This is a genomic window from Serratia marcescens (assembly GCF_001902635.1).
Classification (GTDB): Bacteria; Pseudomonadota; Gammaproteobacteria; order Enterobacterales; family Enterobacteriaceae; genus Serratia; species Serratia marcescens_F.
On record NZ_MJAO01000013.1, the window covers coordinates 114289 to 159797 of the forward strand.

Sequence of the window (45509 nt, forward strand, 5' to 3'; positions counted from 1 at the left end):
TCTGTTAATTCATCCTCCTCGCGCCGCTGGTTCAACCCCTTGCTGCTGGCGCTGGTGTTGATCGGCCTGAACATGCGGCCGCTGTTGACCTCGATTGGCCCGTTGCTGCCGACGCTGCGCCAGGCCACCGGGCTGAGCTTTGGCGGCGCGGCGCTGCTGACCACGCTGCCGGTGCTGATGATGGGCCTGATGGCGTTGGCGGGCGGCGCCATCAACCGGCTGTTCAGCGAACGCAGCGCCGTGGCGTTGAGCCTGCTGGCGATCGGGCTGGGCGCCCTCTGGCGCGAGCTGGCCCCCGGCAGCGTGCAGCTGCTGATGAGCGCGGTGCTGGGCGGGCTCGGCATCGGGGTGATCCAGGCGGTGATGCCCGGCATCATCAAGCATCATTTCCTCAAAAGCATGGCGCTGGTGGCCGGGCTGTGGTCGGCGGCGCTGATGGGCGGCGGCGGGCTGGGCGCGGCGATCACCCCGTGGTTGATGAGTGCGGGGCACGACTGGCACAGCGCGCTGGCCTGGTGGGCATTGCCGGCGCTGGTGGCGCTGCTGGCCTGGTGGCCGGTCAGCCGCGGGCTGTCGCGCCTGGGTGCGGCGGGCGAAAACCGTGGGCCAAGCCTGCTGCGCAACCGGCGCGCCTGGCTGCTCGGCGCCTATTTCGGCCTGATCAACGGCGGCTATACCAGCCTGATTGCGTGGCTGCCACCGTATTACATGCAGCTCGGTTGGCAGCCGCAGGCCAGCGGTTCGCTGCTGGCACTGATGACCTTCGGCCAGGTCGTGGGCGCGCTGCTGCTGCCGGCGCTGGCGCGCAGTCATGACCGGCGGCCGCTGCTGCTGCTGGCGCTGATGATGCAACTGATCGGCTTTATCGGCCTGATTTACCTGCCGCAGACGCTGCCGTGGCTGTGGGTGCTGCTCTCCGGGCTAGGGCTGGGCGGCGCGTTCCCGCTGTGCCTGGTGCTGGCGCTCGATCACCTGCACCAGCCGGCGGCGGCCGGGCGACTGGTGGCCTTTATGCAGGGCGTCGGCTTCCTGCTGGCGGGCGTGACGCCCTATCTTTCCGGCCTGCTGCGCGACTACAGCGGCGGCTTCGTGCTGGACTGGCAGATCCACGCGCTGCTGGTGGTGGTGCTGATCGCCATCACCTGGCGCTTCCATCCGCACAGCTACCGGCGGGCGTTCGCTGAATAATATTTCTGTCATTGCCGCTCCCTATAGTGACGTTGCTTTTACTTCTGGGCGATAACAACGAAAAGGGACAATGACATGCACAACACCAAAACCCGGCTGGCGCTGCTGGTCGGCTGCATGGCGCTGAGCGCCAACCTGTGGGCCGAAGCGCAGCCGGTACCGGCGACGCTGGCCGGGCATGCGCTGCTGCCGGTGAAATCCGCCGTTTCCACGCCGAAGGATGCGCCGAGCGATCTGCAGCAGAGCGGTAAGTACACCAGCGGCAAACGCGTCACCGAGCTGGGCAGCGTGGCGGGCAAATCCGCCGATCGCCTGACCGGCCTCGGCCTGCCGATCAACGGCCAGCCGCTGCAGGGCCACTCCGGCATCAAACACATGCCCGACGGCACCTACTGGGTGCTGACCGACAACGGCTTCGGCAGCAAAGCCAATTCGCCGGACGCCATGCTGTACCTCAATCACTACAAGATCGATTTCAAAGACGGCACGGTCGCGCCGCTGAAGACGGTGTTCCTGCACGATCCGGATAAAAAAGTGCCGTTCCACATCATCAACGAGAGCACCGATAAGCGTTATCTGACCGGCAGCGATTTCGATCCGGAAAGCTTCCAGTTTGCCGACGATGCCCTGTGGATCGGCGAAGAATTCGGGCCTTACCTGATCAAGGCCGACCTGAACGGCAAGGTGCTGGCGGTGTTCGACACCCAGGTGGACGGCAAGGTGGTGAAATCGCCGGACAACCCGACGCTGACCCTGCCGGGTGCACCGGACGGCAAACAGAACTTCCAGGTGGCGCGTTCCAAGGGCTTTGAAGGCATGGCCGCCTCGCCGGACGGCAGCAAGCTGTACCCGCTGCTGGAAGGGGCGCTGTGGGACGGCGAGCAGTTCGAGAACGTCGGCGGAAAACGCTACCTGCGGGTGCTGGAGTTCGACGTGAAACAGCAGGCCTGGACCGGCCGCAGCTGGCAGTACGTGCTGGAAGACAACCAGAACGCCATCGGCGACTTCAACATGATCGACGCCACCCACGGGCTGGTGATCGAGCGCGACAACGGCGAAGGCACGCCGGATAAAGCCTGCGCCGCCGGTGCGCCGACCGACAACTGCTTCAGCCAGGTAGCCAAGTTTAAGCGGGTATATAAAATCGCCTTCTCGGATGCCAACGTCGGCAAACCGGTCGAGAAACTGGGCTATATCGACCTGATGAACATTCAGGATCCGAACAAGCTGGCGCGCAAGCCGCTGAACGACGGCGTGCTGACCTTCCCGTTCTTCACCATCGAGAACGTGGACGTGGTGGACGCCAACCACATCATCGTCGGCAACGACAACAACTTCCCGTTCTCTTCCAGCCGCCAGCCCAATATGGCGGATGACAACGAGTTCATCCTGCTGGACGTGAAGGATTTCCTGAAGTAGCGCTCCCCGGCCGCCGAATCGCCGGCGGCCGCCATTTCCCGCTTAGCGCAGCGAACAAACTGCGCTATAATCAGCGCCTTGCTTCTCCCTTCTCCAAGGAAGATCCTCGTCCCCGGTGGGGCGGCCGGACTTCAAATCCGGTTGGGGCCGCCAGCGGTCCTGGGCAGGTTCGACTCCTGTGATCTTCCGCCATTCGAGTTCTTCTGAAGTCTCCTAAAATCAATAAATCCCCTGCTAACACTAGATAAATAGACCGTTATCATCTACGAGTGTCAACCGACGTCAACCGACGTCAACTGGAATCAATACGATTATGGGGGCATAATGGGGGGCATGGAATGGATGCTAGTCTGGAGATGCCCCCAATGAAGCTAACAGCACGACAAGTAGACACAGCCAAGCCAAAAGAGAAGCCTTACAAGCTCTCAGATGGCGGTGGTCTGTATCTGGAAGTTGCCCCCAATGGCTCTCGCTATTGGCGTATGAAATACCGTATCAACGGTAAAGAAAAACGTCTTTCCTTTGGTGTTTACCCTATTGTTTCGCTGGCGGTTGCACGAGACGAGAGAGAAAAAGCAAAGAGGATACTCGCTGCCGGTGGTGATCCTGGGGAAGTAAAGAAAGCAGGGAAGTTGGCTCAGAAGCTCTCTATAGAGAATACCTTCGAAGCGATTGCCAGAGAGTGGCATAAATCCAAGGCCGACCGTTGGTCACTGCGCTACCGTGATGAAATCATTGATACCTTCGAGAAGGATATTTTCCCCTTTATCGGGAAGCGGCCTATAGCAGAAATCAAGCCGATGGAGCTACTGGAAACGCTGAAGCGTATGGAAAAGCGTGGTGCGTTGGAGAAGATGCGCAAAGTACGCCAGCGCTGTGGTGAGGTGTTCCGTTATGCCATTATCACCGGACGGGCCGAGTATAACCCTGCACCCGATCTGGCCTCAGCCCTAACTCCGCCGAAGAAACAACATTTCCCTTTCCTGACGGCTCAGGAGTTGCCTTATTTTCTCAACGACTTAGCGGGCTATACCGGCAGCGTCATCACCAAAACGGCTACCCGCATTATCATGCTGACGGGCGTCAGAACCCAGGAACTGAGGTTTGCGCGCTGGCAGGATATCGATCTCGATAAAGGCATGTGGAACATACCGCCAGAAGTGATGAAAATGAAGCGACCACACGTCGTCCCTCTATCAACGCAAGTTGTCGACCTATTCGATTCTCTTAGACCTATTACGGGTGCTTATCCCTTGGTATTCATTGGGAGAAACGATCACCGTAAGCCAATCAGCAAAGAAAGCGTGAATCAGGTTATCGAGCTGCTGGGTTACAAGGGGCGGCTGACAGGGCACGGTTTCCGCCACACGATGAGCACCATCTTGCATGAGCAGGGTTATAACTCGGCCTGGATTGAGACGCAGCTTGCCCACGTGGATAAGAACAGTATCCGTGGCACGTACAACCACGCTAAGTACCTGGATGGGAGACGAGAGATGCTGCAGTGGTATGCCGACTATATGGACAACTTAGAGCGCGGTGGGAATGTGGTGCATGGGGAGTTTGGGTGCCGTGCTTAGCTTAGCGTGGGTTTTTCTTAATTAGATCAACAGTGCTAGAGCGAAAGCTCTGGCACTGTTAGTTTCAGCAGCCACTTGTTTTTTTTCGGTGAGATAATGGAAGGTTTGTGCTGGGTTGGTGACCGTAATCACCGCCGGAACCGATGATCGCGAACGCCGTCAAAAAAGTAATGCGTGTGATGGGCTATGATACCTAGGTTGAAATTGCGGACGTATTGTCAGCGCCAAGGTTTTTGACCATATTTCAGAACGATAGCTTGTAGTTCGTTGATTGAGCCGGGATTGTGGTCGAAGGATGCGGTAGAGCAGCAGATGAGTCACCAGGAGCGTAACTCCAAGCTAATGCTGCAGGGGGGCTGATTTTCTTGATGCAACCGAGGTAACGCCTTGGAACTACTCGATAATATTTTCTTCGAGTAGAATGAGTGCATCATCCTCTGCGGATATTGTAGTTTTTAAGGAATAACAATGGCTGTTAATCAGGCGAAGATTTTTGAACATCTCGAACAACTTGTAGAAAACTCTGAGAAAAATGAATTTATCTATGGCTTTTTGACCGCTTTTGAGTTCCCTAAAGCTACCTTAAGCCTGATTCGGCAAGGCGGAGCGAGAAATGTTGCGAAAGAGCCTGGACACGTCGCGTTAAAAAATAAGCTCTATTACCAACCGGTGGTTGATAGTGATGATATCGAATCTGCTTTTGAGCAACGTATTATCGATACGACCATAGAGAAAAATAAGATCCGCTTCGTTCTGACGACAAATTTTGTTCGCTTTTTAGCCTGGGACACACTGACGCAGGATCGCCTCGACATTGAGTTTGAAGAATTACCGCGCAATTACGGTTTTTTCTTACCGCTGGTCGGGCTGGAGAAGGCTATTCTTAACAGCGAAAACCCTGCTGATGTGAAAGCTGCTGAGAAAATGGGAAAGTTGTTTGACCTTATCAAAGCGCGTAATGATCTAAGCAAAGCAGAAGATATTCATGCACTTAATGCCTTCCTTACTCGTTTGTTGTTTTGCTTCTTTGCTGAAGACACTGGAATCTTTGAAAAAGGCCAATTCACATCCGCAGTAAAAAGCTACACCGCCGAAGATGGCAGTGATTTAGATCAGTTTCTGACAGACCTGTTTGCCGTGATGAACAGCAAACCGAATAGTAAATTACGCCAGTCACTTCCCATTCATTTGACCGTCTTCCCCTATGTTAATGGTGGCTTATTCGCCAGTGATGAGCCTGTTCCAGAGTTGGGGTTAAAGGGGCGCCGTATCTTACTTGAATGCAGTGCAATGGACTGGAGCGCGATTAATCCCGATATTTTCGGCAGCATGTTCCAGGCGGTGATTGATGTTAAGCAGCGTAGTCGTTTAGGCCAACATTACACCTCCTACAGTAACATTATGAAGGTCATAAAACCTCTGTTCCTTGAACCACTGCGTTCAGAACTGGAAAAGCAACGCACAAATACTAATGGTCTTAAGCGATTGCTTCTCCGTCTGGGGGAAATAAAGGTTTTTGACCCCGCGTGTGGCTCAGGGAATTTCTTGATTGTTGCCTATAAAGAGCTGCGTCTACTGGAAATTGATGTTATCCAGGCTCTTTTGCAATGTGACCCGCAATCCATCTTTATGAGCGGTCTCCATCTTGACCAATTCTACGGCATCGAGATCGATGATTTTGCCTGTGAGATAGCGCGCCTGTCTCTCTGGCTTGCGGAGCATCAGTTAAATAAACAGTGGGAAGAACATATCGGATCTGCTCCACCAGCGTTACCGTTGCGTTCATCAGGTAAAATTTGGAGTGGTAATAGCCTTCAAACAGACTGGCAGACCGTGTGTCCAAAAGGCGTTGATGATGAAGTTTATGTGATTGGTAACCCGCCGTTTTTAGGTACGTTAGGCCGTTCTGATGAACAGCGTGCTGATATGCAGGCTGTATTTAGCGGTTTCAAATCATTAGGATATTTGGATTTTGTTGCCTGTTGGTTCTGGAAGGGAGCACAGTATATCCAGAACAGTCGTGCTGAACTGGCGCTTGTGGCTACCAATTCTCTCTGCCAGGGTGAACAGGTTGCAACACTCTGGCCTTCCATATTCGGGCTAGGACTGAGTATTCATATTGCATATCCCACTTTTACATGGGCGAACAATGCTCGTGATAAAGCAGCAGTACATGTGGTCATTGTTGGTGTTTCCGGACGAAGCAAAATTCGTCAACTTTACCAACAAATTGACGGACAGTGGCACAGTAAGCAGGTGAGCAATATCAGTCCTTACCTGGTTGAAGGCAGTAATATTGCTGTGGTAGCAAAAACCAAACCAATGGTGAGTGGTGTGCCTCCTTTGTTATTTGGTAATAAACCTACCGATGGTGGTCACTTGCTGATGAGTCGGGCTGAACGTGATGCCTTACTCACACTGGAGCCCCAAACTGTCCGCTGGATAAAAAAAGTGCTGGGGGCGGATGAGTTCCTTAATGGTAAGGAACGTTGGTGTCTGTGGCTTCTAGATGCTACAGAGAACGATATTCAACTCATGCCTGAAGTCCAGAGGCGTATTGAAAAAATTCGGGCATTGCGGATCAAGGCTGGACATTCAGCAGCCCTCAAAATGGCAAAGAAACCACATATTTTTATGCAGGTTAGCCAACCTGAATCCGGTGATTATATCCTGATACCTAGCGTTTCATCCGAGCGACGAACCTATGTGCCTATAGGCTTTTATGATGCGAGTGTAATTTCAACCAATCTGAATTACATTCTCCCGAATGGCACCTTATATGAATTTGCTATTCTAACCTCATTAATGCACAACGACTGGATGCGATTAGTCGCAGGACGTTTGAAAAGCGATTATCGTTATTCGGCAAAAGTGGTTTACAACACCTTCCCGTGGCCTAAGACGAACGATGCGCAGCGTAAATCTATTATTGCGCAGGCAAAGACTGTGCTATTGATGCGTGAGAATTATCCAGAAAACACGTTGGCGGAGTTATATGATCCACTTAAGATGCCTGCGGATCTTTTGGAAGCCCATCAGACGCTGGATCAGGCCGTTGATCGTCTTTACCGTGAAAAGCCATTTAAGGACGCCACTGAGCGTTTGAGCTTCCTGTTAGAACGCTACGAAGCTCTGACTAAGGCATAAGGTTTCGCTCTGCCAGCCAGGGCTTACAGAGGATTGCATTGTGGAAAATATTTTACAGGTTACGTACGGGCAGACCGGGAAAAGTGCGAGTCTTAATGAGCTTGGTATGCGGGAAATGCAGGCTCGAGCATTTGAGCAGCGCAACAGCCCTTATCTACTTATCAAGGCTCCACCAGCGTCTGGTAAATCAAGAGCATTAATGTTCCTTGCTCTGGATAAACTCGTCAATCAGGGGCTACGAAAATCTATTGTTGCGGTCCCTGAAATGTCTATCGGAGGTTCGTTTAAAAATACTGAACTTACGAAGCACGGTTTCTTTGCTGACTGGAAGGTAAAACCTGAAAATAATCTGTGCATTGGCGGCGGAGAGGCTGGGAAGGTTGAAGCCTTTAAACGATTTATGGCGAGTCCTGACGACCTTCTGGTTTGTACTCATGCCACCCTGCGTTTTGCTTTCGATAAGCTGAATGTTGAATCGTTTAATGACTGCCTGGTTGCAATTGATGAGTTCCATCACGTCTCTGCGGATGAAAACAACCGTTTGGGTAATCTGATTGATGCTCTGATGAAAGGTTCTAATGCACATATTGTTGCAATGACTGGTTCTTACTTCCGAGGGGATGCCGTACCCATTCTGCAACCCGAAGATGAAGCTCAGTTCACGAAAGTGACCTATACCTACTACGAACAGCTCAATGGGTACCAGTATTTAAAATCTTTAGGCATTGGCTACCATTTTTATCAGGGTCCTTACATCAAGGCACTACCCTCGGTGCTTGATGTTAGCAAGAAAACCATCATCCATATTCCCAATGTTAATTCCGGCGAATCAACAAAAGATAAACATGCCGAGGTTGATGCCATCTTGGATGCATTGGGTGAGGTGCAACAGCAAGAGCCAGATACCGGTATCTATCGTGTAAAACGCAAAGGTGATGGAAAACTGTTGCGCGTGGCGAACCTCGTAGATGATAACCCAGCGGAAAGGCCGAAGGTTCAGGCGTATCTGCGTAACATCCAGTCTGCTGAGGATATGGATATCATCATTGCATTAGGTATGGCGAAAGAGGGATTTGACTGGCCTTTCTGTGAACATGTGCTGACGATTGGTTATCGCAGTTCTATGACTGAAATCGTGCAGATTATTGGGCGTGCTACACGAGATTGCGAAGGTAAGACCCACGCGCAGTTTACCAACCTTATAGCTCAACCAGATGCGCAAGATGATGACGTTAAAGTGTCGGTAAACAACATGCTTAAGGCCATCACCACCTCTTTACTAATGGAGCAAATCATGGCTCCAAACATTCAATTTAAACCGCGCTCTCAATGGGCTGGTGAGCCGCTGCCTGCCAATACGGTTCTGGTTGATGATCATGCATTACCGGTATCAGACAAGGTGCTGACAATCCTTAACGGCGGAAAAAACGAGATCCTGGCAGCCTTAATGGCGAATGAGCAGGTGGTTAAAGAGGCTATCACTGAATCAACACCGCCTGAAGTGATCACTCAGGTAGTGTTACCATCGGTGATACAAACTCTGCACCCTGACTTGACTGAGTACGAACTAGAACAAGTGCGCAGTGGTCTTTTGCAGAGTCTTTTTGTGAGGCAATGTGGTGGTCTTATTGATGAAGCCGATTTACCGCCGGATGCCATTATCGATAACCACCCAAGCCAGCGTACCGGCAATTCGAATGACTCATTAAACGTTAGCCATCAATTTTTAAAAATGGGTGATAAATTCATCAATATTGAAAATCTGAATATTGACTTGATTGATGTGGTGAATCCTTTTCATGGTGCTTACGAGATTTTGTCAAAATCAGTCACCGCGACGATGCTAAAAACGATTCAGGAAGCAGTCAGAGCAAATCAGGCGCAGGTATCTGAGGAAGAAGCAGTGATGCTCTGGCCCAGAATTAAAGCGTTTGCCAGTGAACATCAGCGGGAGCCATCACTAAATGCCAGCGATGCGATAGAGGTTCGTTATGCTGAAGCATTGGCCTACATCAGAAAAATGAAACAGCAGCGCGCTGTGCGACAGGAGCCGTAACTTATGCTCAGGCTTTCTCCTGTTCAACCTCGTCAAAAGGTGACCATTGACGATATTTTTTCTGAAGCTGATGATCTAGGTTTACTGGTGGTTGAGCCACTGAAAATGTACTCACCTACTGGTAATCTGTCTGTCAGTCGATTAGAAGAAATTAATGCCTTTTATGTGGTTCACGGCCATCCTCCTCTAACCGATTCGGAGGAGTTTAAAGAAACGCTGCTTGCTCAACGTTTGAGAGCACTCAGGGATAACAAACAATGCCATGAGGTATTGCAGCCGTTTGATATCCACGGCTTGCTTGCGAGTGAAAACACCGAGAATATCCATGAATCATCAGTCCCCCCTGTCGTGGTTGATAAATCAGAGCTGGTCACCTCGCTGGACGATATCTTTACAGATGACGATGATGGGCTACTCTCATTTTCGGCACCCGATATTTTCACCTTAAAACATATCCCTATTGAAAAGAAAGCTCAGCCGGACGAGATTGCAAAACGGCAACCTTGCCCCGATTTCAATCGCTTTGCCCCGCTGTTTGACACCGTCCAAAATGGCCTAAAAACGGGAGCGTTTTCATTTGTACGTTTCCGCCATGAGTTAAAAATTCATGAAGGTGATTTTTTCATTCTCAACGGAGTGATGGGCTATGTAGATAAAGTCGGTGAGCGGTTAGACGAGTACGGTCCCTGGAATGCCAGATTGCATCTAGTATTCGAAAACGGGACTGAGTTGAATATGCTTTTTCTCTCACTCACACATGGTCTTGTTCGTGATACAGAAGGCCGTAAAATTGTGCTGAATGGACATGTGATTCGACCTGATGAGACACCTGTTCCTACGGGATTTGTCTATGTTCTTGCAACACATAGCAATCAACCCGCTCTTCAACGTTACAAATCTGATTTGTATAAAATTGGCTTTACCGAAGGAACGGTCGAAGAACGCATTAAGCACGCGGAGAAGGATAAAACCTTTCTTGAAGCACCGGTGCGGATTGTCATGACCACACAATGCTTCAATATCAACACCCAAAAACTTGAAGCGCTTATTCATGGTTTTTTAGGCAAGCAACGGCTCAACCTCACACTGCGAGGCTTAGATGGTCAGGTTTATCATCCACGAGAATGGTTCCATGCACCTTTAGCGACTGTGCTCTCGGTGATTAAATACATTCTTGACGGTACTATATCGCAATACCGGATGGATAATACTACTGGGAAAATTGTAGCTAAGAGAGATGCGAATCATCAATAAGGAGGTTGGTGAGCAATTCCACTGCAGTCACTAGAAACCCCAGCAACAGAGCGAAGCCAAAGTTTGGCTTGTCCGTGCTGCGATGCTATTTTCTAGGAAGGAAAATTAAGGGAGGTAAGTATGTTTGAGTCGATTGAGCCACTGGACGTATACAATAAGAATATCAATATACTGATTGGCTCAGGCGCTTCAGCAGACTTGTTCCCGACGCTTGCTCTCGCCCTTAAAGACGCTCAGGGGAGCAGGGAAACGATTGAGACACTCGCCACGAAGTTTGAAAGCTGCCCTGAGAAGCGAACCGCCTTGTTCATGCACTACTACAACACGTGCATTTTTCCAGTCCAGACCTTCAATCCAAGTTCAATCACCTCAGATGATGGAAACGAAAATCTCAAGAATTATGATGTTTTCTTGACAACTCTTTTAGGACTTCTAGACAGAAGGAAAGATCTCAACCGCAAGATCAATATTTTTACCACTAACTATGATGGATGCCTGACCCATGTAGCTGACAGTATTCTCATGAAGGGCTCACATGATTTTGTGGTGAATGATGGCACTTCAGGTTTTCACAGGAAGCATTTGCATTCCAAGAACTTCAGTACGTTCCAATGTCAAACCGGAATATTTGAACGTAGCAACTACGGTATCCCACAGCTTAACATCATTCACCTTCATGGTTCTGTCTACTGGTCCAAAAGCGGTGAGAAGATTGAAGTCAATTACCGCAATGATTTCAATAATATTTTGACAAAACAGACAATTGAAAATCTGAATAGATATTCTGTGTTTCTTGGTACCAAAGATAACCAGACCGAAGACATCCCCGACTTGTCCTTCAACAAAGAGCAGATGGACACCTTCTGGGATGAGTACAACAAGCTCCCTATCGTGAACCCCACTAAGTGGAAGTTTTACGAGACTGTCTTTGAAGAGCATTACTACCAGATGCTCAGACTATTAAGCTATGAGCTTGAGAAGCCAAACTCCATACTCATCACATTCGGTTTTTCATTTGCAGATGAGCACATTCTCAGGCTTATCCAACGCTCCCTCTCCAATCCGCAACTTCATACCTTCATTTGTTGCTACAGCGACGACAGCGCGAACAGTATGCGCGAAGAATTCAAGCTATGGAAAAACGTCCAAGTCATTGGACCGCCGGAAGACATGAAGATGGACTTCACCAATTTCAACAGGTATGTATTCTCTCTCAAGCCAGAGAAGTACGAACCATCGGTCCCGGCTGCAGACGAGGATACGCTATGAATATCGTAGTTGGTGAAGTCATCGCAGTCAGTGGGGTACGCATCTCTCTTCGTATTTTTGAAGACTCCAGCCATGAGACCATCTTCTACGGAGGCGTTAAGTATCGGGGAATTTCACTCAGGGAACACGTCACCATTCAGCGAGGCTTCATAGATATTGTCTGCCTTGTTGAAGGCGAGTTTCTGGACGAGAAAAGGCTTGAGGCTGAAGCTGAGAAAATCCATTACATCCGAAAGGTGGATGTTCGACCCATCGGCTACATCGTGGATGACAAGTTTTTTGAAGGCGTGAAATACATGCCGATGATTAGGGATAAGGCATCCCTTCTCAGCGAGCTAATGGTGGGGAGAATCTATGGGTCCGAGGGAAAAACTGATTTCTCTATTGGGTCTATGCTCAAAGAGAATGTGCCCATCAACTTACCATGGACACGGTTATTCAATAGCCATCTAGGTATCTTTGGCAATACCGGAAGCGGTAAGTCTAATACGCTAGCGAAACTCTATACGACCCTCTTTAACAAGAGGCTCCCAGCACTCAAGAGCAAGAGTCTGTTTGTTATCATTGATTTCAATGGCGAATATACCGAAGACCAGATTCTGTTGGCCAAGGACAAGCGGATAACTGTGCTGGACTCTAAAAAAGCCAAGCACAAATTCAAGATTGAAGCCGTTCACTTTTGGGATGTAGAAACACTGAGTCTACTGTTCCAAGCTACTACCAATACACAGCAGCCGTTTTTGCGCCGCGTCCTGTCTGGCAAGGATAAATTTAAAGATGTGCAGCTAAAAAGGTATGTGGAAAAGGTTTTTGAGAAGGTCTTTAGTACTGGTGAGGCTAAATCAGATGCGTTGGACCTGAGTCGTGAAATTGCGCGGATGATTGACTGCGAGTCGTTGCAGAATCATCTTAAGGGAATAATTTATTACAATAAAGATAAGTATTTCAAGCATAGCAACGGCACTTACTACAACTCAAATGGCAATGGTTTTGACTTAAACATTAAGCCCATCATTAATGAGAATGTTAATTTAGATAGCATCGATCCGTTCGACGAACTTATCTTGAGGTGTTACCTTCAACTTTGTTCAGATATCGTGTTCGGCTATGCCCAATATGAACATATTCAGCCAGTGCTTGCCAGGGCTAAATCATCTACCTCGGCTCTTCGCAATGTCCTTGAAATTGTTGATGTGCCACCACCACCGCATCTCTTGCATGTCATCTCTTTGAAGAAATGCAAGAATGAGATCAAGAAGATCTTGCCATTGCTTATCGCCAAAAATTTCTACACGAATCACAAAGACGCAGAGAACCTGAAGAGTCCGCCGAGTAGAACCCTTCACCTTATCATTGATGAAGCCCACAACATCTTGTCAGATCAGTCCACTCGTGAGCATGAAATATGGAAAGACTACCGACTTGAACTCTTTGAAGAAATTATCAAGGAAGGGCGCAAGTATGGCGTCTACCTCACTCTCTCCAGTCAACGGCCAGCTGACATTTCACCCACTATTGTTTCCCAAATTCACAACTTCTTCATACACCGGTTGGTGAACGATCGTGACCTCATGCTACTGGACAACACCATCAGTACCTTGGACTCCAGTTCCAAGGCTCTCATCCCGACTCTAGCCAAAGGCTGTTGCGTAGTAACAGGAACGGCATTTGATCTGCCAATGATCCTGAAAATTGACCCACTGCTGAAGCAGCATCGGCCCAGCAGTGATGATGTAAACCTTGAAGAGCTTTGGGCAATGCCTCCCGTTTAGGGCAGAGTTTTTATGCTGTCGCTCCGTTACTTATTAGACGTCAATTACTTTTGCCATCCGGTGTAAGTACACCCGTTTTAGTTTCACGCACTTTTTGAGATTTCCGGGTTTTCAGTTATCAGCCGGTATTCTTCCGGTGTCAGGTTATTCAGGGATTCATGAGGGCGCTCGCTGTTATATTCAGCCAGCCAGCGCTCTGTAATTTCCCGTGCTTCATTCAGTGTTCTGAACAGATAAAAATCCAGTATTTCTGTCCTGTACGTACGGTTGAACCGTTCGATAAAGGCATTCTGCGTGGGCTTGCCGGGCCTGATAAATTCCTGCATCACACCATGTTCTTCTGCCCATTGTGCCAGCGTCAGCGAGATCAGCTCCGGACCGTTATCCATCCGCATTTTCAGCGGATAACGGTGCGTCCGGCTTCGACGGACTTCAGAACGGCGATGATCTGGTGTTCGGTGAATCGGGTTTTGCGCATGGCGATCTCCTCCGGGGACATAATCAGTATGCCGGAAGATCTCTAAATGTGAATGGTCCGTTTTGCAGGGATACTTACACGGCGTCCACTCAGTACCTTCTGATTTAATTCGCCATTAGCGTAACCATTCTGGTTTTTCTAACTACCAGTCTCTCTTCTGCCGGACTGCCGCGGATCTCCGATTCGATAGCGTACAGCGACCCGATGCGATTGCCCACGTTAGGTACATTGCCGTTGTGTTGATTCGCCGCAACCTGGACTCCGCTGGCGATATGGGCGTCACAGATATTGGCCTGGTATTCCGTTTTTCTCCGTCACACCAGTTAATGCAGCGAACGTAGCCGCCCTCGGCTAAAATCATGGACTAGCACAGATATGCCCGAAATAACGAAGGAGAGGAAGTGAAGTAACCCGAAGACGGTATAAAAACTGTATTCCCGTTACCGACACGGAGGAGGCTTCAGTGAATAATGGGCATACGCAGATGCTAACCAGAGGAAATAACGATGATTATTGATGTTAATGATGCCCCGATGATTGCACTGGAACTCCTGAAAGCAAAACTCCATGAATGGCGGGATTCGCCCAGCCCGGTATGGCCTACAACCTGGCCGGTTTTTGAATATCTCATCGATCGCCATGATGAAATGGCTCCGATTTATAGAGAAATATCCTCTCTCAGTATCACCGGGCAACGCCTGTGGCTTCTTCTGGAACAGTTTGTTCATACGGGTAGCTTCGGGACAGAGGAACGCTACGCTGAGCTGCGAGCTAATCACCAGGAACTGACGAAGCTGAATGAAGATATTAGCATAATGAGTATTCGGTTGGCGGAAATGTTAGAGAGACGTTCAGCATTGCTGAATCATAGTGACCATTTCTATTGTGAGCGGATGCACAGCCTAACGGATTTCATTGATGACGCTGGAGAGGGAAATGGTTATTACCAGCTTTACCTCAAACCAGAATTACAACCACTTAAGCGTTACGATCTCAAATACTGGCCTGGTATTGCTGATATTCTTCGCTCCTTGGGGATGGATGATGTGAATGTTACGTGCGCTGATGAAGCGACAGAGGCAATTATTAAAGCTCGCAGGCCCTCTCTGACGGATTTCTTCAGGGAATTGTTTAATCGTATTGATGAGTATAAGACAGGCCATTGGTACTCGCTACCACAGACTTTTAAACTCTCAGATGCCGCGCTGGCGACCATTTGCAATATCACGCGCGATCTGCCCCCGGATGAGGTTATTGATGCCGCTTACGTGAAGCGGACCCGTCATCGGCTGAAGGAACAGGGGTTCAGCGCGGTATGGTAAATTGCATCTATTACTTCCCCCGCTTTCATGGACGGGGGATTTTTGAGGACAGCATAAATGGCTTTACAGAATCAGTTCCGTCGGAAACAACGCTTTAAATTCTGTTTCCAGGGTGGCCAGATGCAGATTGATATAAGCTCGTGACATGGCAGACCATTCCTCCTGGCTGTCCTTATACGCCGTTAGTGACTGTATTTCATCAATAAAATTGGCTTCAAAGACATGGCGTTCTGTCGGTTTGAGTTGCGCAACACTGGAGGCTAACCGACGAATACTGGTCATTCTTAAACTAATATCATCCAGTTTCTTTTTGCGTTTTTCAAGCAGTCGCTTGCGATTCAGTCCGCACAGACTGATGGTGGTTTCTGCCCGTTCATCCAGATGTATGAGAAAAGGATAATTCAGTTGAGTAAAAATCCATTTCAGATGCCGGGCAGGATCATCCTTACACGGGTTTAGGAGCAAAGGTTGTTCTCGCATTACATGATGACTGGGCCGGGTACATCGTGCAGACCCAGGTGCGATCGGGAAATGATTTTGTTTACCGCTTAATCTCTCTGTTGTTTCCAGCTGCACTTGTCTATCAGACGTAAGTGTATAATGCAATTTGCGACGATGGCTGTTGCAGTCGTTACAGCTGGGCAATAAATTATCCCAGTCAGCTGCCAGCCACCAGTACCCTGGGTGTTCCGGCTCACCGCTAACACCGCCTTTAGGACGGTAGTGTTCAACGGCCACCGGCTGAGTGGCCGAATAATCCGTTTCGCAGTAGGCACACTTGTTATGAAAGAGGGTATTTAACGCTTTAACAACATCAGGCGCTTTGTATACAGCAAAAGGATAAGCCGATGCATCTGTTTTTTTCTGGCGATAATAGGTTTTTGCTTTTGTAAGCTCTGTCGCAGCAGCTGACTTGTTTCCTCTCAGCGATGCTGGCTTTTTGATAAGACGCTTTTCAACAAGGATCACCGCTGCGCCTCCTGCAAGCTTTTGACAATCATTCTTACCGCATCCTGATGGAGTTTCTCGCGTTCCAGAGGTGTCTGACGTGCCTGCTCGACATAGCGGGCAATACCTTCTGCAATAACGCGCTGCACAGGGTTTCCGGACAATGCTTGGTATTGGCTCAGTTCTCTTTCAATATCATGGATTAATCTCTGCTGACCGGGCGTTCGTTGTATTGTATGCTCGTAACGTTTGAGTAGATTTTCAAGCGTACCGTCGAGCGTACTTAATAGTCCGAAATAGTCAGAGGTTAAAAGTTGTTCAATATCCATACCTTGCACAAGAGGCAACTCACTTAACTCGACAATCTGCTGACGGGGATCTCGAAAAAGCACGCGTACTTCATGTTGTGTTAGACCTCTAAGACATAGTGGATCATGCGTGGAAAAAATGAATTGAACACCAGGCATCGCGCGGCGTAATGCCGACACGACCTGAATCTTCCAACGGGGATGGAGATGCGTTTCCATTTCATCAATAAGTACGACCCCACGTGCCGATTCAAGGCTTCCCCAGTAATGGGTCATTCTGAACATGATATCGAGGCTCATCGCAAACAAGGATTGATACCCGTCGCTCATCTTGCTGAGTGGGGTATCACGACCATGAGCGCGAACTAGAATATTGCGATGACTATCCCGCAGGAGAAACTCGCCCTGTTCCAGTGACAGGATTTCTTTCATAGCACGGGCAATAGAGGCAAAGAATTCATCATCTTTGTCCGCTAATTCGCTCGTAACATCCCGCAGCAGAGCAGTGGGATAAAACAGTGACTTCCCTACGGCAGTCCTCCGGGTTCGTTCACAGAAATACCGGCGTGCACCGTAAGCGAGAACCATGAAGTCAGGCCAATCATTGTCACTAAACACGAGCCCTTCATCCGAAATCGTTAACATGCGCGTACCACCTCCCTCCAGGGTGAGGGTAATGCTGGCAGGTTTCATATGGCTACGTTGCCAGCCTTCACGATCGCGTTGCAGGTAATTTTCGTAATCTAAGCGCAATCGACCCCGTTGCTGTCGACTCATCAGGGCTAAGCAAATTCCCTGTAAAATACTGCTTTTCCCGGTGGAATTTTCTCCAACTAAAGCCACGCAGGGAGCTGAGCCTTCTGGCGGGATAATATTAGTGAAATCAAGAGTAAATTCTTCAAAACTCTTGAAATTATGTAGTGTAATACCTGTAACGAATTGTGAGGCAAGACTACGACGTTTCTCCTTTACCGCCTCGTTCGCCCAGTCTGCTTTTTGGTCTGTGTCAGGAAGCGGAAACGAAAAGTCAGACCAGAGACGCAGAAGTTCTTCGATCGACAGTGAAGAGTTCAGCACAGCATCAAAGGCACGGATAAACGTGAGAAGTGGTTTAAAGCGTAGATTTGTGTACTCACCAGCCACTATCCGGAGCAGTGTGTTGAGAAAAATCATTGCTACGCCGGGGCGTTTCGTGTGCTTGAGATAATATTCTGATGAAGGAACCTTAATATGCTGATCAAGTTCCGAAATTAAAGCCATTATCTCCTTCTCACGCTCATACCGTAGCGGCTCCCGATTAAGCTGTAAAATTTCAATAGTGGTATGACCTTTCTCCGTGAGAGGTAACAATAAGCCATCACGTTGTATGCTGAGATGTTCACAGGGACTATCGGTTGAGGGATTCAGGAGTAAAGTTTTTTCGGTTTTCTGCGCCTCTGACCACGTACACTGGATCTGAGCTGGACGTCCGCTCAGGGGAAACCAGTTTGATCTCGCCCTATTACATTCCCGACAGACCAGTAGCAGATTTTGCCATTGATAGGCGAACCATCCGTAATAGTCGGGGGCTACCTGACTGTCGATACCAAACCGTGCTCCTCCGCGGGGGCGGTAGTGTTCAATTTCTGGAGTGTCGATACGTTGTTCACACCAAGCACATCGTCCCTGAAACTCACGCATCAACCTCACGCGAACCTCATTGTTATATAATGGTTCAGGATCAAACGGTGGGCGAGAAAGCACTCGTTCAGCGGGCAATTGCTTGTAGTACTCCGCCAGCTCACGTCGCTGTTCACGGATTTTGCTAAAACTTAATGCTTCAGGCGGCACTCTGGATCTTGTGATTTTTATCATGAGGTAATCTCAATAAAAATGACAGGATAATACACCGCGTGAGAGGCGTAAATCAGAGCTCGTATATATCCCCCTATTCTGATAGAAAAAGTCATTCAAAAGCGGGTCACAACTGGAACTGAGGAAGCGATGAGGAAACTGACATGTCATTGGCCTGAACTGGATATTTCCCCATCGATATATTACTGGCATCAACAGGTAGCAATGGTAACTCTTACAATAATGTACTGGCTAAGAGTATCAGCGGTCTTTATAAAGCGGAGGTGATACACCGTAAGAGCTGGAAAAAACACGTAGAAGTGGAGCTGGTGACCCTGGCATGGGTGGACTGGTATAATAATCGCAGATTGCTCGAACTCATTGGTTACATACCACCATTGGAATCCGAAAAAGCATATTACGCTTCCAGAAACATTAACAATCTGGCAGCCTAAGTCTTCTGAGTTAACCCTCTCCCGGAAAACCGGTGCTGTTCACTGTTGGCTTATCTGACACTTCCCCCGAATGAGCGTTCTTCCTTGTCGTAAACCTTGGTGTGTTCTTTGGCAAAGTAGCTCAGGTGGCTCCGTAATCCTAGGTACTGTTGCCCAAAGCGGTCCATCCGAAGACTCTCCAGATAGTGTGGCGTGTTGTTGAAGGAAACCAGCGTTCTGTACTCAGGAAAGTCGAGTAGACCTAATGCACTTAGCCAGGCCTCGCAGATGTAGCTCCCTAGGTTATGTTCTTCCTTCGAATAATCCCCTAAGCCATTGAAAGTATCTTTGTTAACGAATATCGCTGCGTGATAGTGAGATTTACCGCTGCTCCCCACCTCACGTACCCATACGTGTCTCAGGTCCGTTGGACATACCTGGGACTTTTCCCGTTTACGTCGTTGCTGATGGGCTGCTATACGCGCCCTCAGCGCCCCTGTGAAGCGTTCCATTAATCCGGTCTTCAGATTAGGGGCACAGGCAATACTGTCACCTGTATCACGGTACTCAGGTAGTCTGAGTACGAAGGTGAAAACGGATGTTCTGACATGGGTTTTTGTTGCTTTGTTGATGATTTCAGTCATACGATTCATATAGTCAGAGTTCAGGGGGCCAAATTTACTGTTGGTCATAAAGATTGCTCCTGTGGGCATATTTCAGACGTTCTCAGGCCCTGCCAAAACAAATGGCAGTGATGAATGCACGAATGAGATTTAAGGTGTCATTAGGTCAAAAGGCATGGTGCTGTAGGGTATTTATCAACTGTCGTTAGTGTGAAGATTGATGGCCATCACGATTTAATGGCGATTGCGAGATGTAAACCATACCATAAATAATAATGGTATTTTTAATTTCCCACTTATTATATTTCACTCGTGTCTATTTTAATGTGTTATTAACATCATTGGTAAAAAGGTTGATTTAATTCAATTTTACCACTCCTTGATTTGTTGGTTGTTATATATTTATTAAATTATCCACGCATGTCTTTATGTATGTTTTACTGTGTATGTATATTCGCATATATATGTAATATATATACTGTATTGAGATTGGATGGAATTGATTTATAGTGCCTTTTAGGCGGCGATTTGATATATTTATGATGCTTAAATTTTACTCCAGGGTTATCAATTAAAAGTCATAAAAGAAAGCCTTGTTTTCTGAAAAACCGGAAGCGTTAATGAAGCCACTCCTGCTCAATCCATTTTGGGCTTCTGCCAGACCTCACTGGTGATGGTACAGCCTTTCTTTTTTACAGGCATACTCAGTTACCACGCGAGTCAGTTATACGCTGCTGTATCCAAGCTTCCACTTCACTCTTAAGCCAGCGGGAACTTCGCCCCAGTTTTATAGGTTTTGGGAATTCGCCAAGCTGAATCAGCTTGTAGAACCACTTGTCTGTAAGCTGCGTGAAACCAGTGATAAACGCCATATCGACAAGCTTATCATTCATAAGGGATGGTGTGTTGGTGTTCATGATTAAATCTCCTTTAAGTCAATTAGTTAAAGGAGGAATAACTGTCTTCAGGTTTCTGTTGCAGCCTTCCTCAGTGGATGGAAGGCCGTGTAAAAAAGTACTGATCATCCTAATATTCAGAATGGTGATGCGTTTGCATTACCCGAAATCTCGACAGGATGTTTCCTAACGGTTTTTAGTTCCCATCTAAAGCCCTTTGCGCAGAGACTGAACATCCCAATGTACGTACCTTGTTGCTGTACTGCTTGGTTCGGTGTTTTACAGTGTAATCAATGTGCTGAAGCACCGCCTGACAGCCATCTGTGGCCCCAGTAATAACCAGGGTTTTCCCGGAAACGAGACCAGAGTACGGTATTCAGCTTCAACACACTTAATCAGGTCTGCCAGGCTTGATACTCCCCCAGCCGCCAGAAGGCATCTCGGTTAAACATCAGCAGTACGTGATAGTGGATCTTTTCCCCGTACTGATTGTTCTCTCTCACCCTGATGAAATGTAGGTCGGATCCATGGACTTACTTGGCAGGGTTCTTTTTCTTTCTTCGTTTGAACACGGCGCAGAAGCGAGACTGGATAGCCGGTGTAAAGGCTTCAATGGGGGGGGGCCATCAACGCCATTTTTCCGGTTTCAGAGGTTAAATTGTTACCTGACATCATTTAAAAAAACTACGAATTAGTTACTAAATTAACTCATAATCACACTATTTCACTACTGAAATGATACGATGTGAAAAATATTGCTACGCATTTACATCATAAAAACATCATGATAGAACGTATGGTTGGTGGTGGGCATTCGATCAAATTACAGTAAAAATAGGTGATTATTAATGGTAGACAGCAGCCGTCTTAACATCAGGACAAGTGATATCCGAGCCTGTCGTTTTTTCTTCAAGTACATCCAAAATAATATTCCACAAAGCAGACATCTTGTGTTTGATGACAACAATCCGGATACGCCTCTTTCCTGCCGCATCATTAATGATGCCCTAGAGATCTACTTACCTGACTCGCAAACGCGTCAAACGTTCATTCGGGGTATGGAGCTAGCCCTTAGTACGACAATTCTCGCGGATAAAAATTTTGTCTGGTTGGAAAGTGACACACGGGCTACGTTTTGGATGTGGGGGCGCCTTTGCCTGGATGAGAAATGCAATCAGAGCATAAATAAAGAATTGAGTAACAATGTATATACTTTCTGGTATAGGGATTTTAAACTTCCTGACACCCCATCCAGCCACCATGAAAGATTCACATACATCGTCGCTTTTATTGATTACCTTTGTATGAATACAGCTAACACACCAGCAATTCGGTGCTGGTTGACTGCAAATCTTAACCTCTGGCGTAAACATGCGATTAATCTGAATAGATTAAAATGGCTCAATCCTGATGATTCAGATAACTGTATATGGGCATATCGCTCATTAAAAAAATACCAACAAGATTATCATACTGAAGAAAGTAACCCACTCAATCCGGTAACTCTCCCTTCGCCGGTTAATTCGGAAGAAGCCTTTCACACGTTTTACGCCCTGCTCGACCTGTGGGAAATCGGTAATGACACTCAGACGAAGGCAATTGCGAAACTGAACAAGGCATTTTATCAAAAAACCTTTCGACAAAAGCAGGCTGCACGTAAAGGAAGGGAAGAGCTCAGTGATGAACACGTAAAACACCTGGCATTTCTAGTTAATTATTATCGCTCAGATAAAATCTCCGTTATAGAAATGCTGATAGACGATCGTGTTAGAGGGATAAACGCTAAAATAGAGGCAAAACAAATCCGACAACGTTACCCCTGAACATAGTTCCTTTAGCATGTGTTATTTCGGTATGAAATACGGTCTGAAATTCAATTTAAAAAAATATCAGACCGATATTACCTCCATGAAAACATTCGCAGTGATGTTGGCATACCCATTCATTTCATACTCGGAGGTTTCATGCCTAATAATACTGAACAAGGCACTCGTGCCCTGAAGCGACATTTATCCCTTCTGCCTGAACATCTCTCGCATGCCGTCTTCGACCGGATACAACAGTGTATACACTACGAACCCGTCATTGGCATAATGGGAAAGACTGGCGTAGGTAAGTCCAGCTTGTGCAATACGCTATTTACGCGACCGCCTGCCCGAGTCAGTGTAATCCAAGGGGGTACCCGTCAGGTGCAGCGCTATCCGTTCCGTCTCGCTTCGCAGGCTTTGCACATCGTGGATTTTCCGGGTATCGGTGAATCCCCGGCATTCGACCCGGTGTATGCACGCCTGTACCGACATTGGCTGAATAAACTGGACCTGATCGTTTGGGTACTCAAAGCCGACGACCGAGCCTGGAATGACGATATTCGTTGTTATAGGCAGCTGGTGTCGCACGGTGCCGACCCGACCCGGTTTATCTTCGTCCTTAACCAGGCGGATAAAATTGAGCCTTGTCGGGAATGGGATGTCATCAATCACCAACCTTCGTTACATCAACAAAAGAACCTGCAGGAAAAAGTGGCTCAGGTGAATACTGTGTTTTCGCCTGTTCATCCCGTTTTAGCGGTATCCGCTCCAGAGGGGTTCAATATTGCCTTGTGGGTTGAAGTCCTGATCGCCGCATTGCCGCATAAAGCCAGCAGTGGGGTCACCCGTCAGCTTGAACCTGTGTATCGGACGGAGAAGGTGACCACCATGGCACAGGAGGGCTTTGCCCGTGTTGTGGGTGAAATCTTTGACAACAGCGTGGAGGCCCTGCTGGAGTCTCACGCACTCAGAGCCTGGTTAACACGGATCCGTTATCGATTGATCTCTCTGGCCAAATTGCTTTGGCATCGTTTCTTTAACGTATGCCGAGAAACCTGCATTGTGTTCGATCTGTTTCGCCGATCGAATATAGGTCAATAATAGATTTTGACTATTATTTTTCGTATAATGATCGTTAATAACGATAGATTTCAACGATCGGTTTCGGTTTATTGATCTTCACTAACGATTATCCCTCCTCTTTACATCCCGATACGATCCCCTCGCTGGGGAGGTCGTTTAATCCCACTGTTTTCTAATTAATTATTAATAAAGGAATATTTCTCTATGTTGAAACCTTATCCGTTTCTCAAGCAGGACACCTACGCCTGGTGTTTGTCCATTGGCCTTCCTGTCGTCTGGGGGTTCTCTGCTATTTTCCTCCCACAGAACGTGGCGCTGGGTCTTTATATGCTGTGCTCCCTGGTCTGGGTGCTACTCGACCGACTGAACTTGATGAAGCAGGAGATAACGGCCCCTTCACTGGTGTGGTTCCTGTTGCCGATGGTTTATCTGCGTCAACGTGACGAGCGTCAGGGGAAGCCCTGGCGCTTGTTACAGGTATGGCTGATTTGTACCGTATTGTCAGCTGTGGCCGGTAATCATTTTAAAACCCAATCAGGTACCGAACGGTTGGCGCAAAGTGCTTGCCCGGTGGTCACTAAAATCTTGCAGCGTCAGGGCATAGAGGAGCACTGTATCCGTATCACAGATATTAAAGAGGAGGTGGCGGGGCGTTTTTATCAGGCTCAGGCTTTGCTGAATACCGGCTCAAAAGAGCCGTTGACGATAGAAGTGCGCTCAGGCGGAAATATTTACGTCACGCTAACGGATTCGGAGTAAGTGATTTTTATCAAGGAGATGATGAACATGAAGAAAGTGATAATGATGTTTACCCTGTTGGGCAGCGCTCTATTGAGCCAGGTCGTATGTGCAGCGGCTTATGATCCTAAGCCGGTGGAATACCGGAATGTGGTGGCTGACAACGTACAGGTTGAGCATGATCGTATTATGGATGGCGTTGATGAATTTATCATCACGGGGAAGAAGGGAAAAGTTACTGAGAAATTCAGGCTCACCTGCAACGCCGATGAAGCACGTCTGGGCATCATGTATTACCTGAAAGATATCTATGGTGATAAGGCCGAGGGGGCAACGGGAATGACTCTGCAGTATTACCCGGCCGGGGCCCATCAAATGAACATCAGTATCGATCATCCCGATACGTTGATGGACAGCCTTCTGACGGCTAATTTGGCACAGGCGGTTTCTGCCATGCAGAAGCGTAAGGAAGGAACCTTTGTTTTTCACTTTTACCACAACGACAGCAGCTTCGATCATGTCCCGCTGGCGTACAGCTTCCAATACCCGGCGAAATTGTTGACACCCGCTCTGGGCAAGGCATTGGTTAATGCCAAGACCACATCATGCGACATCAAATCAGGCGATAGTCAGCTATCACCACTCAAGCGTCTTGTTGATCATCTCTAGCTGATTAATTACCGCTATCAGTTTGCTACTGACTTAGAGCCCTGTCGCCGATCGCGACGGGGTTTTTGGTTTTTAGGCGCTGAGATGACCTATTTCAAGTCGTCTCCTGCGCTACCGCTCAATGAACCCTGAATGCAGTGACATCATGCCTATGAACGACTGAAAACAACGGGAATAACCTCATGAACTTAACCTTATCTCCGGCCGTCACTGAACTGCCATTAAGTACACAACGTACTATCAAACGCGCCCTGTTCTTGCTGGAGGCCCATTTGCGTGAACCGGGAGCCTCATTCACTTCACCTGGTACCGTCAGCGATTGGCTTCGATTGCGCATGGCTAGGCTGGAGCGTGAAGTATTTATGGTGCTCTGGCTCGACAATCAACACAGGCTATTGGCCCACGAAACGTTGTTCACCGGCAGTATCAACAGCACCGAAGTCCACCCCCGAGAAATCGTGAAGGCGGCACTGAAGCACAATGCTGCAGCGGTACTTCTCGCGCATTGCCATCCTTCCGGCCACGCTGAGCCCAGTGTTGCCGATCGGCAAATCACCGGCAGGATTAAAGATGCGCTGGCATTGGTTGAGGTCAGGGTACTGGATCACTGTATTGTCGGCGGCATGTCGGTGTATTCGTTTGCTGAACACGGCTTGTTATAGGGGGCGATACGATGCCATCAATCATTGCCCCGGCCTGGGGACTCAAACGTAACGTCATTCCGCAGTTGGGTGCCCGCCTGGTACAGGAAGGTGACCGGCTGCATTTTCTGGCCGACCGTGCCGAGATCAGCGGGACCTTCAGCGACGCGCAGCTGCGTGATGTAGATAACGCCTTCCCACAGTTCATCAACCACCTGGAACTGATGCTGCTTTCTGGTGAGCTCAATCCCCGTTATCAGCACTGCGTCACGTTGTATTGCAATGGCTTGACCTGCGAAGCCGACAGTCTGGGATCACAGGGTTATGTGTATCTCGCTATTTATCCTACTCCCCAACCAACTGCATAAATCTTCGCCTTTTATATCTATCGATTTCTCCCTTTCATGTAGCTAACTACGAGATAACCAACATGCAGACCTTACCTGTCACCCCGAAACGGGCGGCCTACGGTTGCCCATCACCCGTTGTTGTCTGGCAATCCATGCTCACGTATTTGCTGGAGCAGCATTACGGCTTGGCGCTTAACGATACCGAGTTCAGTGATGACACCGTGATCCACGAACATATTGATGCCGGTATCTCTCTGGCTGATGCGTTGAATTTCACGGTAGAAAAGTTTGGCCTGGTTCGCATCGATCGCCGGGGGTTTTCCTATAGGGAACAATCTCCCTTCATCACGGCTATCGATATTCTCCGCGCCCGTCGGGCCACCGGCCTGATGACCCGGCTGGGTTACCAGACCATCACCTCAGTTATCCGGGGAGAAAAGCAAGCATGAACCTGTCCAGATTGCTGCAGGCATGCTGATTACCGGCGTCCAGTGCAGAACAGCCCACCATGTTTTTAATACCACCACTACCCGACACCCGCCCTTAAACCGGCGGGTGTTGGCGTTTATAGAGAAAGAAATATGCAGATTGAACCCGAAGTTTTAACTGACCATACAGAGTTGATTTGTTCCACCAGCATCGAACGTATCGTATCTGGACGTAATGCCGCGCTGGCGCAGATTGCAGCCCTAATCCGCCAGTTGGATGAGATATCTGCGCTGACCAACCGTATCGGAGGGGGAACGGCAAAGGACTGGGCCATGCGTCAGGGACACGGTTACGACTCTTGGTTGACTGAAAGGGTCGATACGGCCATTTCGGCCATTACACGTAATATCGACTGTAGTATCTGGCGCGATCTGATGCTGAAGTCCGGAATGATTTCTCTTATGGACGCGCAGTCCCGCGATGAGTGGTATAAAAATCTGGATGAGGGGGAGCTGCCGGAAATCAGTGAGGAAAATATTCTGGCAACCTTTGAACAATTACATCACAGCAAAGGTGAAGTCTTTGAGCGTGGGGTGGTCAACGTATTTAAGGGGCTTTCATGGGATTACAAAACTAACAGCCCATGTAGTTTTGGAAAAAAGATCATCATCAATAACCTGGTCACTCACAATCGCTGGGGCTTTAGCCTGAACTGGGGCTGGCGTCGTGACCAACTGACGGATCTGGAGCGTATGCTCTTCCTGCTGGATGGCAAACCTATTCCTGACAATCGCGGTGATGTCACGACCCGGCTAATGGAACATATTCGCGATCATCCGGGTGTGCAGTTGTACGAAGATGATTTCTTCAGCATTCGTTACTTTCAGAAGGGAACCGCGCATCTGATGTTCAAACGGTTAGATCTGGTGGAGAAGATGAACGACATTATCGCTAAGCATTATCCAGGCATGTTGCCTGCAAAATAAACGCCATACGCGTAATGAGCTCCTACATGGATCTCTGGCATACTAGGTGCTTTACTGCACGGTAAGTCAGATTAAAGCGGAGGCGACATGACAGACAAGCACTTAACCCAATCACCGGCAGGTGAGTTTGTTATGTTTGCCAGCGATGACGGCGAAGTGCGCGTTGAATGTCGTTTTGAGCAAGAAACGCTGTGGTTGCCCCAGGCGACCATCGCGAATCTTTATCAAGTGACTCCCCAGGCGATTACGCAGCACATCAAAGCGATCTACGAAGAAGCGGAACTTGAACAAAACGCAACCTGTAAGTCTTACTTACAGGTTCAGCAGGAAGGGGCCCGTCAGGTAAGTCGCAATATCCTGCACTATAGCCTGCCCGTTATTCTTGCCGTCGGTTATCGGGTTCGTTCGCCTCGTGGCACCCAATTTCGCCAGTGGGCGACCCAAACTCTTCAGGAATACCTGATCAAAGGCTTCGTGATGGATGACGAGCGGCTTAAAAATCCGCCCGTGGGTTCATCCGCTGTACCTGATTACTTTGATGAGATGCTGGAGCGCATCCGTGATATCCGTGCCAGTGAGCGTCGGGTTTATTTGCGGGTTAGGGAGATCTTCGCATTAGCCGCCGACTATCAGCCGTCACTTAAAGAGACAACGTTGTTTTTCCAAACTATCCAAAACAAGCTGCATTTTGCCTGCACCGGCCACACCGCTGCCGAACTTATCCATCAGCGGGCTGACGCTAACCAGCCCCATATGGGCTTGAGCAGCTATAAAGGTGAGGAGGTGCGCAAAAGCGACGTAACGGTGGCGAAAAATTACCTCAATCAGGACGAAGTCAGCGAACTCAACCGCGTGGTCAACATGTGGTTGGATTTCGCTGAAGATCAGGCGCGGCGCCGTCAACAAGTGTTCCTTCGTGACTGGCAGGATAAGCTGGATCAGTTTCTGCAATTTAACGACCGTGACGTTCTGCAAGGGGCTGGCACGGTCAGTAAGAAAGCGGCAGATGAAAAAGCGCAGGCTGAATACGTCCAGTATGCCGAGCAGCAGCGCCGCTTAAAAGAAGCTGCGGGGGAACAGGATATCGCCGGTTTACTACAGTGGAAAACAGACACCAAGAAGCAGCCATAAAGCCCCTTGAACCCCACAAGCAAAATCATTTGGGGGCATAATAGGGGGCATGGTTCAAAATCTAACTGGATAAAACTGAGTAAATTCAATGGAACTGGCTATCAAATGCGACTCCTGTGATCTCCGCCAATCCCTGACCATTTTCCTATGCTGAACGATACGGCTATCTTTAATGCAATGAACAGGCTCGACCGTGCGCGCAGCATTCGGAGGTCAACATGCGAAGTCTGGAAGATCAACTTGCCGCTTATGCCGCCTATCACCGCGATGCGCGCAATATCGCCACGCATTTTATCGGCATCCCGCTGATCGTTGTCAGCTTGCTGACGCTGCTTTCCCGGCCGGCATGGGGCGCGGGATGGCTGCCGTTTTCGCCGGCCTGCGCGGTGGTTATCATCTCTGCCCTCTATTACCTGCGGCTGAGCCTGCGCCTTGGCGCCATGATGCTGGCGTTGCTGCTGCTGTGCCTCGGATTCGGCGCCTGGGTGGCGTCGCTGTCGACGGCGGCGTGGCTGAGCGTCGGCATCGGTGGCTTCGTGATCGGCTGGCTGTTTCAGTTTGTCGGGCACTTCTGGGAGGGGCGAAAACCGGCGTTTATGGACGACGTGACGGGCCTTATCATCGGCCCGCTGTTCGTGCTGGCGGAAGCCTGCTTCCTGGCCGGCGGGCTGCGCGAACTGCAGCGGAACATCGAAATGCGCGCGGGAAAAGTGCGCAGCGGGAGGGCATGAGGTGGGCTTGATTCCTACGGTGACGGACGCTGATATCCGCCCCCTCCCGCCGCATTTTTAACAAAATCGCAAAAGTCTTTTAGCTTCTCACCGGCTTATTTTTGCTGTGACCAATGTCATACTTTCGGCATCTTAACTGTTCCCGCGCTTCGGCAGCGGTAAACCGGAGTTGTTGCATGAAAGTGAATTATCCCTTGTTAGCGCTGGCGGTAGGGGCGTTCGGCATCGGCACCACCGAATTCTCTCCCATGGGCTTGCTGCCGACCATCGCCAAAGGGGTGGACGTCTCCATTCCGATGGCCGGCATGTTGATCAGCGCCTATGCCGTCGGCGTGATGGTCGGCGCGCCGCTGATGACGCTGCTGCTTTCGCACCGGGCGCGCAGAAGCGCGCTGATTTTCCTGATGGCGATCTTTACCCTGGGCAACGTGCTGTCGGCCATCGCGCCGGATTACACCACCCTGATGCTGTCGCGCATTATCACCAGCCTGAACCACGGCGCCTTCTTTGGCCTTGGATCGGTGGTGGCCGCCAGCGTGGTGCCGAAAGAGAAACAGGCCAGCGCCGTGGCGACCATGTTTATGGGGCTGACCATCGCCAATATTGGCGGGGTGCCCGCCGCCACCTGGCTGGGTGAAACCATCGGCTGGCGCATGTCGTTCCTGGCGACGGCCGGGTTGGGCGTGATCGCCATGTTGGGGCTGTGGTTCTCGTTGCCGAAAGGAAGCGCCGGTGCGCGCCCTGACGTCAAGCGCGAGCTGTCGGTACTGGTGCGGCCGCAGGTGCTGACCGCGCTGCTGACCACCGTGCTGGGGGCGGGGGCGATGTTCACGCTCTATACCTACATCTCGCCGGTATTGCATCACATCACTGAGGCGACGCCGCTGTTTGTGACCGTGATGCTGGTGCTGATCGGCGTCGGTTTCTCCATCGGCAACTACCTCGGCGGCAAATTCGCCGACCGTTCCGAGAGCGCGACGCTGAAGGGTTTTCTGCTGCTGTTGGTGGCCATCATGCTGTTGATCCCGCTGCTGGCGCGCAGTGAAATCGGCGCGGCGGTGAGCATGGTGATTTGGGGCGCGGCGACCTTCGCGGTGGTGCCGCCGCTGCAGATGCGCGTGATGCGTGTGGCCAGCGAAGCGCCGGGGCTGTCGTCTTCGGTCAACATCGGCGCCTTCAACCTGGGCAACGCGCTGGGCGCCGCCGCCGGTGGCGCGGTGGTCTCTGCCGGTCTGGGCTACAGCTTCGTGCCGGTAATGGGGGCGATTATCGCCGGGTTGGCGCTGCTGTTGGTGTTGTTCACCAGCCGCACTGCCGCAAAAGTCGTCTACGCCAACGGCTAAGCGACAGCGTGCGGCGGGTTTTTACTCGCCGCACGCTGTTTGCCGCATAAAACATGAACGGATATCAAACCCCGGCCCTATTTATCTGTTCGGCTTCAAGCCTTAGCCGCTATCATTATCTTTGTGTATAGGTGGCCGCCGCTCGGTGCGGCGCCTCTGGGATAATGAAAGACCTGCCTAAGGAAAGATCCAAATGAGAAATATCTTCTTCTTCGATGCGATGCTGACACCAAAAATCATCACCGCCGTTTACTGGCTGGCGCTGTTGGGCGTGTTGATCAGCGGTATCGGCATGATGTTCTACGGCGAGTTCTTCCGCGGCCTGTTCGGCATCATCGTAGGTGGCGTGTTTGTGCGCGTGGCGTTCGAGATGATCATCATTGCGTTTAAAAATAACGAGTATCTGCGTAAGATCGCCGAAAAACCGTAATCGTGCCACGACGCCGGGCGCCGCCCGGCGTTGTTTTACCTTCCCTTCCCGTCTGTGTTATTCAAAACCGAGCAGGCTGAACGCATCGTCCTGCGGGGCGTAACCCAGCAGGCGACGGGTCTCTTCCAGCGATAAACGCGTGTAGCGGTTATTGGAAACCCCGTGCACCACCGCATATTGCACCCCTTCGACACGAATGCAGCGCTCCAGCAGATCGGCGGCGTCGCGATGGCTGAGAAACGCGCTCATGTCGCGGGCGCTGAGCCGATCCCCCGGGCTCAGGGTGGTGAAGTTGGCGATGCGCACCGACAGCGCGGAAAGCCCTTCCTGATGGGCAAAATAGGCGGCGATACCTTCACCGAAGGCTTTGCTGGCGCCGTACAGGTTCTTCGGTTTCGGCGCGTCATCCGGGCGGATTTGGTAATCGAGCGGATAGCCTTCCACCGCCTGTGCGCTGCTGGCGAACACCACCCGGCGGCAACCGGCGTCTTTCGCCGCGCGGAAGATATTGAAGGTACCGAGAATGTTGTTGTCCATCAACGAGCCGCAGAAGTCGGCGTCGGGGGAGGGATCGGCCGCCAGATGCAACACGGTGTCGATATTAGCGCAGGCCGCGCGGCAGGCGTCGAGATCGGCGATGTTGAAGCTGATGACTTCGTCGCCGGGCTGCAGATCGCGCAGCAGGCTGATGTCTCGTTCCGCCAGGCGCAGCGCGTAGCGATCGCCCATCGCCTGACGAAACGCCGTGGCTACCCGGCCGCCGGCACCGGTGATCAGAATCCGTCCCAACTCAGTCCGCAACGTCATGGCCGTCGTCATCCCTAAAATCGATTATGTGTTGACCAGTAATAATCCCCCGCGTGACTTTTGTCCAGTATTTATATTAGAGAATATGATGATTTATGCCGGAAGCGGGCATGTTTTTCCCAGCGTCTCAACCAGGAAAGTCATTACGGCGCGCACGGCGGCGGTACGCGCCAAATCGGGATAGGTGACCAGCCAAAGTTCACGCGTTGGCGCGGCGCTTGCCGTGGGCAACGAAACCAGATGTGGATCGTTATCGGCGACAAACGTCGGCAAAACGGCAGCACCTAACCCCGATCGTGCCGCTTGTTGCAGTGAAAACAGATCGCTGGCCTGAAAGACCACCGGTCGCCCCTGTAACAGCTGTTGCAGCCATTGCTGATGCGGCTGTTGCCGGTAGTGATGGTCATAGGCGAGAAAGCGGCGTGCCGCGTCGGGCAGTGCGGCGTGCTCCGGTGCGGCATATAGCGCGTAGCGCATCATGCCGATGCGCTGTGCCAGCAGCTCCGGCTGCTGTGGGCGTACCATGCGCACGGCAATGTCGGCTGCACCGCGATCCAGCTCGGCGAGCGCCGACTCACCCGACAGCGTCAATACGATCTGTGGAAAAGCCTGGTTAAATGAGGCAATGCGCGGCGCGAGAACATGCGCGGCGATCGACGGCGGCGCACTGATGCGCACGCTGGCCTGTGGCGTCGCGCCGGCGCTGCGCGCATGGCGGATAATGGCCTGGCTCTGCGCGTCGATCCCGGCCGCCAGCCCGGCGATGGCCAGCCCGTCCTGGGTCAGCGGGGTGCTGCGCGGATGGCGCACGATCAAACGCAGGCCGAGCGCCTGTTCCAGCGCCGCTACGCGTCGCCCGACGGTGGCGTGATCGCAGCCCAGTTCCCGCGCTGCCGCCGACAACGAACCGGTGCGCGCCAGCGCCACGAAGTGTTTTAAATCCTGCCAGTCAAACATCGGTGAATTCCTGCACATTGATGATGCATTTTTTGGGAATATTCACACGAATAACGCCGTGATTCAATGTGTGAACGTTTCCTTTTAAATTGAATTATTCAATTAGAGTTTCTTATGAATTTGCGATTGCAGCAACGTACGGCATTGGTCACGGGTGCCAGTGAAGGGATCGGCGCCGGCATGGTCAGGGTGCTGGCCGCTCAAGGGGTCACGGTAGTGGCCACCGCAAGACGCGGTGACCGGTTGCAGGCCTTGGCGGATGAGGTGGAACGGCAAGGCGCAGTGCGTCCGCAGGTGATCGTTGCCGATGTGACCGAACCTGAGGCTCTCGCCCGTTTGGCGGCGCAGGCGCTGCGCCAGCTGGGGACAGTCGATATTCTGATCAACGCGGTCGGCGCATTTCACCCCACGGCGCTGGACGAAAGCGATCGTGGTTGGAATGACGCTTTCGCTTTGAACTTCACGCCGGCCCGGCGGTTGACTCAGGCTTTGTTGCCGGCCATGCAGGCACAAGGCTGGGGCAGGGTGATCAACATCAGCGGCTCGATGGAACCGCGCAGCCTGAGCGCGGCCAGCGCCGCCAAGGGCGCGCTGCATCTGTGGGCCAAAGGATTGGCCGGCGATGTGGCTGCGCAGGGTGTCACCGTCAATACGCTGCAACCCGGGCGCATCAACAGCGAACAGGTTCGGGAACGATTGTATCCGTCTGAGGCGGCGCGCCAGGCGTTCATTGCGCAACATATCCCGATCGGCTACTTCGGCGAACCGGAAGACATGGCGTATCTGGCGGCGTTTCTTTGCTCCCCGCTCGCGCGATATATCACCGGTGCGGTGATCCCGGTAGATGGCGGCATGCATTATTTCGCGCATTGAGGCCATTCTGTATAAGCGATCACAGTTCGGCAATTTGCCGGCGCAAAGGCTTGCCCCGGCAAAATCTGCGGTGTTAACGTCATAACTCAACCGATTTAGGGTTGTTACTGCTACGGCAGGCAAAACCTAAACCTCGCGTTTCTGTTCCCCGATGGGGCAGAGGCCGTGAGGTTTAGGTTTTTTTTTGCGCCGAATTCCGCCTCAGCGCCAGGCCAGTGCGGGGAGGGGAGCGGCAGAACGCGAAGTCTAAGGATAACCATATGAAATATGACACATTAGCCAGTGAGATTTTGGCCGGCGTCGGTGGCCGCGACAATGTGAAAAGCCTGGTGCACTGTGCCACCCGCCTGCGTTTCAAGCTGCGCGACGACACTCGTGCCAATGCGGCAGCGCTGAAGAAAAATCCCGGCGTCATCATGGTGGTGGAGAGCGGCGGCCAGTTCCAGGTGGTGGTGGGCAACCACGTGGCGGAGGTGTTCGACGCGGTGAACCGGGTCGGCGGATTGGCCGAGGGCGCGCCGAGCGACGACGCGGGCGGCAAAAAAGACAACCTGCTCAGCCGTTTTATCGATCTGGTGTCCGGCATTTTTACCCCGCTGCTCGGGGTGATGGCCGCGTCGGGGATCCTGAAAGGCTTCCTGGCGTTGAGCCTGGCCTGCGGCTGGCTGTTGGAGAGCGGCGGCACCTTCAAAATGCTGTTCGCCGCCAGCGATGCGCTGTTCTACTTCTTCCCGATCATGCTCGGCTACACCGCTGGGAAAAAATTCGGCGGCAACCCCTTCGTCACCATGGCGATCGGCGGCGCGTTGACGCATCCGCTGATGATGGCGGCGTTCGAAGCGGCGCAGCAGCCGGGGGCGGTGCGCGAATACTTCTTCGGCATTCCGCTGACCTTCATCAACTACAGCTCGTCGGTGATCCCGATCATCTTCGCAGCCTGGGTGTCCTGCCGCCTGGAGCCGCTGTTTAACCGGGTGATCCACAGCGCGCTGCGCAATTTCATCACGCCGCTGCTGTGCCTGGCGATCACCGTGCCGTTGACCTTCCTGCTGATCGGCCCGGCGGCGACCTGGCTCAGCCACCTGCTGGCCAACGGCTATCAGAGCATTTACGCCTTTAACCCGATCATCGCCGGCGCCTTTATGGGGGCGATGTGGCAGGTATGCGTGATCTTCGGCCTGCATTGGGGGTTGGTGCCGTTGATGATCAATAACCTGAGCGTGCTGGGACGCGACACCATGGTGCCGCTGCTGTTGCCGGCGGTAATGGGGCAGGTCGGCGCCACGCTGGGCGTGATGCTGCGCACCCGCGACGCCAAGCTGCGGGCGCTGTCCGCTTCGGCCATCGGCGCCGGGATTTTCGGCATCACCGAGCCGGCGGTGTACGGCGTTACGCTGCCGAACAAGCGCCCGTTCATCTTCGGCTGCATCGGCGGCGCGCTGGGCGGTGCGGTGATCGGCTACTTCCATACCTCGGTCTACTCGTTCGGCCTGGTGAGCGTATTCACCTTCGCGCAGATCATCCCCGGCGGCGGCATCGACGCCACGGTATGGGGCGCGATCGGCGGCACCCTGCTGTCATTCGTGTTCGCCGCGCTGGCCAGCTACCTGTTCGGCGTCGCGCCGGCGGAAGACGCGGCGCAGCCTGAAGCCGCCGCGCCGCTTAACCGCAAGCAGGCCATCCTCAGCCCGATCGCCGGCGACATCGTGCCACTGGATCAGGTGAACGACGCGACCTTCGCCAGCGGCCTGCTGGGAAAAGGCGTGGCGATCGCGCCGCAGCAAGGGCGCGTGGTGGCGCCGGTGAGCGGCAGCGTGGCGTCGCTGTTCAAAACCAAACACGCCATCGGCATCGAATCAGACGACGGCGCGGAAATTCTCATCCACGTCGGCATCGATACCGTGAAGCTGGACGGGGCGCATTTCACCGCCCACGTGCGGGAAGGCGAGCGGGTCGCCCCGGGCGATCTGCTGATCGAGTTCGACCAGGCGGCGATCCATGCCGCCGGCTTTGACACCACCACGCCGATCATCATCAGCAACAGCGATGACTACGTGGACGTGTTGACCAGCGGCCTGTCTCCGGTGCAGGAACAGGCGCCGCTGCTGACTTTATTACGTTAATTGAGGAGCAAGCGATGAACGGCAAGTTTCCGCAACATTTTCTGTGGGGCGGCGCGGTAGCGGCGAACCAGGTAGAAGGCGCGTATCAGGCCGACGGCAAGGGGCTGTCGACCTCCGATCTGCAGCCGCAGGGCATCTTCGGTGCCATCACGCCGCGCACGGCGGGCGACAGCGGCATCAAGGACGTGGCGATCGATTTCTATCATCGCTACCCGGAGGACATCGCGCTGTTCGCCGAAATGGGCTTCAAGTGTCTGCGCACCTCGATCGCCTGGACGCGCATCTTCCCGCAGGGCGACGAAGATACGCCGAACGAAGCAGGGCTGGCGTTTTACGATCGGCTGTTCGACGAGATGGCGAAGTACGGCATTCAGCCGCTGATCACGCTGTCGCACTATGAGATGCCGTACGGCCTGGTGAAGAACTACGGCGGCTGGGGCGATCGCCGCACCATCGATTTCTTCGAGCGCTATGCACGCACCGTGTTCGAACGCTACAAGCACAAGGTCAAACACTGGCTGACCTTCAACGAAATCAACATGTCGCTGCACGCGCCCTTCACCGGCGTCGGTCTGCCGCAGCAGAGCGACAAGAGCGCCGTCTATCAGGCGATCCACCATCAGCTGGTGGCCAGCGCCAGAGCGGTGAAGGCCTGTCACGAGATCGTGCCGGAGGGCAAAATCGGCAACATGCTGCTGGGCGGCATTCTGTATCCGCTGAGCTGCAAGCCGGAAGATCTGCTGGAAACCCAGCGGCAAAACCGCGACTGGCTGTTTTTCGGCGACGTGCAGGTGCGCGGCTACTATCCGGCCTATATGCAGCGCTTCTTCCGTGAAAACGGCATTCAGGTGGCGATCACCGATGAAGATCGGCAAGCGCTGCGTGAAACCGTCGATTTCATCTCGTTCAGCTACTACATGAGCGGCTGCGTCACCGCCGACCCGGAGCAGTACGAAACGGCACGCGGCAACATCCTCGATATGGTACCGAACCCGCACCTGGCCAGCTCGGAGTGGGGCTGGCAAATCGATCCGATCGGGCTGCGTTACTTGCTCAACGTGCTGTACGACCGCTATCAGAAGCCGCTGTTCATCGTCGAGAACGGGCTGGGTGCCAAAGACCGCGTCGAGGCCGACGGCAGCATCCACGACGACTACCGCATCAACTACCTCAATGACCATCTGGTGCAAGTGGCGGAAGCGATCGACGACGGCGTCGAGGTGATGGGCTACACCAGTTGGGGGCCGATCGATCTGGTCAGCGCCTCGAAGGCGGAAATGTCGAAGCGCTACGGCTTTATTCACGTCGACAGAGACGATGCCGGCAACGGCAGCCTCGAACGCCGCCGCAAGAAGAGTTTCTACTGGTATCGCGATGTGATCCACAGCAATGGCGCCAGCCTGAAAGACCGACGCTAGACCTTCAGCCCGGCGGCAAGCGCCGGGCGTTAACCTTAACGTTAATCGCTGCTGTTTATGATGGGAAATTCTCTCCCAGGGAATGCTGTTGCCCGCAGTCAGCCGTTATGCGGAGAAATATAATAATGATGAAAAGCTTATTACCTCGTTCCATGACCCTGGCGGCGCTGGCGCTGCTCTGTAGCCAGACGCAGGCGGAAACGCTGCAAACCGGCAAGGACGTCGAAGCCCCCACAGCCAAATGGGAAGGGGTGGCGCTCGGCTTTGAGCCGCCACAGCCTGGGCTGTTGGGGGATATGCTGGGGATCAGGCCGATCCTGGAGGATCACGGCTTCCACTATAATCTCGGTTACCTCAGCCAGCTGTCGTATAACGCCGGCGGCGGTTACAACCACGATAAACAGGCGTCGTACATCGACCAATTCTCGCTGACCTTCAGCCAGGATTTGCAGGCGCTGACCGGCATTCCGGACGCGGCGATCGAAGGCAATATCGTCAACCGCAACCATGACAACAACCTGACCCGCGATCGCTTGCAAGATCCGCGCGTCGGCCTGACCGATTTGTCGCAGGAGAGCTTTGGCGGGCAGTCGATTACCCGCCTGGGCTGGCTGACCTTCAGCCGTTCCTTCCTCGATCGCCGGCTGCAGTGGCGTATCGGCATGATGAACAAGGTCCAGGATTTCGATCAGATTATCCCCTGCGATTTTCAGACGCTGACGCTGTGCGGCGGCAAGTCCGCCAACTCGCTGACCTGGTACAACTGGAACGTGCATTACTGGGGCACCACGCTGCAGTACAAGCTGACCGACGGCCTGACGCTCAAGGGCGGCGTGATGGAGCAGAACCCGAGCGCCCCCAGCCGCAGCCACGCCTGGAGCTGGTCTACCAAGGGCAGCAAAGGCTTCCTGTTGCCGATGGAGCTGGAGCTGAAAACCCACGCCGTTAACCAGCTGCCGGGGGTGTATAACCTGGGCGTGCTGTTCACCAACGCGCGCCAGAGCGATCTCTATGAAGGGGTGTCCGGCGGGCCGGGCGCCAGCGATCCACAGGGCTATCGCAGCCACGATCGCACCTGGTTCCTGTATACCGGCTTCAACCAGCAGGTGACGCGCCATGCGGACGACGTCAACCGCGGTCTGAGCGTGTTCTACAGCCTGGGGCTGGGGGATCAGCGCAGCAACTACCTGCACTGGTCCACCTCGACCGGCATTCGTTATCGCGGGCTGTTCGATGCGCGGCCGGACGACTGGCTGGGGCTGGGCGTCTCGGTGGTGAAGCTGAGCGATCGCTACAAAGACAATCAGCGTTATCTCAACCAAATCAATGGCGTCAGCGATTATCACGATCCAAATTATCGGCCGGTACCGGGCCACTCGGTGACGGCGGAGCTCTATTATCGCGTTAACGTGACGCCGTGGCTGCAGCTGCAACCGGGCCTGCAGTACTGGCATCATCCGGCGGGCGTCAGCGAGACGCAGGACGCCTGGGTGACGGCGTTGAAAACGGTGGTGACCTTCTGATCAGGCCGTGCCGCTCTCGCGGTAGCACCGGCGGGCGTGTTCGAACCCGCCGGCGGGCACGCTGTGCGGCGGCTGCAACCTGAGCAACCCTTGCTCAACGATATGGCTGGCCTGACGGCACTGCGTCGGGCCGCCTTCGGTCAGCACCTCCAGCAGGTGCTACTTCTCGATATCGTCATTGCCTTTCCCTGCGCCCCTTCTCGGCATGAAAAAATGCAAAGAAATAGCTTGCGATTACATCGTGCGCTATTTATATTTACAAGCATGAAAAGCATCGATACCGAACAACCCAACGCGAAGAACCTGCTGCAGCTCGATCAGCAGCTCTGTTTCGCGCTGTACTCCGCCAATCTGGCGCTGCATAAAGTTTACCGCAAGCTGTTGAATCAGCTCGAACTCACCTACCCGCAATATCTGGTGATGATGGTGCTGTGGGAGCGCGACGAAGTGACGGTATCGAATATCGGCGAGCGGCTGTTCCTCGATTCCGCCACCCTGACGCCGCTGCTGAAGCGGCTGGAAACCGCCGGTTTGCTGGTGCGCTATCGCGCCACCACCGACGAGCGGCAGGTGATCATCGCCCTGACCGAAGCCGGGCGCGCGCTGCGTGAGCGGGCGCAATCGGTGCCCGAGGCGGTGATGTGCGCCACCGATTGCAGCCTGGACGAAATCGTCTCGCTCAAACAGCAGTTGGAAAAGCTGCGCGGCAGCCTGATCGATCAGATTTGAGCCGCCGTCGCCGGACGCAAGAACGGCGCGGGTGGTCTACACTGTTAGTAAGTGGCAAAAATAAGTAGTGCGCGATTTAATCGCAAAAGATAAACCTGTGACCGGCTTTAGCCCACTGAAGCCGCTGTTATCTCGCCAACCAGCAAGAAGGAATGAACGATGTCTATTGAGAAAGTGGTTTACCGCGCTCACGCCACCGCAACCGGCGGCCGCGACGGCCGTGCAACCTCGTCTGACGGCGTGTTGGATGTGAAACTGGGCGTACCGAAAGAGATGGGCGGTGCCGGCGGTGAAGTCACCAACCCCGAGCAACTGTTCGCCGCCGGTTACTCCGCCTGCTTCCTCGGCGCGCTGAAGTTCGTTGCGGCGAAAGAAAAGGTCAAAATCCCGGCCGAAGCGAAGATCGACGGTACCGTCGGCATCGGTGAAATCCCGAACGGCTTCGGCATTGAAGTGCAGCTGGATATTTCGCTGCCGGGCATCGAGCGCAGCGTAGCGGAAGACCTGGTGAAAAAGGCGCACGTGGTGTGCCCGTATTCCAACGCGACCCGCGGCAATATCGACGTGACGCTGAACGTGAAATAACGTTTTTCGCCGACGCTCTGGAAAATGGAGGGGCTTCCCTCCATTTTTTGTTCTTTCCCGCTGCCAGCTCACACAACGGGGCGAAAAATGCCCGTTTTGTGATAATTCTCTTGATTGCTATCTGCAAAATCACGCTTATTGCCGGTTGGCTGAACCTGCAGCCGCATTGACTGTCTGACAAACTCAGAACTGCTATCGCCCTCCGGAGCCACCGCACTACATGAACAAAATAAAATCGCTATCACAGCAGAATTTATCGTTATTGTTAGCGATCTATATCGGCATCTTTTTAAACCTGTCCGTTTTTTATCGTCGTTTTGATTCGCTTGCACATGGCATTCAGGGGCTTAAGCTTATTTCTGCGGTGACGGAAGTGATCGCCATCGTGTTGTTCACTTTCTTTATCATGCGGTTGGTGTCGCTCGGCGGCCGGTTGTTTTATCGTATCGTCGCGTCGCTGCTGGTGCTGATTTCGGTTGCCGCCAGCTACTACATGACGTTTTTCAACGTGGTGATCGGCTACGGCATCGTGGTGTCGGTGATGACTACCGATATTGACCTGTCGAAAGAAGTGGTCGGCCTGCACTTCGTGCTGTGGATGGTGGCGCTCAGCGCCTTGCCGCTGCTGCTGATCTGGAAGAACAGCCTGCGTTACACCCTGATCGAACAGCTGAAAACGCCCGGTCACCGCATCAAGCCGCTGCTGGTGCTGCTGGCGGTGGTGGCGTTGGTCTGGCTGCCGCTGCGCATGCTGGACGACGAACAGAGCGTGCAGGAGAAGCTCGCCAACGTCGATCTGCCGAGCTACGGCGGCGTGGTGGCGCACTCGTATCTGCCGTCCAACTGGCTGTCGGCGCTGGGGCTGTTTGCCTATACCCGCTATGACGAAAGCCAGGATCAGAGCACGCTGTTCGACCCGGGCAAACACTTCACCTATGTGCCGCCGGCGGACATCGACGACACCTACGTGGTGTTCATCATCGGCGAAACCACGCGCTGGGATCACATGGGCATGCTGGGTTACGAGCGCGATACCACGCCGCGGCTGTCGAAAGAGAAAAACCTGGTGGCGTTCCGCGGCGAGTCGTGCGACACCGCCACCAAGCTGTCGCTGCGCTGCATGTTCGTGCGTGAAGGCGGCGCCGAGAATAACCCGCAGCGCACGCTGAAAGAGCAAAACGTATTCGCGGTGTTGAAAGAGCTGGGCTTCTCTTCCGAGCTGTTCGCCATGCAGAGCGAAGTGTGGTTCTACAACAACACCGAAGTGGACAACTATGCGTTCCGCGAGATGATCGCGTCCGAGAAGCGCAACGACGGCAAGGCGGTCGACGATATGCTGCTGGTGGACGAAATGAAGGAATCTCTGGCGCGCTATCCGAAGGGCAAACATCTGGTTATCCTGCACACCAAAGGCTCGCATTACCTGTATTCGCAGCGCTACCCGCGCAGCTATGCGCGCTATCAGCCGGAGTGCATGGGGGTGGATGATTCCTGTACCAAGGCGCAGCTGATCAACGCTTTTGATAACACGGTGCTGTATACCGACAGCTTTATCGCCAATGTGATAGACCAGGTGCGCGATAAGAAGGCCATCGTGTTCTACGCCGCCGATCACGGCGAGTCGATCGGCGAGAACATGCATCTGCACGGCACGCCGCGAGACATGGCGCCGCCGGAGCAGTTCCGCGTGCCGATGATGGTGTGGGCGTCTGATACGTTCCTCGAGAACCCGCAACACCTCAGCGCCTTTGAACAGCTGCAGGCGCAGCAGCGTATCGGCAGAACGCACCGCCACGTCGAGTTGTTCGACACTATTCTCGGCTGCCTTGGCTACACCTCGCCGAACGGCGGCATCGTGGATAAGAACAACTGGTGCCATCTGCCACAGACGAAAGCGGCGCCCGTCCATCTGTAACCCTCTCCCGCCGGGTGCCCTGCGCACCCGGTAAATTCACCTAATACATTCTCTTCATCAATTATTCCGGTGTGTGCATACGGTATACTCGCGTACTTCCCCCTTCTAACCGGAGATTTCCATGACCCTGCGCGTGGCGTTTATCGACGATCATGACATTGTGCGCTCGGGCTTTGTGCAGCTGCTGTCGCTGGAGGCCGATATTCAGGTGGTGGGTGAATTCAGCAGCGCAGCGCAGGCGCGCGCCGGCCTGCCGGGGCTGGAGGCGGAAATCTGCATCTGCGACATTTCGATGCCGGACGGCAGCGGGTTGGATCTGTTGGCGGATATTCCCTCCGGCATCCGCGTGGTGATGCTGTCGATGCACGATAACCCGGCGCTGGTGGAAATGGCACTGGAGCGCGGCGCCAGCGGCTTTCTCTCCAAGCGCTGCAAGCCGGAAGATCTGATCACCGCAGTGCGCACCGTCGCCGGCGGCGGCGTTTACCTGATGCCGGAGATCGCGCAGCAGCTGGCGCGGGTCAAGGTGGATCCGCTGACCCGCCGCGAGCGCGAGATCGCGCTATTGCTGGCGCAGGGCCAGGAGGTGCGCGAAATTGCCGCTGCGCTGGGGCTGTCGCCGAAGACGGTGCATGTGCATCGCGCCAATTTGTTCGCCAAGCTGGGCATTACCAACAACGTCGAGCTGGCCAGACGGATGCTGAATCTGTGACACAGCGCCTGATCACCCAGCTGGCGCTGTTTTTCATCTACGCCACCAGCGCGTTTTGCCTGTGGGGCATCGGCACCGCGCTGATCGACCCGCCGTGGCAGGCGCTACTGCTGTTCCCGTTCGGCCTGCGCATGGGCATTTTGCTGCAGAGCCCGTACCGTTTCTGGCCGGGGATCCTACTGGCCGATTTGCTGCTGATGGCGCTGCTGGCGGACCAGTTCGGCTACGGCCCGGCGCTGTGGGCGTCGGTGGCAGTGCTGGTGCTGACGGTGCTGCTCAGCCTGCTGGCCTCGCCCTGGCTATTGCGCCATCAGCAGAGCGACAGCGAATGGCGCTGGCCGTTGTTACAGGGCGCGGTGGTGGCCGCCGCCGCCTTGCTGCAGGCACTGGTGTGGCAACTGGTGAGCGGCGAAGGCGCCCGCGCGCTGTTGCTCGGTCTGACCGGCGGCTTCACCATCGCGCCGACCTGCCTGCTGTTGTGGCACTATCTGGCGCGCCAAATCTGGGTGCCGCTGGAGCCGGGGCTGATCCACAAGCCGGTGGAGCTGCGCCTGGGTCACCTGGCCAGCTATCTGCTGCTGTTTGCGTTCAGCATCTGGCTGCAGCAGCAGGTGAACGCCGCCGAGCTGCGCCGTTTCGCGCCGTTCTGCCTGGCCATTCCTATCGTGTTCATGTCTTACCGCTACGGCTGGCAGGGCGCGCTGTTGGCGACGCTGCTCAACGGCGTGGCGCTGATGGTCAACGAGCCGCCGCAGCCGGAGTCGCACCGCGATCTGCTGCTGTCGCTGCTGGCCCAAAGCCTGACCGGACTGCTGCTGGGCGCCGGCATTCAGCGCCAGCGCGAGCTGAATCAGCAACTGCGGCTGCGGCTGGCGGAGAACCGCCAGCTGGCGCGGGCGCTGGTGACGGCGGAGGAGCAAACCCGGCGCGAGGTGGCGCGCGAGCTGCATGATGAGGTGGGGCAGACCATCACCGTGATCCGCACCCAGGCCAGCATCGTCAAACGCCTGGCGCCGGAGCCGGCGGTGATCGGCTGCGCCGACGCCATCGATGCGTTGGCGCTGCGGGTCTATGACGGGGTGCACGACGTGCTGACCCAGCTGTGGCCGGCGGCGCTGAACAACCTGCCGCTGTCGGCGGCGGTGGCGGCGATGCTGCGGGAGTCGCTGCCGCAGGACGCGTCGCTGGTGAGCAGCCTGCAGTGGCAGGTGCCGGACGAGCTGCTGGATGAAACGCTAAAAATCACGCTGTACCGGGTGTGCCAGGAAGGGGTGACCAATGTGTGCCGTCACGCCGGCGCCAGCCGCCTGGAACTGGACGCACGCCTGCAGCCACGCAAAGGCGCCGCGCCGCTGATCGCCCTGACCATCCGCGATAACGGCGCGGGTTTCGATGCGGCAAACCATCAGCCGGGGTATGGCCTGCGCGGCATGCAGGAGCGCATCAGCGCCCTCGGCGGCAGTCTGAGGTTCACCGCTGAACGGGGCACCTGTTTGAGTGTGATCTTGCCCACAGTTTCGCCGGCGCAAACGCAAAACTAGGAAAAACTCCTAACCGCGTCGGGAATCCGGCGTAAGCCTCCCGCGCGCGCGCGGAGCATCATAGCGGCACTTTATTCAATCCTCTGAGGTTCCACATGTGGTCTTTCCTTAAAAGCCGCTCGGACGCGCCGCAGGTCACCGATCAACGGCAGATCGACGCCAGCTACAAATACTGGCGCATCCAGCTGATGTGCACCATGTACATCGGCTACGCCGCGTTTTACTTCACGCGCAAAAGCTTCAACTTCATCATGCCGGCGATGCTGAGCGATCTGGGTCTGACGATGTCCGACGTCGGCATTCTCGGCACGCTGTTCTACATCACCTACGGCTGTTCGAAATTCATTTCCGGCATGATCAGCGATCGTTCCAACCCGCGTTACTTTATGGGGCTGGGCCTGATCATGACCGGGGTGCTGAATATCTTCTTCGGCCTCAGTTCGTCGCTGCTGATGCTGGGCACGCTGTGGATCCTCAACGCCTTCTTCCAGGGCTGGGGCTGGCCGCCGTGCTCCAAAATCCTCACCAGCTGGTATTCGCGCTCCGAGCGCGGCAGCTGGTGGGCGATTTGGAACACCTCACATAACGTCGGCGGCGCGCTGATCCCGCTGCTGGTGGGCTTTATCTCGCTGCACTTCAGCTGGCGTTACGGCATGATTATTCCCGGTATCATCGGCGTGGTACTGGGCCTGCTGATGTGCTGGCGCCTGCGCGACAAGCCATCCACCATGGGGCTGCCGAGCGTCGGCAAATGGCGCAACGACGCCATGGAGCTGGTGCAGGAGTCGGAAGGCCAGGGGCTGAGCAACCGCGAAATCATCAAGCGCTATGTGCTGACCAACAAGTACATCTGGCTGCTGGCGGTCTCTTACGTGCTGGTGTACATCGTGCGTACCGCGATCAACGACTGGGGCAACCTCTACCTGACGCAGGAAAAGGGGTACTCGCTGATGACCGCCAACTCGGCCATTTCGCTGTTTGAAGTGGGCGGCTTTATCGGCTCGCTGGTGGCCGGCTGGGGCTCCGACAAACTGTTCCGCGGCAACCGCGGCCCGATGAACCTGATCTTCGCCATCGGTATCTTCCTGTCGGTGGCGGCGCTGTGGCTGATGCCGGGCGTCACCTACCTGCTGCAGGCTTGTTGCTTCTTCGCCATCGGCTTCTTTATCTTCGGCCCGCAGATGCTGATCGGCATGGCGGCGGCGGAGTGCTCGCACAAGGATGCGGCGGGAGCGGCGACCGGTTTCGTCGGCCTGTTCGCCTACCTGGGGGCCGCGTTGTCCGGTTACCCGATTGCGCGGGTAATGGAGGTGTGGCACTGGAACGGCTTCTTCGTGGTGATTTCCATCGCCGCCTGCCTGTCGGCGCTGTTCCTGTTGCCGTTCCTGCGTGCGCAGACGCCGGCGCTGAAACCGGCCAAAGCCTGAGTAAAATACGCTGCGCAACCCCCGGCGCAGCGC

Annotated in this window: 38 protein-coding genes, 1 tRNA gene and 3 pseudogenes (1 of these 42 running past the window's edge); 34 read left to right on the plus strand and 8 right to left on the minus strand. The window is 53.3% G+C overall.

Annotated features, from left to right (window positions below; genetic code table 11):
• The 10 genes and pseudogenes from BHU62_RS14635 to BHU62_RS14670 all read left to right on the plus strand — a co-directional run.
• On the plus strand, positions 1–1188 hold the 3' portion of the coding sequence (locus BHU62_RS14635) for a cyanate transporter (protein WP_073532648.1). The gene continues 12 nt to the left of window position 1, outside the view; only the last 1188 of its 1200 coding nucleotides appear in the window; its start codon lies beyond the left edge, outside the window; its stop codon occupies positions 1186–1188.
• 75 nt (positions 1189–1263) lie between these two features.
• A complete protein-coding gene (locus tag BHU62_RS14640; RefSeq protein WP_073532649.1) occupies positions 1264–2607 on the plus strand; it encodes an esterase-like activity of phytase family protein in 1344 nt (447 codons plus the stop codon).
• Between the two features lie 97 nt (positions 2608–2704).
• A tRNA-Sec gene (locus BHU62_RS25260) sits at positions 2705–2799 on the plus strand.
• Positions 2800–2972: 173 nt separating this feature from the next.
• Complete coding sequence (locus BHU62_RS14645; protein ID WP_073532650.1) at positions 2973–4187, plus strand: tyrosine-type recombinase/integrase; 1215 nt, start codon at positions 2973–2975, stop codon at positions 4185–4187.
• A 105-nt stretch (positions 4188–4292) separates the two neighbouring features.
• Positions 4293–4523: pseudogene (locus tag BHU62_RS25610) on the plus strand (hypothetical protein); the annotation flags it as partial.
• 132 nt (positions 4524–4655) lie between these two features.
• On the plus strand, positions 4656–7334 hold the full coding sequence (locus BHU62_RS14650; protein ID WP_073532651.1) for a DNA methyltransferase: 2679 nt from the start codon (positions 4656–4658) through the stop codon (positions 7332–7334).
• Positions 7335–7374: 40 nt separating this feature from the next.
• Positions 7375–9390, plus strand: a complete 2016-nt coding sequence (locus BHU62_RS14655) for a DEAD/DEAH box helicase (RefSeq protein ID WP_073532652.1) — start codon at positions 7375–7377, stop codon at positions 9388–9390.
• A 3-nt stretch (positions 9391–9393) separates the two neighbouring features.
• Positions 9394–10644, plus strand: a complete 1251-nt coding sequence (locus BHU62_RS14660) for a GIY-YIG nuclease family protein (protein ID WP_073532653.1) — start codon at positions 9394–9396, stop codon at positions 10642–10644.
• A 120-nt stretch (positions 10645–10764) separates the two neighbouring features.
• On the plus strand, positions 10765–11913 hold the full coding sequence (locus BHU62_RS14665; protein WP_073532654.1) for an SIR2 family protein: 1149 nt from the start codon (positions 10765–10767) through the stop codon (positions 11911–11913).
• A complete protein-coding gene (locus tag BHU62_RS14670; protein WP_073532655.1) occupies positions 11910–13685 on the plus strand; it encodes an ATP-binding protein in 1776 nt (591 codons plus the stop codon). Before BHU62_RS14665 ends, BHU62_RS14670 begins: the two co-directional genes overlap by 4 nt.
• An 83-nt stretch (positions 13686–13768) precedes the next feature.
• Here BHU62_RS14670 and BHU62_RS14675 read toward each other — a convergent pair.
• Positions 13769–14089 (minus strand): annotated as a pseudogene (locus BHU62_RS14675) (integrase core domain-containing protein); the annotation flags it as partial.
• Between the two features lie 580 nt (positions 14090–14669).
• Here BHU62_RS14675 and BHU62_RS14680 point away from each other — a divergent pair.
• The gene (locus BHU62_RS14680) at positions 14670–15485 is read left to right on the plus strand and encodes a hypothetical protein (RefSeq protein WP_073532656.1); all 816 of its coding nucleotides are present in this window, start codon (positions 14670–14672) and stop codon (positions 15483–15485) included.
• A 63-nt stretch (positions 15486–15548) separates the two neighbouring features.
• Here the strand turns inward: BHU62_RS14680 and BHU62_RS24990 are convergent, their stop codons facing one another.
• Both BHU62_RS24990 and BHU62_RS14685 read right to left on the minus strand, forming a co-directional pair.
• Entirely contained in the window at positions 15549–16454 is a 906-nt protein-coding gene (locus BHU62_RS24990) for a hypothetical protein (RefSeq protein ID WP_139282287.1), read from the minus strand.
• Positions 16451–18595 carry an AAA family ATPase gene (locus tag BHU62_RS14685; RefSeq protein WP_078062071.1) on the minus strand — a complete coding sequence of 715 codons (2145 nt, stop codon included), beginning with the start codon at positions 18593–18595 and terminating at the stop codon, positions 16451–16453. Before BHU62_RS14685 ends, BHU62_RS24990 begins: the two co-directional genes overlap by 4 nt.
• A gap of 182 nt (positions 18596–18777) precedes the next feature.
• Here BHU62_RS14685 and BHU62_RS14690 point away from each other — a divergent pair.
• A pseudogene (locus tag BHU62_RS14690) lies at positions 18778–19029 on the plus strand (integrase core domain-containing protein); the annotation flags it as partial.
• A gap of 50 nt (positions 19030–19079) precedes the next feature.
• Here BHU62_RS14690 and BHU62_RS14695 read toward each other — a convergent pair.
• The 3 genes from BHU62_RS14695 to BHU62_RS25445 form a co-directional block, all read right to left on the minus strand.
• A complete protein-coding gene (locus BHU62_RS14695) occupies positions 19080–19700 on the minus strand; it encodes an inovirus Gp2 family protein (protein WP_073532658.1) in 621 nt (206 codons plus the stop codon).
• 635 nt (positions 19701–20335) lie between these two features.
• The gene (locus BHU62_RS14700) at positions 20336–20548 is read right to left on the minus strand and encodes a helix-turn-helix transcriptional regulator (RefSeq protein WP_073532659.1); all 213 of its coding nucleotides are present in this window, start codon (positions 20546–20548) and stop codon (positions 20336–20338) included.
• 374 nt (positions 20549–20922) lie between these two features.
• Positions 20923–21030, minus strand: coding sequence for a YagK/YfjJ domain-containing protein (locus BHU62_RS25445; RefSeq protein ID WP_236720677.1), 108 nt, complete (start codon positions 21028–21030; stop codon positions 20923–20925).
• A gap of 345 nt (positions 21031–21375) precedes the next feature.
• Here BHU62_RS25445 and BHU62_RS14710 point away from each other — a divergent pair, with 345 nt between their 5' ends.
• The 12 genes from BHU62_RS14710 (at position 21376) to BHU62_RS14765 (ending at position 30866) form a co-directional block, all read left to right on the plus strand.
• Positions 21376–22350: a hypothetical protein gene (locus BHU62_RS14710; RefSeq protein ID WP_073532660.1), complete on the plus strand. Its 975-nt coding sequence runs from the start codon at positions 21376–21378 to the stop codon at positions 22348–22350.
• A gap of 270 nt (positions 22351–22620) precedes the next feature.
• A complete protein-coding gene (locus BHU62_RS14715; RefSeq protein ID WP_073532682.1) occupies positions 22621–23436 on the plus strand; it encodes a GTPase family protein in 816 nt (271 codons plus the stop codon).
• 186 nt (positions 23437–23622) lie between these two features.
• Positions 23623–24177: a hypothetical protein gene (locus tag BHU62_RS14720; RefSeq protein ID WP_073532661.1), complete on the plus strand. Its 555-nt coding sequence runs from the start codon at positions 23623–23625 to the stop codon at positions 24175–24177.
• Between the two features lie 27 nt (positions 24178–24204).
• Positions 24205–24825 carry a hypothetical protein gene (locus tag BHU62_RS14725; RefSeq protein ID WP_073532683.1) on the plus strand — a complete coding sequence of 207 codons (621 nt, stop codon included), beginning with the start codon at positions 24205–24207 and terminating at the stop codon, positions 24823–24825.
• Positions 24826–25007: 182 nt separating this feature from the next.
• Positions 25008–25487: a RadC family protein gene (gene radC, locus BHU62_RS14730; protein WP_043140854.1), complete on the plus strand. Its 480-nt coding sequence runs from the start codon at positions 25008–25010 to the stop codon at positions 25485–25487.
• 11 nt (positions 25488–25498) lie between these two features.
• A complete protein-coding gene (locus tag BHU62_RS14735) occupies positions 25499–25834 on the plus strand; it encodes a type IV toxin-antitoxin system YeeU family antitoxin (protein ID WP_073532662.1) in 336 nt (111 codons plus the stop codon).
• Positions 25835–25896: 62 nt separating this feature from the next.
• Positions 25897–26265 carry a TA system toxin CbtA family protein gene (locus BHU62_RS14740; protein ID WP_047729506.1) on the plus strand — a complete coding sequence of 123 codons (369 nt, stop codon included), beginning with the start codon at positions 25897–25899 and terminating at the stop codon, positions 26263–26265.
• Positions 26266–26397: 132 nt separating this feature from the next.
• The gene (locus BHU62_RS14745) at positions 26398–27231 is read left to right on the plus strand and encodes a DUF4942 domain-containing protein (protein ID WP_073532663.1); all 834 of its coding nucleotides are present in this window, start codon (positions 26398–26400) and stop codon (positions 27229–27231) included.
• 87 nt (positions 27232–27318) lie between these two features.
• Positions 27319–28362, plus strand: coding sequence for a virulence RhuM family protein (locus tag BHU62_RS14750; protein WP_073532664.1), 1044 nt, complete (start codon positions 27319–27321; stop codon positions 28360–28362).
• 218 nt (positions 28363–28580) lie between these two features.
• Positions 28581–29093, plus strand: a complete 513-nt coding sequence (locus BHU62_RS14755; RefSeq protein ID WP_073532665.1) for a DUF962 domain-containing protein — start codon at positions 28581–28583, stop codon at positions 29091–29093.
• A gap of 176 nt (positions 29094–29269) precedes the next feature.
• Positions 29270–30436 (plus strand): MFS transporter, encoded by a 1167-nt coding sequence (locus BHU62_RS14760; protein WP_073532666.1) that lies wholly within the window; start codon positions 29270–29272, stop codon positions 30434–30436.
• 193 nt (positions 30437–30629) lie between these two features.
• A complete protein-coding gene (locus BHU62_RS14765) occupies positions 30630–30866 on the plus strand; it encodes a DUF4282 domain-containing protein (protein WP_019452598.1) in 237 nt (78 codons plus the stop codon).
• A 57-nt stretch (positions 30867–30923) separates the two neighbouring features.
• Here BHU62_RS14765 and BHU62_RS14770 read toward each other — a convergent pair whose 3' ends face one another.
• Both BHU62_RS14770 and BHU62_RS14775 read right to left on the minus strand, forming a co-directional pair.
• Positions 30924–31673, minus strand: a complete 750-nt coding sequence (locus tag BHU62_RS14770) for an NAD-dependent epimerase/dehydratase family protein (RefSeq protein ID WP_073532667.1) — start codon at positions 31671–31673, stop codon at positions 30924–30926.
• 93 nt (positions 31674–31766) lie between these two features.
• On the minus strand, positions 31767–32630 hold the full coding sequence (locus BHU62_RS14775) for a LysR family transcriptional regulator (RefSeq protein WP_073532668.1): 864 nt from the start codon (positions 32628–32630) through the stop codon (positions 31767–31769).
• A gap of 114 nt (positions 32631–32744) precedes the next feature.
• Between BHU62_RS14775 and BHU62_RS14780 the strand changes: the two genes are divergently transcribed.
• From BHU62_RS14780 to BHU62_RS14830, 10 genes are all read left to right on the plus strand, one after another.
• Positions 32745–33503, plus strand: coding sequence for an SDR family NAD(P)-dependent oxidoreductase (locus BHU62_RS14780; protein ID WP_073532669.1), 759 nt, complete (start codon positions 32745–32747; stop codon positions 33501–33503).
• A 260-nt stretch (positions 33504–33763) separates the two neighbouring features.
• Complete coding sequence (gene bglF / locus BHU62_RS14785; RefSeq protein ID WP_073532670.1) at positions 33764–35626, plus strand: PTS beta-glucoside transporter subunit IIABC; 1863 nt, start codon at positions 33764–33766, stop codon at positions 35624–35626.
• Positions 35627–35640: 14 nt separating this feature from the next.
• A complete protein-coding gene (locus BHU62_RS14790; protein ID WP_073532671.1) occupies positions 35641–37044 on the plus strand; it encodes a glycoside hydrolase family 1 protein in 1404 nt (467 codons plus the stop codon).
• Positions 37045–37196: 152 nt separating this feature from the next.
• Positions 37197–38567 (plus strand): carbohydrate porin, encoded by a 1371-nt coding sequence (locus tag BHU62_RS14795; RefSeq protein ID WP_415915713.1) that lies wholly within the window; start codon positions 37197–37199, stop codon positions 38565–38567.
• A gap of 264 nt (positions 38568–38831) precedes the next feature.
• Positions 38832–39296 (plus strand): MarR family winged helix-turn-helix transcriptional regulator, encoded by a 465-nt coding sequence (locus tag BHU62_RS14805; protein WP_073532672.1) that lies wholly within the window; start codon positions 38832–38834, stop codon positions 39294–39296.
• 159 nt (positions 39297–39455) lie between these two features.
• Positions 39456–39881 (plus strand): organic hydroperoxide resistance protein, encoded by a 426-nt coding sequence (locus BHU62_RS14810; protein WP_004934114.1) that lies wholly within the window; start codon positions 39456–39458, stop codon positions 39879–39881.
• A gap of 220 nt (positions 39882–40101) precedes the next feature.
• Positions 40102–41796, plus strand: coding sequence for a kdo(2)-lipid A phosphoethanolamine 7''-transferase (gene eptB / locus BHU62_RS14815; RefSeq protein ID WP_073532673.1), 1695 nt, complete (start codon positions 40102–40104; stop codon positions 41794–41796).
• A gap of 121 nt (positions 41797–41917) precedes the next feature.
• Positions 41918–42508, plus strand: coding sequence for a transcriptional regulator UhpA (gene uhpA, locus BHU62_RS14820; protein WP_033645065.1), 591 nt, complete (start codon positions 41918–41920; stop codon positions 42506–42508).
• Positions 42505–44049: a signal transduction histidine-protein kinase/phosphatase UhpB gene (gene uhpB, locus BHU62_RS14825; protein WP_073532674.1), complete on the plus strand. Its 1545-nt coding sequence runs from the start codon at positions 42505–42507 to the stop codon at positions 44047–44049. The genes uhpA and uhpB overlap by 4 nt, the downstream gene beginning before the upstream one ends.
• A gap of 95 nt (positions 44050–44144) precedes the next feature.
• Positions 44145–45476 (plus strand): MFS transporter, encoded by a 1332-nt coding sequence (locus BHU62_RS14830; RefSeq protein ID WP_073532675.1) that lies wholly within the window; start codon positions 44145–44147, stop codon positions 45474–45476.
• Positions 45477–45509 lie beyond the last annotated feature (33 nt).

Excerpts from the sequence above, each read along its gene's own strand:
- BHU62_RS14640 (WP_073532649.1), top strand. The coding sequence starts at position 1,264 with ATGCACAACACCAAAACCCGGCTGGCGCTGCTGGTCGGCTGCATGGCG.
- BHU62_RS14645 (WP_073532650.1), top strand. The coding sequence starts at position 2,973 with ATGAAGCTAACAGCACGACAAGTAGACACAGCCAAGCCAAAAGAGAAG.
- BHU62_RS14650 (WP_073532651.1), top strand. The coding sequence starts at position 4,656 with ATGGCTGTTAATCAGGCGAAGATTTTTGAACATCTCGAACAACTTGTA.
- BHU62_RS14660 (WP_073532653.1), top strand. The coding sequence starts at position 9,394 with ATGCTCAGGCTTTCTCCTGTTCAACCTCGTCAAAAGGTGACCATTGAC.
- BHU62_RS14665 (WP_073532654.1), top strand. The coding sequence starts at position 10,765 with ATGTTTGAGTCGATTGAGCCACTGGACGTATACAATAAGAATATCAAT.
- BHU62_RS14670 (WP_073532655.1), top strand. The coding sequence starts at position 11,910 with ATGAATATCGTAGTTGGTGAAGTCATCGCAGTCAGTGGGGTACGCATC.
- BHU62_RS14680 (WP_073532656.1), top strand. The coding sequence starts at position 14,670 with ATGATTATTGATGTTAATGATGCCCCGATGATTGCACTGGAACTCCTG.
- BHU62_RS14685 (WP_078062071.1), bottom strand. The coding sequence starts at position 18,595 with ATGATAAAAATCACAAGATCCAGAGTGCCGCCTGAAGCATTAAGTTTT.
- BHU62_RS14695 (WP_073532658.1), bottom strand. The coding sequence starts at position 19,700 with ATGACCAACAGTAAATTTGGCCCCCTGAACTCTGACTATATGAATCGT.
- BHU62_RS14700 (WP_073532659.1), bottom strand. The coding sequence starts at position 20,548 with ATGAACACCAACACACCATCCCTTATGAATGATAAGCTTGTCGATATG.
- BHU62_RS14710 (WP_073532660.1), top strand. The coding sequence starts at position 21,376 with ATGGTAGACAGCAGCCGTCTTAACATCAGGACAAGTGATATCCGAGCC.
- BHU62_RS14715 (WP_073532682.1), top strand. The coding sequence starts at position 22,621 with ATGGGAAAGACTGGCGTAGGTAAGTCCAGCTTGTGCAATACGCTATTT.
- BHU62_RS14720 (WP_073532661.1), top strand. The coding sequence starts at position 23,623 with ATGTTGAAACCTTATCCGTTTCTCAAGCAGGACACCTACGCCTGGTGT.
- BHU62_RS14725 (WP_073532683.1), top strand. The coding sequence starts at position 24,205 with ATGAAGAAAGTGATAATGATGTTTACCCTGTTGGGCAGCGCTCTATTG.
- radC (WP_043140854.1), top strand. The coding sequence starts at position 25,008 with ATGAACTTAACCTTATCTCCGGCCGTCACTGAACTGCCATTAAGTACA.
- BHU62_RS14735 (WP_073532662.1), top strand. The coding sequence starts at position 25,499 with ATGCCATCAATCATTGCCCCGGCCTGGGGACTCAAACGTAACGTCATT.
- BHU62_RS14740 (WP_047729506.1), top strand. The coding sequence starts at position 25,897 with ATGCAGACCTTACCTGTCACCCCGAAACGGGCGGCCTACGGTTGCCCA.
- BHU62_RS14745 (WP_073532663.1), top strand. The coding sequence starts at position 26,398 with ATGCAGATTGAACCCGAAGTTTTAACTGACCATACAGAGTTGATTTGT.
- BHU62_RS14750 (WP_073532664.1), top strand. The coding sequence starts at position 27,319 with ATGACAGACAAGCACTTAACCCAATCACCGGCAGGTGAGTTTGTTATG.
- BHU62_RS14755 (WP_073532665.1), top strand. The coding sequence starts at position 28,581 with ATGCGAAGTCTGGAAGATCAACTTGCCGCTTATGCCGCCTATCACCGC.
- BHU62_RS14760 (WP_073532666.1), top strand. The coding sequence starts at position 29,270 with ATGAAAGTGAATTATCCCTTGTTAGCGCTGGCGGTAGGGGCGTTCGGC.
- BHU62_RS14765 (WP_019452598.1), top strand. The coding sequence starts at position 30,630 with ATGAGAAATATCTTCTTCTTCGATGCGATGCTGACACCAAAAATCATC.
- BHU62_RS14770 (WP_073532667.1), bottom strand. The coding sequence starts at position 31,673 with ATGACGTTGCGGACTGAGTTGGGACGGATTCTGATCACCGGTGCCGGC.
- BHU62_RS14775 (WP_073532668.1), bottom strand. The coding sequence starts at position 32,630 with ATGTTTGACTGGCAGGATTTAAAACACTTCGTGGCGCTGGCGCGCACC.
- BHU62_RS14780 (WP_073532669.1), top strand. The coding sequence starts at position 32,745 with ATGAATTTGCGATTGCAGCAACGTACGGCATTGGTCACGGGTGCCAGT.
- bglF (WP_073532670.1), top strand. The coding sequence starts at position 33,764 with ATGAAATATGACACATTAGCCAGTGAGATTTTGGCCGGCGTCGGTGGC.
- BHU62_RS14790 (WP_073532671.1), top strand. The coding sequence starts at position 35,641 with ATGAACGGCAAGTTTCCGCAACATTTTCTGTGGGGCGGCGCGGTAGCG.
- BHU62_RS14795 (WP_415915713.1), top strand. The coding sequence starts at position 37,197 with ATGACCCTGGCGGCGCTGGCGCTGCTCTGTAGCCAGACGCAGGCGGAA.
- BHU62_RS14805 (WP_073532672.1), top strand. The coding sequence starts at position 38,832 with ATGAAAAGCATCGATACCGAACAACCCAACGCGAAGAACCTGCTGCAG.
- BHU62_RS14810 (WP_004934114.1), top strand. The coding sequence starts at position 39,456 with ATGTCTATTGAGAAAGTGGTTTACCGCGCTCACGCCACCGCAACCGGC.
- eptB (WP_073532673.1), top strand. The coding sequence starts at position 40,102 with ATGAACAAAATAAAATCGCTATCACAGCAGAATTTATCGTTATTGTTA.
- uhpA (WP_033645065.1), top strand. The coding sequence starts at position 41,918 with ATGACCCTGCGCGTGGCGTTTATCGACGATCATGACATTGTGCGCTCG.
- BHU62_RS14830 (WP_073532675.1), top strand. The coding sequence starts at position 44,145 with ATGTGGTCTTTCCTTAAAAGCCGCTCGGACGCGCCGCAGGTCACCGAT.